This window comes from Flavobacterium azooxidireducens, assembly GCF_023195775.1.
Classification (GTDB): Bacteria; Bacteroidota; Bacteroidia; order Flavobacteriales; family Flavobacteriaceae; genus Flavobacterium; species Flavobacterium azooxidireducens.
In genome coordinates this window covers 3,169,730-3,227,400 of sequence record NZ_CP096205.1, presented here as the reverse complement: position 1 = coordinate 3,227,400, position 57,671 = coordinate 3,169,730, and the positions used below count along the sequence as shown (strand labels likewise).

The following is a 57,671-nucleotide window of genomic DNA, read 5'->3' as shown; positions in this document are numbered from 1 at the left end:
GATTTTACCGATGTTACTACCGATTTTGAGGTTCAAACATTTAACGATATTACCAATCAATTTGAAATAGACCCCTATTCCAATGTTTTTGAATACAAAGAATATGTAAATGCCTTTTATTCTCAATTTGGTTCAAAAATTAGTAAATTTTCTTATCTTTTTGGTTTGCGTTGGGAAGATTCAAACATTGATGTTAATCTAATTTCTGATAATTCATTTACAAACAAACGCTACAACAACTTTTTCCCAAGTGCATTTTTTGCTTATGAACTTTCAGAGAAAAGTAACGTAACATTAAGTTATAGTAGAAGAATCCAACGTCCACGGGGTCGGTTTTTAAATCCAGCCGCCAATTTATCAAGTAATATTAATATTTTTCAAGGTAACCCGGATTTAGACCCTGCTATGACTCATGCGGTAGATTTAGGCTATTTGAAAAGATGGAGTAAATTAACCTTTAACACTTCTGCCTATGTTAACAAAACAGACGATGTATTTCAATTCATACGAAGAGAGTCTGGTAGTTTTGTAGATGGCGTTGCCGAAGTACTCACAAGTCCCATCAATCTTGCCACAGAATACCGCATGGGTTTTGAATTTACATTAAACTACACACCTTATAAATGGTGGAGATTAAATGGAAATTTCAATTTCTTTAGAAATGAAACTATAGGTGAGTTTAATTACACAAACACTCGTGACGAATTGGTTACTCTAAATTTAGATAACGTTGCTACAAGTTGGTTTGCAAGAATAAATTCAAAAGTTTCTCTTCCATACGGAATAGATTGGCAAACAAATGCCACCTACAATGCTCCACAAAAAACTGCTCAAGGAAGAAACTTAGGTGTTATAAGTGCAAATTTAGCCTTGAGTAAAGACGTGTTGAAAGATAAAGGAACAATAGCTCTTAACGTAAGTGATATTTTTAATTCCAGAAAAAGAATTTTTGAAACTAATCTAACAAGTGTCATCTCATCCGGAGAAATGCAATGGAGAGAAAGACAAATTAACCTCACCTTTACCTACCGTTTCAATAAACCGAAAAACGAAAAAGAAAGAATGCCTCGAAGAGAAAATGGCGATGACGGTGATTTCATGGGAAAACCATAAATACAAAAAGGGACGCAATAGCGTCCCTTTTTTGATTAATACATTTTATCAAATATATTATTCTGCGTCTTTTTTTGCTCTTTTCTCTTTAATCAACTCCATAATTGCTCCGCCTATCCAATAATGAACAAAACCAACCAAAAATATCATTAACCAAAAACCAATCGTTAGAACGGTTAAGAAAAGTAAAAAGCCTAAGTACTGTTGAAATTCAAACATGTTTTCCGGAATTTATCGAATTCAATTACAAATGTAATTTAACTATATCATTTTATCAAGATAAATTCAAAAATATTTTAAAATAGGAATGTTAATAAGTAAATTTGTGGCTCGGTTGTCAGTTGTCTGTTATTTGTTATCGGTTCTTAGATCGTTGCGGATAAAAAATTTGTAACGAAGAACTAAGATGATGAAGAGAATCCGTTTAGACCCATAACAGCGAAGCTGTCAAAATCCTTGTAAAACAGCGTTTAGCGTAAGCTAATCAGGTAAATCTGCGTGCCATTAAAAAGTATTTAGTTACAGTCGCAGTTTTCACACAATCTTGTCATTCCGTAGGAATCTCAAGCTTAGTTGTAATTAAAAACAAAGAATAATAAAACAAATTAAATTATAAATAAACACAACCATGAACTACCGTATCGAAAAAGACACCATGGGCGAAGTAAAAGTACCCGCCGACAAATACTGGGGAGCACAAACAGAACGTTCCCGTAACAACTTCAAAATTGGTCCATCGGCTTCTATGCCAAAAGAAATTATCGAAGGTTTTGCTTACCTAAAAAAAGCCGCCGCATTCGCAAACCACGATTTAGGCGTTTTATCCAAAGAAAAAAGAGATGCAATCGCTCAAGTTTGCGACGAAATTTTAGCCGGAGAATTAGCCGATCAATTTCCATTAGTCATTTGGCAAACCGGTTCAGGAACGCAAAGTAACATGAACGTGAACGAAGTCATCGCAAATCGTTCTCAAGTATTAGCCGGATTCAACATTGGCGAAGGCGAACAATTAGTAAAAGCCAACGACGACGTTAACAAATCACAATCTTCTAACGACACATTTCCTACCGGAATGCACATTGCGTGCTACAAAGCCGTGATTGAAAAAACCATTCCGGGTGTAACGCAACTCCGCAACACATTAAAAGCAAAAGCCGACCAATATATGAATGTTGTTAAAATTGGCCGAACGCATTTAATGGATGCCACTCCCCTAACCTTAGGTCAAGAATTTTCAGGCTATGTATCGCAATTAGACCACGGTCTAAAAGCCTTAAAAAACACCTTAGAACATCTTGCTGAAGTAGCGTTAGGCGGAACAGCCGTTGGAACCGGACTCAACACACCTCCCGGTTACGACGTAAAAGTGGCTGAATACATCGCCCAATTTACAGGTTTACCATTCATAACCGCAGAAAATAAATTTGAAGCTCTTGCCGCTCACGATGCTATCGTAGAATCACACGGAGCCTTGAAAATGTTAGCCGTTTCGTTAAACAAAATCGCCAACGATATCCGAATGATGGCATCAGGACCACGTTCGGGAATTGGCGAAATTTTAATTCCCGAAAACGAACCGGGTTCATCTATCATGCCGGGAAAAGTAAACCCAACGCAGTGCGAAGCTTTAACCATGGTTTGTGCTCAAGTGTTTGGAAACGACGTAACCATCACCGTTGGTGGCACACAAGGTCATTACGAATTAAACGTTTTCAAACCCGTTATGGCATCCAATTTCTTGCAATCAGCCATTTTAATTGGCGATGCGTGTGTTTCGTTTGACGAACATTGTGCACAAGGTATCGAACCAAATTATGACAGAATCAAAGAATTGGTAGATAATTCATTGATGTTGGTTACTGCTCTTAACACCAAAATTGGTTATTACAAAGCGGCAGAAATCGCCCAAACCGCTCATAAAAACGGAACAACTTTAAAAGACGAAGCCGTTCGTTTAGGCTATGTTTCTCCCGAAGATTTCGATGCTTGGGTAAAACCCGAAGATATGGTAGGAAGTTTAAAATAAGCATTCATTTTATACAAATAATCAAAGCACTTTCGAAAGGAGGTGCTTTTTGTTAGAAGCTATTCCCGCTTTCCGCTGCAAGCTTTTGCTCAAAAACCATTTTTTCTAAGGTCTGGCAGTAGCTCCCAAGGTCGCTCTGCAAAACCAAGAAAAAATAGGTTTTCTTCACAAAAGGCTTTTCGCTGCAATCGGGGCTAGGAGATCCTGCAATTAAGAACTTCTATAACATATAAGAAATAAAAAAATGTAATTCGGAATTTAATTAAAAAACTCTCCATATCTATCGCTTCAAACTAAAATGCGATTTAAAGGTTTTAGGTATTCCGTTTTCAGGATAATTTATTATAAACCAATAATCACTCGAAAAAACCGGTTGTCCGTTATGTGTTCCATCCCATCCTGTTCCTAATGGGCTAATTTGTTTAAGTAACTTTCCGTAACGGTCAAAAATATAGATAATAGAGGTACCATCTACACCAGAAATATTCCAAGTGTCGTTATAGCCATCTCCATTGGGAGTGAAAAATTTTGGGTAATTAATGATGGTTGCCGTTCCTGTCAGGTTAGTACACAAACTATCATCTACTACCGTAATCGTATGAAAACCAGGAGCTACATTCATAAACACATTCGAGGTTTGAAAACCAAAATCATCCAATTGATAGTAAAAAGGACCTTGCCCACCCACAACGGTTACAGTAATGGTTGGATTCTCACTAAACGCTTCCGATTGTTCAATCACTAAACTATCTCCCAAAACCGATTGCGAAACCATCGCTGTTACTAGCGGAGAAACACATCCGGAAACAAGGTTTGTTGCCACAACCGCATATTCTCCAATTTGAAAAGCTTCATACGTACTGTCATTTGCATTTGGAATTAAAACATCTTCAAAATACCATTCAAAACTATAGTCTGAATCATTCAAACCTGTATCCAAAACATAAGGTTGAGCCGAAGTATTTCCGGAAAGCAAACAAATAGCTCCATCCGATAAAGTCGGATTTGGAATGGCATAAACGTCAACTTCAATTGTAATTGGGCTTCCGGCACAACCATTAAAAGATGGCGTTACTATGTAAGTTGCTGTCCCATCAGTTGTTGCTGTGAGTAATTGATTAATTTGATCGCCACTTCCTGCTGTTGCTCCGGTTGTTCCGTTTTGAGTAACCGTCCAAGCGTAAGTAGTTCCTGCCAAATTAGATGAGAGTGAAATTGCAGTTGTTTCACCAGAGCAATACGTTAAATCACCCGTAAAAGTTGCGGTAGGTGTTGGATTAATGGTAACTGTAGCTGTTCCCGAAATAGACTGAAAACAAAACGGACTTTGCACTAATTCTGCTCTAACCAATTGAAATGTGGTGGCGGAAGTAATTGACGATGTTGTAACAGTCGCTGTTCCACTTGAACCAATATTTACAGTTTGATTAGCACCACCATTTTCAGTATAAGTCACTTGCGAATTGGTTGTTCCTGTAAATGTTAGCACCACTGTATCTCCTTCGCATACTGCTGTTGGGTTAACCGAAATAGTAGCAGTAGGCAACTGAACAATCGTAAACGTTATAGATTGGTTCAACGATTGCGAACATCCATTTGTACCTAATGTTCTTACTTCAGTAATTGTAACTACTGTGTTGGTTGTGATATTGGAAATCGCAACAGTTCTTTCTCCGATGGTATTTAAAACAATGGATTGATTGGGGCCACTGTTCACGTTGTAATAAACTGTTGCGTTTGGGGTTCCAATAAATTGTATTGTTCCGGTTGCACCCACACAAAGCGATGTGTCACCAGAAATAGTGGCAGTTGGTGGTTGATTAACAGTAATTGTAACTGATCCTGAAAGAGTTTGATTACAACTGGCAGAAATTGGCGAAGCAACACTTATCAAAGTATATGTTGTATTTGAGTTTAAAACCGGTGTTGTAATGCTTGCAGATCCACTTCCATCTAAGGTAATCAATTGGTCTGTTCCACCATCAATTTTATAGGTTACATCAGCATTGGGAGTTCCATTAAAAGAAACGACCGTAGTATTTCCGGAACATATTGGTGTTGTGGCTGAAATTGTTGCTGTGGCCGATGGAACAATTGTTAGTGTTACTGGAATTCGTGCAGAGCTCAAACAATTTGTAGTATAATCATAGGTTTCTGCATAATAAGTTCCTGCTGCAGTGGGTGTAAAAGTTGTGGAATTAGATTGTAATAAGTTTCCACCGGTTGGTGCATCATACCAATTTACTCCGGAAGTTGAATTGGTAGAAACTGAAAGGGGCAGAAAAGGGTCGCTTCCACAGATTTCCACATTTCCATTACTGATTGGAGCGGCAGGAGAATTTAAAAACGAAACTGTAAAAACATTGGAAACCGTAGAGCAAAAACTATTATTCAAATTGGCAATATCTTGTGCAGCCTTGGCTCTAAAAAAAGTTGGTGTAGAAATAGAAGCTGTATAGGATGGTAAATTTGCACCCGGAATATCTGTCCAAGTTGTGCCGTTGCTACTGGATTGCCATTGATAAAAATGAGGCGAAACTCCGGTGGTTGATGCTTGAAAAGTTAATGAAACAGGAGTATCATTGGAGCACAACTGAAAAGATCCTCCCGTAAGTGGCGGACTCGTTACGGTTGTTAATTCACCACAAGCTCTAAATTCAATGTCGTCAATCGCTAAATCATTTCCGCAACCTCCTAATCCATTGTTTTTCATTTTTAAAACCACCGAGGTTTCACTTCCTGTGGTAAAAACAAGAGCATATTGCAACCAAATGGGAGATGCTGTTCCCATGATATTACCAGTGTTACCTGAGCCTAATAAAACTGTTTCTGTATCATTCCATATTTCAAACCGAACATTAATAGGAATTTCACTTGCTCCACAAAAACCCGAACCGGGATTATAAACATTCATCACCCAAGCCGAAAACTCAAATGTAGTGTTCACACATAATCCGGTAACAACACGTCTGTAAAAATCTCCTGTCGTGTTAGCACTTGCATTTACTACAAGTGCTTTTCCATTAACTCCGTTTGTGGCATCTGGAGTATGATCCAACGAATAATGCCAAGTAGAGTAAAGGTTAGTTCTGTAAAAAAGTGTATAACTTCCGTCGTTAGGAGCACCTACCACAAAATTATAATTTGTTGTTCCGGCTGGTAAAGCAGGACCATAATTTGTTCCGTTTCCAAAATTTTCGGTAAAAATAGGTTCGCCTTTACTTCCCGTACAAAAACCTAATTGTGCATAAGTTATTGATGAGGAAATTAGAAGTAAAAAAGCAGTTATTATTTTTAATTGATTCATTTTTATTTGGGAAAAATTTTGGCTCAACAATTTCTAGTAAAGCTATTTTTATTCAAAACTTGACTTTAGCAATAGTTTTTCTATTTTTTAAAGTTCTTAATATTAAATTTAGTATGCCTTGTTAATGTAAATCCAACCTGTTTTTGTTTCAATATTTTCAAAATTGATGACATAATAATAGGTTCCATCAGGCAATTCATTTCCTTTGTTACATTGACCAAACCATTCATTTCTATAATTTGCTTTGTTGTAAACAGAAACTCCATATCGATTAAAAATCTGCAAATCTGTTACGTCATAAGAAGAAAGGTCAAAACTGTCATTTAGTCCGTCATTATTGGGTGATATTCCTTTTTGGATGCTACAAATCGTACTAATTACATTCAAACTTTGTTCACTACTACATCCATTTTGTGTCACCACTAAACGATAATCTCCTCCTGAAGAAATGGTAACCGAATCATTTGTTCCTATCTGAACATCCGAAGAGTTATACCAAACATAGGTCGTATTTTCAGCGATTGATTCAACCACACCACTAAGTGTGTAAATCGAACCTACACAACCTTGTGAAATAGAAAACTGGGGAGCAGCATTAACAGTAATGGTTGTTTGCGTTGGTAAGGCACACTGACCATCTGCAGGTGTAAAAGTATAAGTTGTGGTTACATTATTGTTTAATTCCGGAGACCAAGAACCTGTAATTCCTTCTTGTGAAACAGTTGGCAAAGGATTGAGTAGTTCTCCCGAGCAAATTGAGTTTATTGGTTGAAAAACCGGAGTCGTTAATGGTAATACTTGAATGGTTAATGGCACGCTGGCTATACATCCGCTAATATCAGTTGGTATAAATGTATAGGTTGTTGTAGCAGTATTATTCAAAGCAGGAGTCCAACTTCCTTCAATTCCGTTTAAAGAAGTCGTTGGTAATGCCGTTAAGGTATCACCAATACAAATTGGGTTAACAGCAGTAAATTCTGGAATAACTTGTGGATTAACTGTAATTGTAACACTTTTTTCATACAAACAAGTTACAGTTTCAGCAAGGGAAATATCATCCAAAGCAAAGTCATTTCCATTATTAGCAAATTCTAAATTAAAAATACATATGGCTGCTGTTGTAGATGAACCGGAGTTCCATGAAAACGAATGCAATGTCCATAAGCAAGTAGTTGAAGGAGCATCCAAAGCAGCACCTAGCGAAACACCATTGATCTCAACAACCATCGAAGCCGGATTTTCCGGTGCAACAGAAGCGATGTAATAAGAAAAAGTGTAATCTGTATTGGGTTCAACATTAATTAAATCTTCATTACACCATACTCGAATAGTTCCCGTTGGGTCTGTAGAACCATCAAAGACCATTAAATTTCCATCTCCTGTGGTATGATCGCCACACGAAGCAAACGGTGCAAACCAAGCATTTGGATTTTGAACAATATCATAAGACGACTGAACTCCAAACGGATTTGGGTCGGCCACTTGCGTATAATCGGTTGTAAATCCTACATTTCCCAATGTGAAATCACCATTAAAAACCAGATTTGTAGGAGATATTTCAACACCTGAAGTAACAGTATAAGTTGTAGTAACCAGCGGACTAACGTTCTGCGTAGCAGCATTTGGATCAGTAATAGAACTATCCGGTGGATTAGCTGTCCATGTATAGGAATTGATACCACCACTTACTGTTAATTGGGTAGTTTCACCTTCACAAATTGTAGCGGGTTCACTAATGATTAAATCGTTTGGAGCAGATAAAACAATATTACTAACACTGTATTCCTCACCACTGCTGTCAATTATCGAAATAGTATATGTCCCTTGTGGTAAATTAGAAAATATTCCAGTGGTATTTGAAAGTGTAACAGGTCCGGTTAAATTGAAATTTCCATAAGGTAAAGAACCGCCCACTACTGAAACTGTAATGGAAGCATCTGTTGAAGTTGGACAAGTTGGATTAATAAATGTAAATGATCCTTCTAAAGGTAAAGATCCTTCTTCGATAACAAAATCGTCTACTGCAAAATCATTTCCTAAAGCACCAGCGTTGAGTGTTCTTAGTCTAACTAATATAGCAGGAGCTGTTGCAACAAAAGAATAACTCACTTTTTGCCAACCTTCTTCAGGCAGAGGAGCAAGTTTGCTTAAATTAGGTGGGCTAATATTGTTTACACCTACAAAAAAAGCTCCAATATTTGCTCGGGTGGTATTGCTTGTCACTTCGTTAGAAACAGATTTAATCCAATAGCTAAATACATAGCTGGTTCCCACAGTAAATCCACCAATGGCTCCTCCTGTATCACTTGTTGTCCAGAAAAATCGATTTGCTGTAGTTGATCCGTCATAAACCAACATATTTCCGGTTCCGGTTGTATGGTCTCCTCCTGAAATAAAGTTAGAGTTCATTAATGATGGATTGGTCGTTCTCGCATATTGTCCCGGACTACTTGTTCCGTTCAAGGGATTAATTAAGGTATAATCATGCACAAAAAACCCAACTCCACTTCCACCGGATTCAAAATCACCATTATTTAATAAGTTTTGAGCAGACAGATTCGAACTTAATGTTGATGTAACAATATATAATGTCAAAATAAATTTCAAATAAGATTGTAATTGTGATTTCATAACTTTAGTTTTTGGTATTTATAAAAATAGCGGTAATATTTTCTTGAATTAAAAATTTTAAGCTATAAAAACTATACAATTCTTAATTTTATCTCAATATTGTGACAATACACTCAAAGCAATCATTCTACAACACTTAATTAATCTGAAATAGGTTGTTTTTACAGATTTGTTGTGGTAATGTATAGTATTTTATAAACCATTAACTAAACTTTTTTTTAGTAATTTTGGGGAATAACCAATAAATTGTAAACAAATGAGTCCAATTTTAAAGAATATCGTAGCAGTTGTGGTCGGAATTGTTGTAGGCAGCATTGTTAATATGGCAATTATAAGCATTAGTGGTTCAATTATACCACCTCCAGACGGAGCAGATGTTACAACAATGGAAGGTCTAAAAAATTCTATGCATTTATTTGAACCTAAGAATTTTGTTTTCCCTTTTCTTGCTCATGCTTTAGGCACACTTGTAGGTGCGTTCTTGGCAGCCAAAATTGCAGCAAATCATAAAATGAAATTTGCCTACGGAATTGGCTTTTTCTTTCTTTTAGGCGGAATTGCAAATGTTTTTCTATTGCCATCGCCAACTTGGTTCACGCTCTTAGATTTAATTGGAGCTTATCTTCCAATGGCATTTTTAGGAGGAAAATTAGCAACAAAACAATAAATGCTTCGTTAATTATCATTTTTTTTAAATCAATTTAACAGATAAAAAAAATTGGAGGTGTATCTTTGAAAAATGAATTCAGTACAAGCCATTTTATCCCAACAAAGTGATGTGAGAGTTATTGACACCTCTATCCCTTATACTGATTATGTTCCTTTGGATTTGTCTGTCAATTCTAAAGAATTAATAGAATACAAACCTAAAACAGCTGATGAATATGAAGTTTTTATAACGGATTATTTATCTAAAAAACAAGGTCGTGTAGCCTATGGAGGTTATTTAGAAAAACGGAATTTATACGAAAGAAGTTCAATTTTTAATTCTTCTCAAGCTGTAGAAAGAAACATTCACATTGGTTTAGATTTGTGGGTTAATGCTCACACACCTGTTTTAGCCGCTCTAGATGGAGTTATACATAGTTTCAACAATAACAACAACTTAGGTGATTATGGCCCAACCATCATTCTAAAACATATGTTAAATAAATATAAATTTTATTCCCTTTACGGACATCTTTCGTTAGAAAGTTTAGATTTGCTGGAGATTGGTCAAATAGTCAAAAAAGGTAAGCAAATAGCTACTTTAGGCGATGCTTCAGTTAACGGCGACTATGCTCCACACTTACATTTTCAAATCATTCAAGATATTCAAGATTACATTGGCGACTATCCGGGAGTGTGTAGTGAAAATGATCTTGAGTTTTATAAAATGAATTGCCCAAATCCAAATTTATTATTAAAAATCTAGTAATGAAAAAAGTCGTTTTATTTGGTTGCCTATTGGTCTTAATTGGATGTAAATCAACATCCACCAGCAAAGCAGACAAAAAACCTGAATTTGTAAAATTAAACCTTAGCGAAGTTAGCTCCGTTAAAAAGAATAGAGCGTACGAGTTAGGAAAAAGAGTTTTAAACACTTGTAATACTTCTAGTTTTAAGCCATTTACAACTGAAGAAGCTACTGATGAGGTTTTAAGAAAAATTAATAAAGAAAAAATTTCAACCACTTGTAAAAATATTCTACAAGTTTTTGGGCAGTTTAAAGATATAAAATTAGTGGAGGTTATCCGATATGATGACGATAAAATCACTCTTTTTCGGTATAAATGCGATTACGAAAAAAAATATAAAATTAAAGAACTAAGAGTTTCAATTAACGACGAAAACAAAATTACAGCCATAACCACAAAAGACTGGAATGATACATACAACCCATAATATCCTACTTAAATTCTATGATTCTTTTAGCAAACTCGACGCCAAATCAATGTCTGAATGTTATCATCCGGATGCCACTTTTTCTGATCCTGCTTTTGGAGAACTCAATCGTGAGGAAGTTTGTGCGATGTGGAAAATGCTAATCGAACGAAGCAAAGGAAACTTAACCATCGAATTTTCTGATTTAAAAAGTTCTAAAAAAAGTGGCAAAGCCAAATGGATTGCTACTTATTATTTTAGCAAAACTAATCGAAAAGTGATTAACGAAATCAATGCTAAATTCAAATTTCAAGATGGTTTAATCATCAAACACACCGATTCTTTCAGTTTATGGAAATGGAGCGGAATGGCATTGGGTTTAAAAGGCTATTTATTGGGCTGGACACCTTTTATGCAAAATAAAATTAGAGAACAAGCTAAAGATTCGTTGAATAAATACTTAGCAAAATAAGCTAAAATTTAAGTTTACTCACATCCCAATTCAGAGAAGGATTATAATTTAATTTTCCATCTGTAACTTCCAGCGGACAATCAAAATTGTTGGTATAAAGTCCTCCTGTACCCAAACCTTGCGGCATCGGATTTTGAAGCGTAAACGTCCATTGAGCAATCGCATTCAAACCGATATTGCTTTCTAGAGCAGATGTGATCCACCAATCGATTTCAAGTGATTCGGCAACATCAATCCACTCTTGTGTTCCTCGAAAACCACCGACCAAACTCGGCTTCAAAATGATGAATTGAGGCTTAATTTTTTCAAGTAATTGCCTTTTTTCTTCCAATAAAAATACACCAATCAGTTCTTCGTCCAAAGCAATAGGTAAAGGGGTGATTTCACACAGTTCTGCCATCCTGTCAGTATGGTTTTTTGCAATAGGTTGTTCAATGCTATGTAGTTTAAAATCAGATAATTGACGCAATTTACCTAAAGCTTCATTTGAAGCAAAAGCACCATTGGCATCGACTCTAATTTCAATCGTTTTTTCATCAAAATGTTGACGAATATAACGCAACAATCCTAGTTCTTTTTCAAAATCAATAGCTCCAATTTTCAATTTTATACAACGAAAACCTTGTGCTAATTTTTCTTCGATTTGAGCCTTCATAAACGACTCCTCACCCATCCAAACCAATCCATTAATTTCCATATTTTTTTGGCCGGAAGTAAATTCAGATGGAAATAATTCAAACGGATTTTTACTTTCTAACGATAAAAAAGCCATTTCAATTCCAAATTGAATCGATGGAAATTCGATTAAGTTTTCACAAAGTTCATTAACTCCCAAATGAATATTTTGACAAACCCATTTTAATTTTTCTTCATAATCGGGTCGATCATCAATGCTTAAGGTTCGCAAAATGCCACACTCGCCTATTCCTTTTTTACCCTCTTTTTCTAAAATGATAAACCAAGTTTCTTTTTGGGTTAAAACGCCTCTCGAAGTACCGGAAGGTCTTTTGAAGTCTAAAATATATTTCTGGTAAGAAGCTTTCAATTTAGTTAGGATAACGTTTGATTTTCACACAAGAAACGCCATTGATTTTAACTTCCTGTCCCACTTTGGTTAGCTTACCCGTTTTTTCATTTCGCATAAAAACAAAAGCATTTCCGCTGATGGAATTGGTTACAATCAAGAACTTCCCACTTTCATCCAAACCAAACACTCGAGGATGTTCGCCGCCGGTGAGTGTGTAATCAATGTTGGTCAGTTTACCACTTTCATCAATTGAAAAAGTAGCTATGTTATTTTCTTCTCCCCGATTACTTGCGTACAAAAATTTTCCATCGGGAGAAATATGCACATCGGAACTTTGAAAACCTTCCTTGATGTGTTCAGGATGCGTCGCAATTCGCTGTTTTTCAGTAAATTTTCCGTCTTGATAATCAAAAACTGTGATGGTTCCGGAAAGTTCTTCAATTAAATAGGCATTTTTTTTATTGGGATGAAATGTCAAATGTCTTGGACCACCACCTAATGTTGTTTTTGTAAAAGGAACTTCCGCAGGTTGCAAAGGCTCTTTATTTTCTGCATCAAATTGATAGGTACGAATTCCATCCGAACCTAAATCAGGAAAAAATAAATAATCAAAATCGGGCGAAAAAACCACTGCGTGAACGTGCGAACTTTCTTGACGATTCGGGTTTATGCTTCCTTCGGTATATTTGTAATTTTGTACAAATGGTTTAATCACACCATTATCTGAAAGTGGAAAAACAGCCACACTTCCATCACTATAATTAGCATTAACCAACCATTTTCCGCTTTTATCCGTTGCAAGAAAAACCGGATTGACTCCGCCACTTTTTTGTGTATTTACAAAATTCAAAGTTTTTGATTTCGAATCAAACGCATAACTGCTCAACGTTCCTTCGGGTAATCGAGTATCTGTGCAGGAATAAATGTATTTTCCGTCCGGAGAAAGCGTGATAAAGGATGGATTAAACACATCTTTCACAGAAGTAATTTTTGCTAAATTACCATTTAGAGTATCCAATTCATATACATAAATTCCTTCTGACGCTTTGTCTTTGTTATATGAACCAAAAAAAACATACGTATTTTGGGCAAATACATTTATACAACAAAAAAAAGCAATTAGAAAAAATGTTATTCTTGAATACATTGAATTGTTTTAAATTTATAATTCTAAAAATCCACCAATTTCTAACAACATCAAATCTTTTCCGCTGTTAAAGAATTTTTTAATCGCTTCTTCGTGATTGATTTCGATATAACCGAACGTATCATAATGAACGCCTAACACTTTATCACATTCCACAAATTCTGCAGCAGTGATTGCATCTTCAACATCCATGGTGAAATTGCTTCCGATGGGAAGAATCGCTAAATCCAACTTCGTACGAAGCGGGATTAACTTCATATCCATCGTCAACGCCGTATCGCCAGCAATGTAGATATTTTTATGTTCACCTTCAATCACAAATCCGCCCGGATTTCCACCATACGTTCCGTCAGGGAAAGAACTGGAATGAATGGCGTTGACATATTTTACCTTACCAAACTCAAAATCCCAACTTCCGCCGTGATTCATCGGATGGTTTTGAAAGCCTTTATTTCCGTAATAGGTAGCAATTTCATAATTGGACACAATTACTGCATTGGTGCGTTTAGCAATGGCCTCCACGTCCAAAATATGATCTTGGTGAGCATGTGTCAACAGTATAAAATCAGCTTTCAACGAATGAATATCAATATGAGAAGCCTTTGGATTTCCTGAAATAAACGGATCTACTAAAATATGTTTTCCATTCACTTCAATTCCAAGTGAAGAGTGACCGTAAAATGTAATTTTCATAGCAGTAAAAATTTAATTATTATACAATTATATCAGAAATAAAATAAATCAAACACAGCGACAACAGTAGTGAAACCATAAAAGTACTAATGGCCAAACGTTTCAATTCCGGATCTAAATCAGCCGGATTTTGTGTTCTGCTTACGCGAAGTAAGTGGCTAATTATCGGAAGAAAAACAATCAAATAAATGTACTGATCGATGGCGAAATGTTGTAAAATACCAAAAACCAACAATAAAACCATCGCTGTAATCACTAAGAAATAATGATACTGTCTAGCTTTTGCTCCACCAATTTTTACTACAATTGTATTCTTTCCGGCTTTTTTATCCGAAAACTCATCCCGCATATTGTTCAAATTGAGCACACCAACGCTTAAAAATCCGATGGCAATTGCCGGTAATAACAAATACCAATCAATCACTTTAGAAAACATAAAATACGAACCATACGTACTCACTAATCCGAAAAAGACAAACACAAAAATATCGCCGTATCCTTTGTAGCCATAAGCACTTTTTCCAACCGTATAGCGAATAGCCGAAGCAATGGCTATAATTCCTAACAGTAAAAAGAAAATGGAATAATATAAATATTCTAAACCGAAAGCCGTGTAAATCAATAAAACTGCCGATAAAAAGGTTAAGATGGCGGTAATAACAATTGCTCTTTTCATAGCAGTAGGCGAAATGACTCCACTTTGTAACGCTCGTTTTGGACCAATTCGGTCTTCGTTATCGGTACCTTTTACGCCATCGCCATAATCATTGGCAAAATTGGAGAGCACTTGCAAACCAATGGTTGTTAACATTAATAACCCAAAAATAGACCAACTAAAAACTTGTGTTGGTGTAAGTACATTTTCGGTTGGTTTAGATAAAGCGTAAAAACTTCCTACCAAAATTCCGGATACCGAGAGTGGTAAAGTTCTAACTCTAGCGGCTTCAATCCAATGCTTCATTTTTATTAATTTTTATAGTGCAAAGGTAATGGAAATTTAACGATTTACATCCAATTTCGATCGGCTCGTTCAACTTCATACAACCAATAGTTAATCCACGGTTTTAACGAAGAATAGTCTGCAAATTTGAACTTCAAATCACCTGCGGCCGTATGGAACGTGAGGTGAGCAATATCTGAACGCTTGTGCCAAAGGTATTGTTTAGTGGTAATCCCTTGAATTTTAAACGGTTCGATTAATTGATGTTCAACATCCCACGCATTGCTTTTTATCACAATAAAATCTTTGCTGAGCTGTAATCGGTAATTTCTAAATTGAAAAAATACGATGATGCCCACCATTAAAATATACGCCAAAAGCAACGGAAAATAATGCTGAAGTGGTTCGTACACAAACAATCCCAAACAAATAAAAATTATGCAAGGCACGATTATTCCTAACCCAATTGCTTTAATCAAATAGCGAAAGTTAGGTTTAAAAACTTGTTCAGTTGTAGGCAATTTGCTCAAAATCATTTTTAAAATCTCGTCCTTCTCAGCTTTGCTGCAACCCGGAACTTCAATGGCATTGCTTCTTTTTCCTTCTTCATCCACCACATCAGAGGACGAAGCTTGTTTTAATTTTAAATCGATTAAATTAAGCTTTCGCTGAAAAAAATTCTGGCTATATGTCGTAATTTGAACTTTTGACGGTTTTAATAAGGTATTCTTCTTCGCAAATAATCCGAAATTAATCGCCAATGCTTTTCGTTGAACCACCATTTGATAATCGAAAAATTTAACGACCGTTCGAACTAAATTAATCAAAAGCACCAAAATCAAAATCGCCATTAAAAAAAAGGAGATTGAAAAATAACCTAAACCTTGATCGACTAAACCGTTGACCTCGTCTTCATCGACTTCAAATGAGGTAACCACATCTTGAAAACCGCCATACAGCGAACCAATAAAACCGATGATGATGGCAATACTTCTTCCGTAGTTGGAAGTCAATCCCACCTTCAAAAGCGTTAATAAACCAATTTTTAAGAAAGGTTGATTCGGTTCGATACTTTCTTCTTCGGCGGAAATTCCTTCTGTATTTTTCTCAAAAGAGAGCAATTTATTTTTCAAATGCAACGCCACTTCGTTATCCACAGCACGAATACTAGCTTCCTTTTTGTCGCTACCTGCCGTATCAATATCCACACTATACACACCAACCAATTTTTGAATAACCGATTGATTAATATTCACTTGTTGAATTTTATCCAACTGAATGGTAATCTTGTTTTTAGAAATCACGCCTTTCTGAATCACAAATTCCTCTTTAGATTCATCTAAGAAAAAAGTAAAATTGATGTATTTTAGATAAGCGATGACGCCAATCACAAGCAACAAAACGACCAAACCAATGACGAAAAAAAGTAATTTATCCCAATCAAATCGGTAGATGATTAATAAAAGTGGTACCCAAAGACTTCGAATAATGCCTTGCAACGTATCGGCAAACATAATTGCAATTCCTTTGACAGACTGCTTTTGTGGCTGACTAAAATCGAATGATGGCATATTAGTTTGTAGTTTCGTTTTCTGAGTCTGATTCGGGTAATTTAGCTGATTGATGTTCAAATTGAATATCTTCTGAAGAAGTTTCTTCCAATTTTGAAGTCAATTCAACCGATTCTTTCTCCAACACAGTAATTTTATTCAATAAAAACGATTTGATGCTTTCGGCTTCTTCTTTCGGCAAACCCGGGATATGTAAGTCGCTGCTGCTTCCGCCTGCCGTGTAAACCTGCAATTCACTCAATTGATACATTCTCGAAAAAACACCTTCGTATAAAGCCACATGCTGTATTCTGTTAAACGGAATCACCGTCGTAGTCGTTGATAAAATTCCCTTCCGAAACAAAATATCTTTCTCCCGAAGAGCATATCCTTTTTTTCTGAAACTGATGTTAGACGTCCAAAACAAAAGGGCAATTAGTAGAACAAGAATAGAAATCCAAAGGATTACATTTTGCCGAACTGTTTCATTAAAAATTATAAATAATGTAAGTCCAACAGCCAATACCAATGAAAAAATAGCATTGCTGATATAAACCACGTTCAAATAATTTTTATTTAGTGGTTGAAACGGAACTGCTTCAAATTTTGGCAACGAATCAAATGAAACCGTTGAATTTGTAAATTCTTCCAAAGTAGATGTGTTTTTAAAGGATTATGGAATCCATTTTTTCTCAAAGTTAGGCTTTCTTTTTTCCAAAAAGGCATTTCTACCTTCTTTCGCTTCTTCGGTCATATAGGCTAAACGAGTGGCTTCGCCTGCAAAAACTTGCTGACCAACCATTCCGTCATCCGTCAAATTCATTGCAAATTTCAGCATTTTAATAGATGTTGGTGATTTCGCTAAAATCTCCTGAGCCCATTCATAAGCTGTATCTTCTAATTCGTCATGCGGAATCACGGCATTTACCATTCCCATTTCAAATGCTTCTTGTGCCGAATAATTTCTTCCTAAAAAGAAAATTTCTCGAGCTTTTTTCTGTCCGACCATCTTAGCCAAATAAGCAGAACCATAACCGCCATCAAAACTCGTTACATCAGCATCGGTTTGTTTAAAAATAGCGTGTTCCTTACTGGCCAAAGTCAAATCGCACACCACGTGCAAACTGTGACCACCACCAACTGCCCATCCGGGAACAACGGCAATTACGGCCTTTGGCATAAAACGAATCAATCGTTGCACTTCCAATATATTCAAACGGTGCATTCCATCCTCGCCCACATAACCTTGGTGACCACGAGCACGTTGATCGCCACCACTACAAAATGAATAAATGCCGTCTTTGGGCGATGGTCCTTCTGCGGAAAGTAATACTACACCAATCGAGGTATCTTCCTGAGCATCATAAAATGCTTGATACAATTCAGCGGTGGTTTTGGGTCGGAAGGCATTGCGGACTTCCGGTCGGTTAAAAGCGATTCGGGCTACGCCGTTGCACTTTTTATAGGTTATATCTTCAAATTCTTTTGCGGTTTGCCAATTTATTTCTGCCATACTAATGTGATTTAAGCGTAAAAATACTATTTTTAACTTTTGAAATAAAGAAATTTAAGAATGAAAAAAATCATTTCTTTTTAAATGACTTAATTCAAGTAAATTACATTACTAAAATACAACATGATGTTACAAAAAATCACTCTTTTCTCTTTTTTATTCGTTTCTGTTTTAAGTTTTTCACAAACGTATGAATTTCAAACCATCAAAGAAATTGAAGCTACTCCGGTCATTTCACAAGGTGTAACCGGAACCTGTTGGTCGTTTTCTACTACTTCTTTTTTGGAAGCAGAAATTATTCGGCTCACCGGAAAAAAGATTGATTTATCTGAAATGTATAATGTTAGAAATACCTATCCAAAAAAAGCAGAGAATTATGTGATGCGTCAAGGAAAAGCAAATTTTAGCGAAGGTGGGCTTTCACATGACGTTATTAATAGTGTTCGAGAATATGGTTTGGTTCCCAATTCTGTTTACACCGGCTTGAATGGCTTAGAAGAAAAACACAACCATGCCGAATTGCAAGCTCTTTTGGAAGGAATGTTGAAAGTTTTTGTGGATAATCCGAGTAAAAAGTTATCTCCAAAATGGAAAGAATCGGTGCAAGCCGTGTTGGATGTTTATTTAGGAAAGAATCCAACAGAATTTTCGTTTGAAGGAAAAAAATATACACCTTCTTCGTTTTTAACTTACACCAAAATCAATCCGGATTCTTATGTTTCATTGACATCGTTTACACACCAACCGTTTTACAAATCATTTATCATCAATATTCCTGATAATTTTTCGAACGGAAGCTTTTACAATTTACCTTTAGATGAATTTATTCAAAACATTGACAATGCGTTAGATAAAGGTTTCACATTAGCATTAGATTGCGATGTGAGCGAACCTTATTTCTCTGGAAAATATGGCGTTGCGGCTGTTCCGGCTGATGAAGTAAATAATAAAACTATTTTAACCGAAATCAAACCTGAAAAAGAAATTACTCCTCAATACCGTCAACAGGAATTTGAAAATCTAACTACACAAGACGATCATTTAATGCACATTGTTGGGAAAGTAAAAGACCAAAAAGGAAATCTGTATTATAAAGTAAAAAACTCGTGGGGAACGGAAAATTTGGGTAATGATGGTTATATTTATATGAGTGTAGCTTATTTAAAATTGAAAACAATTTCCGTTTTGGTGCACAAAGATGCTTTACTTATCAATACAAAAAGAGCGTTGAGTTTATAATTGATACTATTAATCTTTCCTCGAAAGACAAAGAAGCTTTTGTTAATTACCTGTTGAAAATTAATCCTAAAATTGATATAATTTAGATAATTTTAAGTTTAAAAAGTTTAGTTTTGTTTTTCCAACAAACTGAATACCCCACTTGCGAATGTCTAAATTATCAATTGCTGTTGCAATTTCCACCATACTGTTCACTTTTTCCTGTCAGAAAAAAGAGGAAGCTCCGCTTTTAGCTCAACATGTAGAAGAAGAAATTATATCGATAGATTCTTCTTTAATCACTATACCCTTTTCATTAAAATTGAATCCTGTTTCAGAAGATTATGCTTTTGAAAAAGAAAGACAGGTTTCTGAATTTTACAGCAAAAAAATAGGATTATCCGATTTTAGCGGAGCATTATTAGTTGCCAAAAACGGAAAAATCATTTTCGAAGACTATAAAGGCTATGCCAATTTTGCTACCAAAACACCGATTTCGGAAACATCTGCTTTGCATTTAGCTTCGGTGAGTAAAGTAATGACTGCCACACTTGTTTTAAAATTAGTACAAGAAAATAAAATCGATTTAAACGAGAAAGTCCAAACCTACCTACCCGACTTTCCCTATCAAAATACAACTGTTAAAACGCTGTTGAACCACAGAAGCGGATTGCCGCACTATTCCCGCTTCAGCGAAAGCATAAAAGGTTGGAACTCCAGAAAAGTCCTCTCCAATGCTGATGTGTTAGATTATTTAAAACGATACAAATTTGCGTTGTTAGCCAAAAACGATACTAAATTTAATTACTGCAACACCAATTATGCCATGCTGGCTCTCATCATTGAGAAAGTAACCGAAAAAAGTTATGCCGAAGCAATGCAAGAGCAAATATTCACCCCGCTGGGCATGAACGATACGTTTGTAATTGACTTTGAAAAGCAAAAAAAGGACGTAAGTCAATCCTACAAGTCCAGTTATGTCAATCACGGTTGGGATCAGTTTGATGCTATTTACGGTGACAAAAACGTCTATTCCACTCCACGTGATTTAGTGAAGTTCGATTTGGCTACTTATTCAACTGAATTTCTCCGAAAAGATTTATGGGAAGAAGCCCTAAAAGGCTACAGCTATGAAAAACGTGGCGTAAAAAACTACGGCTTAGGCATTCGTCTCCGCGAATGGGAAACCGGACAAACTTTGCATTACCACAACGGTTGGTGGCACGGAAATACCTCATCCTACACAACTTTAAAAAAGGACACGATTGTGATTATTGCTTTATCGAACAAGTACACTCAAAAAACGTATCAAGCGATGAAGCTTTCTGCTTTGTTTGGAGATTATCCTTTTGAGTTGAATGATAAGGAGTAGTTTTCTGTTGTCCGTTGTCTGTTGTCCGTTGTCTGTTGTCGGTTGTCTGTGTTTTCTGTTGTTGGTTGTAGGCCAAAGTTTTCGGTCCCAATTTTCACCCAGTCTTGTCATTCCGTAGGAATCTCACACCAAGTTTACCCCAATCTTGTCATTCCGTAGGAATCTTTTTTCTGTGCTTTCAGTACTTTCAGTGAGAAAAAGCTGTTCACATAATTCTTAATTCTCTCGCAAAGTCGCAAAGACGCAAAGCTCTACGTTTTCTTCCTTTGCGTCTCCGCGACTCTGCGTGAAAAAATCTTAACTACTTCGTGCCTTAGCGGTAAAAAAATAAAAACTTATATTGTAAAAAACAGTTTTCAGTCCTAGTTTTCACACAGTCTTGTCATTCCGTAGGAATCTCTTCCCGTGTTTTCTGTGAGAAAAAGTATTTAGTAAAAGTTCCATCAAAATTTATTGGCTCGCAAAGTCGCAAAGACGCAAAGCTCTACGTTTTCTTCCTTTGCGTCTCCGCGACTCTGCGTGAAAAAATCTTTACTACTTCGTGCCTGAGCGGTAAAAAAATAAAAACTTATATTGTAAAAAACAGTTTTCACACAGTCTTGTCATTCCGTAGGAATCTCTTCCCGTGTTTTCTGTGAGAAAAAGTATTTAGTAAAAGTTCCTTCCAAAAATTTAATCTCTCGCAAAGTCGCAAAGACGCAAAGCTCTACGTTTTCTTCCTTTGCGTCTCCGCGACTCTGCGTGAAAAAATCTTAACTACTTCGTGCCTTAGCGGTAAAAAAATAAAAACTTATATTGTAAAAAACAGTTTTCAGTCCTAGTTTTCACACAGTCTTGTCGTTCCGTAGGAATCTCGCTCCCAGTTTCCCCCCAATCTTGTCATTCCGTAGGAATCTCACACCAAGTTTACCCCAATCTTGTCATTCCGTAGGAATCTTTTTTCTGTGCTTTCAGTGCTTTCAGTGAGAAAAAGCTGTTCACATAATTCTTAATTCTCTCGCAAAGTCGCAAAGACGCAAAGCTCTACGTTTTCTTCCTTTACGTCTCCGCGACTCGGCGTGAAAAAGCCTTAGCAACTTTGTGCCTTAGTGGCAAAAACCTTAAAAACTATACTCCTCAAACCCAATCCCCAAATGCCGCAGTAAAAAAATCATACAAATAACATTCAGCAAAAGTCCAATCCAATAAAGAATATTGATTTCATCCGTGTTTTTGATGATTTCCACACAATTCAGCAAAGGCATAAAAAAAACCAACAAAGCTGTCGGAATCCAAATAAAATCAAAAGTCACCCCAAACAAAGTAATAGGAAAAAAGCTTTTCACTATTCCTAAAAACAAAAGGATGAAAGCGAAGATGCTTAGCGAAAGGTATAGTTTGGGTTTAGTAATCATTGGTAGATTGTTAGATTATTCGATTGTTGGATTATTCGATTGTTGGATTATTCGATTGTTAGATTGTTAGATTTTAGAACCTCGGAGACTTTGTGTCTTATACAAAACTTAAAAAACTTAGCTACTTCGTGCCTTAGTGGCAAAACTTAAATGAACTTAAACTTACTTCCACGCATCAAAAAACTTAAAAAACTTATATGGTTAAAAAATAGTTTTCAGTCCCAGTTTTCACACAATCTTGTCATTCCGAAGCATGAGGAATCTCACACTCATTTTTCAGACAATCTTGTCATTCCGTAGGAATCTCTTTTCTGTGCTTTCCGTGTTTTGTTTTAGAAAAAAAATTTCAGTTACAGTTTTCAGTCTAAGTCAATTACAATTTTTATTTTCTCGCAAAGACGCAAAGACGCAAACCTGAAACCTTCAACCCTACTTAACCAAATAAATCCCATCCTCCCTAATCTCAATCAACTTCTGACGATACAAAGCACCAATCGCTTTTTTAAACGTCTTTTTACTCATTTTCAACACCGTTTTAATATCCTCAGGATGGCTATCATCCGTCAGTCTAAGAAAACCGCGACTTGCTTTCAGTTCGTCCAGCACCACTTGAGCATTCTCCTCAATACTTTCAAAACCTACTTTATGTAAAGAAACATCTATTTTACCATCAGGGCGAACGATCTTCACAAACCCTTTCGTTTTGTCGCCCGGACGAATTTTATCATCATACACCTCATTCTTATACACCAATCCGCGAAACCTGCCATTAATAATCACATTAATACCAATATCGGTAATGTGTGAAATAATCAAATGCACTTCCTCACCGCTTTCCAAGCCCGAAGGCTCTTTGTCTAAAAACTGATTAATCTTGCTGGAACCCACCAAACGATTCGTTCGGTCATCCAGAAACAAATGCACCAAATAGCGTTTGCCTTGCTCCATTGGGCGGGCTTGCTCTTTAAACGGAACAAACAAATCCTTCTCCAAACCCCAATCTAAAAAAGCACCAAACTGGTTGGTGTAGTTCACCCGCAAAAAAGCATAATCACCCAACGTGATATACGGTTTTAGCGTAGTAGCAACAGGACGTTCCTCATGATCCAAATACACAAAAACAGTAAGCTCCTGCCCTATTTCATAGTCGTTCGGAACATATTTAACAGGAAGCAACACATCGTCTTTTCCGTCGGTTAAAAACAGACCCACTTGGGTACTTCGGTCAATTTTAAGGGTATGATGAACGCCAATCGTAAGCATAAGGATGATTTTGGGCAAAGGTAGGGAAAATGTGGCGATGTGGCAATTGGTTAATGTGGGGATGTGGTGATGACTTGTTATTGATTTTTTAAGTTGATTACGGATTTCCGTAAAATGAATATAAATTTATTTAGTTAATTTGTTAAAAAGTAATTTTGTAATAGTTTGAAAATATGTTAAAATTGGTTAGGTTTGATAAAGGTTGAGTTATAAATATTTAAAATAATAATCTGTTACACACCTAAAATTAAAACCCTTTTGAATAATTTTAATATAATTAAAAGAAATGACAGAAAAAAACATTCCAAAAAGCGACTCTTTAATTTTCATTGATACTAATATATATCTCGATTTTTACAGAATCAGAAAATCCAATGTATCAATGAAATATTTAGAAGAAATTGTAAAACATAAAAATTTGATAATTACTTCAAGTCAAGTTGAAATGGAATATAAGAAAAATAGACAGAGTGCAATTCTTGAATCTATTACTGAAATAAATAAAATAAGTGTTAATCTAAATGTTCCTACAATTTTTTCTAATGACGAAGCGGTTGAGAAAATGAAAAAATCAAAAAAAGAAATAGATGAACTTCAAAAAAAATTAAAAACTCTTATTGAAGAAGTTTTAAAAAACCCCAATATAAAAGACCCTGTATACAAGTCTTTGGAAAATATTTTCACAAACAAATCGCCTATAAATCTTGATAGAAAAAATGAGATACGATTCAAAATTAGAGAACTGGCAAATAAACGATTTAATCTGGGATATCCTCCAAGAAAAAAAGATGATAATTCAATTGGTGATGCCGTTAATTGGGAATGGATTATTAAATGTGCTGAAGAAAATAAAAAAAATATAATTTTAGTAACTAGGGATACTGATTTTGGAGTAATCTATGACAATGAATCATATATAAACGATTGGTTAAGGCAAGAATTTATTCAACGAATTGGCAAAAAACAAACGATTTTTCTGACTGACAAATTAAGTAAAGCATTTCAACTAGTTCAAATTCCAGTTACTGAAGAAATGATTGAAGAAGAGGAAAAAGTGATAAAGTTCTCAAATAATCTTTCAATTTACGATACAGTTAGAGCAATGGGTAAAGCGTCAGAAAATTTGAAAATGATAAATGAAAGCCGTGAGTTTTCAATGAGGATACAGAGAGCTATGGAATATATGAACAATATAAAAAATATAAAGTAGATAGATTTAAAGGAGTTTCATTAAGATTTATTATCAAAAATTAAGTATAATTATACAAATTACTTTTTACTATGATCAAAAAGAATGACTTTCAATTCATATCAGAAAAGCCACTTAAGGCAAATAATAGCATTTCTCTTTCATTTGGTCATAAAGAAATCGTATCGGTACTAAAAAAAATAGTCAAAAAATCACCTGAATCCTTTACTATTGGACTATATGGAGATTGGGGATCTGGGAAGAGTAGTATTGCTGTTTCATTAAAAGAAGAACTAAAAAATGAAATTCCATTAGTAATCTTTGATGTCTGGAAGCACGAAGGAGATTCATTAAGAAGAACTTTTTTAAGCCATCTTGTCAAGGATTTAAAAAAATATAATGATGAAAAAGTATTTTCTTTAAAGTATGAGCTAGACGAAAGAACTAGTAATACGAAAGTCGTTAATGATGAGATTCAAATTTTGAATTGGAAAAAGATAAAACCTCATTTTTTTGCACTCTTAATTATATCTTCAGGTTTGTTGCTTCCTTTTCTTTTATTTTCCCTTATTTTAGATATTTGGTTAAATCTAATAGATTTATCAAATGTGATAGGACAAATTGTAATTTCTATTTTTTCCCTTTTATCCTTCTCTGTTTTATTTAAATATATCAATCAATTTATTGAAGTAAAAAAAATTACTACTACACAAGATAAATTTAAAGACCCAAATGAATTTGAAAATGAATTTAAAAGAATTTTGAATGAAGGGCTCAAAAAAGAAAAATTAATTATAGTTTTTGACAATCTTGATCGAGTTAATGGAGATAAAGCCCTAGAAATAATGTCTACCATTAAAACATTTCTAGACCCTATTGATGAAAGCGTAAAAGATAAGGATGTAACTTTTATAATTCCATGTGATGAGAAAGCTATTAAAAGACATTTAAAAAAATCTCTTAATTATAAAGAAGATGATAAGGATTATGAAACTTATTCTAGTGAGTATTTAAGAAAGTTTTTTAACACAATTATATGGATTCCTGAATTTTATACGAATGAGTTAGAAAAACTTGCAAAACAATGTCTAAAAAACAGTAAAATCGCAGAATTAGATAATGAAGATATTGCGGCTTTGATTGTTCTTGTTTTTGATAAAAATCCAAGACAAATAATTCAATATGTCAATATACTAATATCTAATTTTTTATTGATAGAAAAGAGAAACATTTCTGGCTTTAATTTAAAAAATCAAATGGCACAATTTGCAAAGTATTTACTACTTGTTCAAAAATTCCCTGATGTAATGGAATATCTAAAAAGTAATTTAATTTATGATTTAGAAGAAATTAGTTCAAAGAATTTTAAAGAAATAAATTTTCTTAAAGATGTAAATGAATCTGACTTTAAAAAATTTCTTACCCTAACAAGTTACATAAAAATTAACTCACTAGATGTGTTCTTTAAATTGCGAAAAAGTGAATTTGAAGAAAAATTTCCTAATAGTGAAAGGTTAATTAAAATGATTGAAACTCAGGAAATAAATAACATAATCAATGTAAATGATTTAAACAAAAATCTTAACAAAGAGAGACAATTTGAACTAGGTGAAGATTTCGAATATCTTGATAAGTTATCTATAAGAGAAAATTTAGAAGATTTTAATTTCATTATACAACAAAAAATAAGAAACACAAAAAATTCGATTTTAGTATGCAAATTTATTGATGGTTTATTATTTCTGACAAAACATTACGAGATCACATTACATACAATAACCTATAGAGTAATTTATGATAAATTTAAAAATTCAACACAAAATATTTCCTTTATAAATTCTGAAAATATTGTCAGCCAAATATTTGAAAAAGTTTATGAAGACTATTTAAGAAACAACTTTATAAGAGAACTAAAAAGACAATGGATTGCAGATTTTATAAATTTTCATGATGATACAGAATTCGAAGATGGTTATTATTCCGGAGAGTATATAAATGATCTATTAGAGATGTTTATTAAAAACAATAACTATTTTGACTTCGAAGAACTAGATAAAATCAGAAATATCATAACAAATAAATTTTCAACTAACTTAGAAATATTTGATAGAATTTCAACTGATAAAAATCTCAGAAAAAAGTTAGCTTCTTCAAAATATATCAAAGAAATAATTAAAAATATAAATTTATTTCTTGAGGCAGACATTGAGGAAATGAATATAGAAAGTGAAAATGATTACATAACAATCATTAAAATTTTAGACTTAATCTCCTACTATGAAGATTCATTTTATAATGTTGAATTAAATACTCAAATCAGTATTTTTATAAACAATCAAATAAAATATGTTGTAGGTCTAAAATTTGATGAAAATCAAAAGGAAAAAATGTTAGAAAAATATTTTATATTATTTACAAAAATTCATAATACTACTAATCATGTTCCAACAATAGAATCAGATCAATTATACGAAACAATCAAAAGTCAATTTATAGAATCCAATTACAAAAATTCAATATGGTTTTTTAAATTCTATTTTACATATAATTACGTTTCCAATATAAGTGCAACGAAGAAAGATGATTTTAAATTAAGAATAAAGTCATTTTTTGATAGAAGAATAGATGCACAAATAATGTATGACAGCATAATAAAGAAAGTTGAAATTGAAACATTATTTAAAGAAGTAGAATATAAAAATGTTTTACTTACAAAATCAAATTTAAGTTTTGATTATTTTAAAGTTTTTTACAATTACTTCAGTGACGAAGAAAAACAATTTTTATTTAACTCATGGATTGTTAATGAAATAGATTTGTTCACGGAAATATTAGATAGCAAAAAAATTATTATTCCAGACTCTTTAAAAACTGCCGAATACATTTTAAATCATATTCAGTTAGGCAATGATTTAATTGAAAGAGAAAAATTATATGCTATTTTATTTAAAATAAAAGATTTAGATTTTTATGATTTTAAAAAATATTCAAATCAAATAATTGCGTTAGTTACTTCTGATAATCAAGAAGAACAAAATCTTGGTTTAAGGGAATTGAATAAAAATAGAGTAAAAATAGACGAAAAGGACCTAGCTGTAAGTTGTATAAATAGGCTAATCAAAAATTTAAAATTTATTAATAATAAAAGTCGAAATGTTATAAATATCCTTAGAACAAACTTTGATGGCAAGAAGAAATTTTTTAATGAACAATTAAAAAAGAATCCCAGTATTATTGAATTATCTAGTGATTATATAATTAATCAATCTGATTACGAATTTTTCATTTCATTAAAAGAAAATCTCTACAAAAATAACGACATTGACCTTTCAAAATCTCTTTTAAGTAAATATTCACAACTTGAATTAAGTAATGTTACTATATTTGGTAAGATAAAACCTTTTATAATAAATATCATTGAAGATAATAATTCAACTAACTATCTTGATGAGATTAAAGAATTCATAAAAATTTACGATGAAAAAGTACATATCGAAAATAAAGATTCTTATTTTGAAAATTTAAAAAATCAATTTAATTTATAACATAGCTACTCCGCCGCTAGTGCTAGCGTCACGTTCCTACTCCAAGCTCTCGCTACGTCTTCTTTGATAGCACAAAGTTCTGCTAGCGTCTCCCGACCTCGCAGCAAATAATCAATTCCAATTAAAAAACAATTATAAAATGAAAGTCGGCCTCGCTATTTTACTCACTATCCTACTAGCTGTTTCACTCATTACTTGTAAAAATTCAAAAGAAGAAGATTTTAAACCTACACTAGTTTACGAGTCGGCTATTTTGCAAGTGACCCAAATAACAGAAAATTCTTTTATACACACGTCATTCTTGCAAACCAATGATTTTGGTAATGTTCCTTGTAACGGCCTAATCGTATCAGATAATAAAGAAGTAATTATTTTTGACACACCCGTAAACGACAAAAGTGCAGACGAATTGATTAAATGGATAAAAGAAACACTTCAATATAAAATAAAAGGTATTATTCCAACACATTTTCACGATGATTGTTTAGGAGGACTCAAATCATTTCATACTAACAAAATACCTTCCTATGCCTATCTAACAACTATTGAACTTGCAAAAGAAAATAATTTTATTGTTCCTCAAAACAGTTTTAAAGATTCACTACTACTGAAAGTAGGCAATAAAACAATTATAGCAAAGTCTTTTGGAGAAGGACATACGAAAGATAATGTTGTTGGCTATTTTCCAAGCGAAGAGTTATTGTTTGGTGGCTGTTTAATTAAAGAATTAGGTGCTCAAAAAGGCTATTTAGGAGATGCCAATATAAAAGCTTGGTCAAGTACCGTTGAGAACATAAAAAAAAGATTTCCAAACCTAACGCTTGTTGTTCCCGGTCATGGAAAATATGGAAATGCTGAATTACTGGATTATACAATTGATTTATTCAAGACGAAACATTTTGGTGAGGATAAATTTGAATCTAAGTAAACTATTCAAAATGCTTTCTAAGGCAGCTCCACCTTATGTCTTCTTTAATAGCACGAAAAACTTTAATTATACTTAGAATGAAAAAATTACAATTCTTTTTAATCGCTCTAACAATAATTTCATGCAAAGATTCTTTACATGAAATTTCGGAATCAATGAGTACAAATAAACTAATAAAATTAACGTTCGATAATAATGAACAATTATACTTTAAAACAAACAGTCATGGTATAAGTGGAAATCATCAAAGTATAGTCCTTTCAAATCAGACAAAAACTGTTTACGAGAAAGAAAGTGATTACATTTTTTATAGTTCTGAGATATATTATCGAACAAATAAAGATTCAATTATTATTTATGCACCAGAATCGGGTGTCGTAATACCTAAAAATAAAAGTTTTAAAACAATTGTTTCAGTTATTGGGTTAAAAAATTATGATGAGATAGCTGATTATGAAAAAAATTATAAAGCGTATAAATTACAAAGATTGAGTGTTTATAGTGAATAATTAATCTAATGAATGATTTGTACTAATCCTTTCTAAAAACCTATGAAAAACAAAATCTTCTTCACCCTACTCTTACTAATTCTTTTACAATCTTGTAATGGAACCCAATATGATACTGATTACATAATTGAAAAATATAACGAAGAAGATTTTTCATGTCTTAAGGGAGCATTCGTGAATATTAGAGGAGGAAAACACGATGATCTTTTATGTCTTTTGATTAGTAGTACAGCTAACATTAAATGCAACCCTTACATCGTTAAGATAAATTATGATAGTGGTGAAATTGTGACAATTAATGACACTTTGCCTAAAAGAGATTGTAATGGTTATTTCACTAATAATCAAATCAAAAACTTTACTAAGTGCTTTTTAAAATACAAGTTTCAAGTTTTAGCGGTTGATTTAGATGGAAATGTTTACATCAATCCAGGTCAACAAGGTCATCCAACCTTATTAAGAAAAGTACCTAACTCTACTCCAGAAGATATAAAGGATTTTAAACTTTATAAAGATAAGTGGTATATTAGAAATGAATAAAAAAAACAGCTTTAACAAGCGTATTAATTAGTATATTTCAACTTTATATGACAATCGAAGAACTAAAATTAAACATAAAATGGTGGGAATCGAAACGATGGATTTTCAATATACTGGTCGTTTTTTCTGTGGCTATCTCTTTTTATTTGGGGTACTCAGAAGTTGATTTTTACTGGTCGTCGTATGAAACTATTGGTGTAATTAAATGGTTGTTTGGGGCTAATCTCTTTTATTGCTTAGGAATTTTGACAGAACTCTTTGATTGGTATTATTTTAAAAACAAAATTGGCATTGTAAAGTTTCGATTTACCTTATTTTTGATGGGTACATTTTTTAGTTGTCTATGGACTTTCCTTTGCATTCGCATGTATTTTTTGGGGAATATATTTTAATTTTGATTTATGAGTCGATACGTGAACAAAACCGTTTTATTTCATTTTATTATACTATTTCTGTTTTCTTGTCAAAACAAAAAAGAGGAAACTACTTTCGTATTTGAGAAAAGTACTTTACCTAAACTCCATTCCAACTTGCCGGAACAGCCTACCGCTTGTGACTGCTTGAAAGAAATGGATCAACTTTTAGATGCCTTACTTATTATTCAAGATGATTTTAAACGTTTAAAAGCACTGTATGAAAAAGAAACAGAACAAGATATCAAAAATCAAATAGGTGATTACCTACTTGATTTGGACAAAAGTACAAAACCGTATAAAACCCAATTGTTTCTTGTCGAAGAAAAATGTGCTTTTAGCGACGAAGCTTTTGAAAGCTGTGGCTTCTTTGAAAAAACTAAGGAAAAATTTGCGGAACTTGATGAGTAAATAGTAGTTGGTTCCTTTCTCCCCTAAGTCTTCTTTAATAGCGACACTGAACTAGTGTCTCCAAACCTCGTAGCAATTAATCATTCAACCACATAACAATCAAACTACTATTATTTAATGCTTCTTCAAAATTAGAAACCAAGTAATGAAAACGATTCCATTACTATTTTATAAATCATAAAAATATCACTTATTGGTAAACTTCTCCCTATAATAGAACTATATACTTTTACTTTTTGTGCTTTTTTTAATGAATTTTATTGTTTTTTTTTTATTAATTCTTATTGATTTTTTTTATTAATTCTTATTGATATTATTATTTTTTCTATTTTAGTAAAATAAATAGTATTAATTTTTTTAGCTTTTATACATCATTGTTAATCGTTGAAAGGCTTCAAATAATTTAATTTTCAAAAGATTTATTATAAAACTATCCTTATATGAAAGCAATAACTTTACTTTTCGCCTTAATTATTACCACAATTTGTTATGCTCAAGAATTTGATTATGCTCAAAATGAGTTAATTGTTGAATTCAAAAACAGTAATAAAAATAAAATGGAGTTGTTTAAAAAAGACCAAACACTCATGAAAATAAATGATTCATTAAACCTTGATACGTTTGAAGTTATTGGAAATAAAAATGTTAGAAATACTTTTCTTTTAAAATTTAAGAATAACATAAATGTTATTTTGGCAGTTGAAGTTTACAAAAAAACAGGACTGTTTGAATTTGTAGAACCAAATTATATAGGTACAGGTCATGGATTTATGCAAACAACACCAAATGATCAATTTTATTTAAGTAGACAATGGTCGCACGCTAATAATGGCAGTTTTACTCTTTCTCCATCTACTGTGGATGCAGATATTGATACTGATTTGGCATGGGATATTACACAAGGAGACCCTAACTTGATTGTAGCCATTCTTGATTCCGGCATAAAGTTAGATCATCCTGAATTTTCAGGAAGATTTGTTCAGGGATATGATTTTGCATATAATGACAGTGATCCTACAGATGACCATGGACATGGAACAAATGTGGCAGGCATAGCTCTTGCTAAAGGAAATAATTCAATTGGCTATGCCGGTGTTAATTGGAACTCTAAAATTATGGCTTGTAAAATTCTTAACATTGATGATTTTGGATATTACAGTTGGTGGGCAAGTGCTATCTATTTTGCTGTTGATAATGGTGCAAAAGTAATCAACATGTCTGTTGGCGGAAATTCTGCCTCATCAATTTTAGAAAATGCAATTAATTATGCTTATAATAACAATGTGAGTGTTGTTGTTTCTTCAGGAAACCAAAATTCAACAATTCAATATCCCGCAAGATATGAAAATGCAATTGCTGTAGGCTCAACAAATTCAAACGACACAAGAACAAACCCTTTTTTTTGGGACCCTACAAGTGGTAGCAATTTTGGTTCGGAACTTGATTTTGTTGCACCCGGAAATTACATCTATGGTCTAAGCCATTACTCTAATACAAATTATAATTCCTACTGGGGTGGCACTTCTCAAGCAGCACCTCATTTAACAGGGGTTATATCGTTAATGCTCTCGGTTAAGCCAGATCTTACGGTAACTGAAATTAGGCAAATACTCATAGAAACATCCGAGGACATGGTAGGAAATAGTTTTGATACCCCAGGTTGGGATCAATATTATGGTCATGGTAGAATAAATGCTTTTAATGCGTTATCGCATCAGCTTCTATCAAATACAGAATATTATGTTGAAAATGAAACTATTAAACTTTACCCAAATCCTGTTGGATATGAGAATTATTTTTATATTTCCGGACTTAAAGATGACGATTATACTGTTTCGCTAATTTCTATGACAGGTAAAGTTATAAAAGAATATAAAACAACCTCAGAAATTGAAATAGTAAAAGTCAATACAGAATCTTTATCCTCCGGTGCATACTTTGTAAAAATTGTTAACCTAAACAATAAGCTGACGTTTTCAAAGAAATTTATCAAAATTTAGAGTCCGCCAAACTAAATTGTATCAATAAATCGCAATCAGATTAGATAATAGATTTATATTGAATACACTAATTAGAAAACTGCTCAGTGATTTTGGATACCCATCCAAAAACATTGAGCAGCATATATAAATTTCAATTAAAAATCTTAATCCAAACTCAATGTAATCTGTCCATCATCATCCAATTCGGTTTGAATATCATCCGAAACATTATCTTCATTGGATACTTCCATTTCTTCCGGAATTTCTTCAATTGGTTCTTCATACGGAAGTGATTCCAACAAATTAATCTGTTTAATTCTATCCGTAGTTAACTGATTTCCGAGAGCTTTTATCCCTTTTACAGCAATAAATTGTTCGATATCAACCGTTTGATTTTCTTTTTGAATACCTTTTACTTTTGCATAAATAACCTCAGCAACCGGTCGCCAATCTGTGGAAACAATTTCTAATTGCGATTTCTCGTGTTCGGTGATGAAAATTTCTTCTTTGTTTTCGTTATCTATTAAGAAACGTTTCACAAAATAGCGATCTTTTTCCCCATCATAATAAATGGCCGAAATTGGTTTTTTAGGATGCCATTTTTCCAACACAACCATATCTTCATCAAAATGGGTTGTTAATTCAGGAATAATAGTTTTCAATTTTCCGGATTGATTCACCACTAAAATTCGGTCATTCGGACGAAATTCGCCCAACAACTCGCCTCTTCCATCTACATTCAAACGTTGAACGGTATCATCAAACCAAATTTTTCTTGGTCGTAAGGTGGATATTCCTTTTTCTTTTAATTCGATTTTCTTAATCGGATATTTGGTTACCGTATTGCCTCGAGAAGCACGTCCTTTGATGGCAATATCAGCAAAATCTAAATCCCATTTCAACTTTTTAATACTTCCCACCTGACGAAGTAAAATCGTCACTACTTCTGCTTCTCCATTCGGATTAGCCGAAAAATAAGAAACCATCGAACCGGCTTTTTCCTGTGTTAAATCGTAAAATTTATCTCTCGTGACACCGGAAACATTGAAGCGTTTGATAAATGTGGAACCATTTTTCCCATCGCGATAAATCATATTATAAATCGTTCGCTTATCGTTTTTATCAAAAATGGCAATGTGAATAATATCTTTTCCGATGAATTTTTTGTCATCCACTTTTGTGACCATCATTTTTCCGTCACGCAGAAAAACAATCACATCATCAATATCGGAACAATCGGCGACATATTCGTCCTTTTTGAGTCCAGTTCCAAGGAAACCTTCTTCTTTATTGACATATAATTTGGTGTTTCGCAATACCACTTTTGTGGCTTCAATCGTGTCAAAACTTCGCAATTCGGTTTGACGTTCTTTGCCTTTTCCGTATTTGTCTTTTAATTTTAGGAAGAAATCAATCGCAAAATCAATAATATGATCCAAATGATGTTTCACTTGTTCCATTTCTGCTTCCAACTTCGCAATGGCATCATCTGCTTTATCCGAATCGAAACGTGTAATACGAATCATTGGAATTTGCGTTAATTTCTGCAAATCATCATCATTAATTTCCCGAACAAATGATTTTAAAAACGGCTTAAATCTATCATACATGTAGGTATATAATGATTCTCTGTCTGAATACAATTTAAAATCAATATACATTTCTTCCCGAATGAAGATTTTTTCCAACGTAGAAAAATGCCATTTGTTTTCGAGTTCATCCAATTGAATTTCCAACTCACGTTTCAGCAAATCAACCGTTCGATGAGTTGAAATTTTCAACATATCCGAAACGCCGATAAACAACGGTTTATGGTTTTCAATCACACAACCTAACGGAGCAACTGAAGTTTCGCAAGCGGTGAACGCATACAACGCATCGATGGTTTTATCAGGAGAAACACCCGGCGGAAGATGAATTAGAATTTCAACCTCGGCTGCGGTATTATCTTCAATTTTTTTGACTTTAATTTTTCCTTTTTCGTTGGCTTTCAGAATACTGTCAATCAACGTTCCTGTATTGGTAGAAAACGGAATTTGCGTAATCACCAACGTTTGCTTGTCCAATTGCGAAATTTTTGCTCGCACACGCACACGACCACCACGTAATCCATCATTATAGTTGGAAACATCTGCAATTCCGGCTGTTGGAAAATCGGGAAATAAGGTAAAAGGTTTGTTTTTTAGTATTTTTATCGAACAATCAATCAATTCAATGAAATTATGTGGTAGCACTTTCGTGGATAAACCAACTGCAATTCCTTCTGCACCTTGAGCTAACAACAGTGGAAATTTGACGGGAAGATTGACAGGTTCTGCACGACGACCATCATAGGACATTCCCCATTCGGTAATTTTTGGAGAATACAAAATATCGTGACCCAACTTTGAAATTCGAGCTTCGATGTAACGAGAAGCTGCGGCACTATCTCCGGTTAGGATATTTCCCCAGTTACCTTGCATATCAATGAGCAAATCTTTCTGACCGATTTGCACCATCGCATCACCAATACTCGCATCTCCGTGTGGGTGATACTGCATCGTATGACCAACGATATTCGCCACTTTGTTATAGCGACCGTCATCGAGTTCTTTCATTGAGTGCATAATTCGGCGTTGAACCGGTTTAAAACCATCTTCAATAGCCGGAACCGCACGCTCCAAAATTACATAGGAAGCATAATCGAGAAACCAATCCTTATACATTCCCGTCACTTTGGTGATGGTATCTTCGGGGTTTTCGTCGTTTTCGTAAAAATGTTTGTTACTAAAAACTTTCACGTCGTCAAACCCTTGTTCTTGGCTCGACTCGTTCAGTTCTTCGTTTTCATCGTCTGGGATGATGTTTTCTTCGTCTTCGTTTATCATTTCTTATTCTTTTTGTAGATAGTAGCACAAAGTTTATCGAAGTTTTATAAAACTTCTTTGTTTAGCTTTGTAAAACCAAATAACTCAGTATTTTTTGCCCAACCAATATTAGATTTATTACTCTTTTCCTATACACTACCAAACTGATTAACAGAAGTTTTTCTTTTACGTTAGATATTTTGGTAATTTATTAATTTTTTCTTCAATTCGTTTAAGTCCTTCTGGATAAAATTTTTTAACATAGTATAATTCATCAAATAGTTCTTTAAACTCTATAAGATTTTCAAAATCTGTTCGTTGAATGAAAATATCTAAATTTTGTTCTTCACTACGAAAAATTAACAAATGATAATTGTCTCTTTCTATTTCTGAATAATTTAAATAGTAAATTAAAAAAGTGGATAGAAATTCAGAAGCAATTTTTTCATTTTTAATTAACCATTCTTTTATTTTACTTTTATCTGAAATAATGCTTTTATAAAGAGTTAATTCATTTTTTGCATATTCTTCAAACCTATGAAATTCTGTCGCTTCACTAAGATTTTCATACAATGATGTAAATTTATTTTCTTGCGAATTCATACCGCAAGCACAACCAATATCATCAAAACAAGAGTTTAGTTTGATATTGTTTTCTTTACAACATTTATAATTCTCTTGATTTTTCAATAACCACCATTCTATTTGTGAGATTTGATAAATATTGTTTTTACCAATTGAAGTTAGTTCTTTAATTTCTCTTTGAAACATTTAGATTACTTTTTTTAAGTTGGCTTGAGTTTCAAAAAGCAACGAACTAAAAATTGGCTTATTTATTCGTTTATTCATATATGTATTAAAATCAAAATCAAAATATTTTTTTAAATAATACAACTCACCTTTGAAACTTATTAAATAACTAGTCTCTAAATCTTTTTTTAATCTTTCATTACTGATTTTTGAGATTCCTAATTTCTCAAAATTTTCATTGCAAAAATTAATAATATCTTCTTTCGAAAGTTCTAAATACTCCGTTAAGCTTTCCATTAATATTGGATTTGGATAAATTATCAATTCATCTTGATTATTTAATTCAACCAATTCTATTCCGAAATTATTTTCATTGTCAGCTTCACAAAGAATTCTTTGATGAGCAATATTAAAACCTATAAACATTATGTTTTGAAAAAATTGAACACTTTTTTGTGAGAAATAAGGATTTTCATTTTCATCAATATTCAAATTTTCTCGGATGTTCTTTTTATAATTAATCAAATTAAAAACTGAATCTTTTAATAATTCAACTTCTTTTGAATAATTTTCATACACGTTAGTCCAAGTAAATGAAATGTGGGTTGAATTTTCAGGCTTGTCATTTTCAGACAATAAGATTGAACATTTTTCCTTTAAAATTTTAGAATTTAATTCTAAAAATTTTTCATAAATTTTTTTCCTTTCAATTGTGATGTTCTTTTTTTCAAACTCCTCGATTACAATAAGTCTGTAAGTGTAATAAAAATACATTTCAGGCTTGATAATCGGAAGAACTTCAAAAATATTTTTTTTTACATTTTCTGATAAACTTAAATTAAGCCAATTTTTCTTAAATTGATATCCAAAATCTGTTTTCTGTTTGTTTATTAAATCGTTTATCATAATTGAATTCGTTTCTTTTTGGTAAAATTACTGCAACCACTTAATATCTTTATTGATGTTCTAAAAGTTAACACAAAGTATAATCTGCATTCCTATAACTTTTATAATATATCTTCGTCTTCGTTCATTTATGCTGAATTTATTTTCAGTATATTATTTACTTTCAATCAATCGTTTAAAATCTTCTTTGCTTGGTAAAATGGTTTTGTATTTACTGGCAAAAATTTGTTCGTTTCCTTCCGGTAAAGTATATTCTACCAATAAGTTACTTTTGTTTTGACACAATACAATTCCGATAGTTTTATTTTCGCCTTCCAACCGCATTTCTCTGTCATAATAATTCACATACATTTGCATCTGACCTAAATCTTGATGCTTGAGTTCGCCAATTTTTAAATCGATCAGCACAAAACTTCGCAACACTCTGTTATAAAAAACCAAATCTATTCTGAAATGCTTATCATCAAACGAAATTCTTTGTTGACGAGACACGAATGCAAATCCTTGTCCTAATTCCAACAAAAAATGTTCTAATTTATTAATGATTTCTTGTTCTAATTCTGATTCAGAATACTGATGCAATTCGGGTAAACCAAGAAATTCTAGAATGTATGGATCTTTGATGATGTCTTTTGGCTTTTCAATAATTTGACCTTCTTGAGACAATTTCAAAACACCTTCTTTATCTCTACTCAAAGCTAATCTTGTGTATAATGCTGAATCGTATTGTCGTTTGAGTTCACGAACGCTCCAATTGTTTTTAATCGATTCTATTTCATAAAACTTTCTCTCATTGTTATCATCAATATTTAATAGAAAAATATAATGAGACCACGTGAGAATGAAATTTAATGTTAGGACAGGTTTTTCACTTATCAAAGAAATACTAGACACTGTCTCGGATTTTTGATTTTCTACTTTAGAAATACTAGACACTGTCTCGTAATTTGAATAAACAAAATACAACTTTCTCATATTCTGCAAATTATCTACAGAAAAACCTCGTCCAAACTCCTTCGTCAATTCCTTTGAAAGTTCTTTTAAAACTTGTTTGCCATACGCTGCTCTTTCTTTTCCATTTTGTTCTTCTTCCACAATCATTCTGCCTATTTCAAAATAGGTATAAACCATTGTTGAGTTGATGGTACGAATAACCTGTTGCTGAGCATTTTTTACTAATGCAACAACTTGTTGAAACAGCACTTTATTTTGAATTTCTCCTGACAATAGCAACAATTTTTAAACCACCTTAAACTTTTAAACCTTTAAACTCCTAAACTTTTAATTCTTCTCAATCGTATCCAACTCCACTTTCAAATTATTGATGATAAACTCCTGTCGGTCCGGGGTATTTTTACCCATATAAAACTCCAACAAGGTTTCGATGGAAGTGGCTTTATCCAACATAACCGGATCTAATCGAATGCTTTCACCAATAAAATTCTTGAATTCATCGGGCGAAATTTCTCCTAATCCTTTGAATCGGGTGATTTCCGGTTTTGGTTTTAATTTTTCAATAGCATCTACTCGTTCTTGTTCCGAATAACAATAAATCGTTTCTTTTTTATTTCGAACACGGAACAACGGCGTTTGCAAAATATACAAATGTCCGTCTTTGATTAATTCAGGGAAAAATTGCAGGAAAAACGTAATCAACAACAAACGAATATGCATACCATCCACATCGGCATCGGTGGCAATTACGATGTTGTTATAACGCAAATCTTCCATCGATTCTTCGATATTTAAAGCGGCTTGCAACAAGTTAAATTCTTCGTTTTCATAAACGATTTTTTTTGTCATTCCATAGGAATTCAACGGCTTTCCTCGCAAACTAAACACGGCTTGTGTATTCACATCACGAGATTTGGTAATCGAACCCGAAGCCGAATCTCCCTCCGTGATAAAAAGCGTACTTTCTAAACTTCTAGGATTTTTAGCATCGGTTAAATGTACACGACAATCACGTAATTTTTTATTGTGTAAACTCGCTTTCTTCGCTCTGTCTTTGGCTAATTTTCGAATACCGGAAAGTTCTTTGCGTTCTCGTTCAGCTTGAAGGATTTTTCGCAACAGTAAATCGGCAACTTCCGGGTTTTTATGTAAAAAGTTATCGAGTTTTTTCGAAATGAAATCGTTAATGAAAGTACGAACCGTTGGCCCTTTTGGTCCAATATCTGTAGAACCTAATTTGGTTTTAGTCTGACTCTCAAAAACCGGTTCTTCAACTTTAACTGCAATAGCCGAAACAATTGATTTTCTGATATCTGACGGATCAAAATCTTTTTTGTAAAACTCACGAATGGTTTTCACAATCGATTCACGAAATGCGTTCAAATGCGTTCCTCCTTGCGTGGTATTTTGTCCGTTTACGAATGAATGATATTCTTCGGAGTATTGCGATTTACTGTGTGTAATGGCAATTTCAATATCCTCTCCCGAAAGATGAATGATTGGATAAATCATATCTTCTTCTGTAATATTTTCTTCCAATAAATCTTTTAAACCGTTTTCAGAATAATATTTTTCACCGTTGTAATAAATTGTTAATCCCGTATTGAGGTAACAATAATTTTTGAGCATTTTGATGATGTACTCGTTACGGTATTTGTAGTTTTTGAAAATCGTTTCATCGGCAATAAACGCTACTTTGGTTCCGCGACGTTTGGTTGTTTCTTGAATATCTTCTTCCAACGTTAAATTTCCGGCAGAGAATTCAGCGGCTTTTTGTTGGTTATCACGAACCGATTCTACACGGAAATAATTGGACAAGGCATTTACGGCTTTTGTTCCAACTCCATTCAAACCAACTGATTTTTTAAAGGCTTTGGAATCGTATTTACCTCCGGTATTCATTTTGGAAACTACGTCGACAACTTTTCCTAACGGAATTCCACGACCGTAATCACGAACGGTTACGAGTTTATCTTTGATGGTTACTTCGATGGTTTTTCCGGCACCCATGACATATTCATCGATACAGTTATCTAACGTTTCTTTCAGTAGAATATAGATACCATCATCGGGTGACGAACCATCGCCCAGTTTTCCGATATACATACCGGGTCGCATGCGGATGTGTTCTTTCCAATCGAGGGAACGAATATTGTCTTCGGTGTATTGATTTTGCTCTGACATAGCGGAAATATGGATTTTGTGCTAATATAGCGGATAAAGCAAAATTTTAAAAGGAATATGATTTAAAGTTATTAAGAAACATATTGACAGGGTCACTGTTGTCGGTTGTCTGTTATCTGATAACTGTTTTTTATTGATAGTGATAGAAAATTCCTTTGTCAGCCGGAGTCCAAAAAGCGGCTTTCATATTGGCTTTTTTTAGGGCTTGGTTTGCCCACGTATTACAAGTATAAAACAAGTTGTAGGTTCGATGAGCTTCATAAAAACTGTCATTTTTGCCATAGGTTGTAGCGTCAATAAAAATGGGATTTCCGTTGGTATCATATTGAAAACTAGCTTCGATGAAAGTAATTAATTTTTGATATTGTTCTCTCGAAATTTCAATTTTTACACAATTTTCAGTTTCTTGAATTTGTTTGTAAAAAGTGGTATGCATCGCTGAAGTCCCGAGATTGAAAGCGGCGTTAAATGCAGTACTAAATTTTAAATCTGACCATTCCGGTGTGTCGAGATAAAAACCTTTGTCTCCCCAACCGAAAGCTAGAAATTGATGGGTTGAATCTTTGGATTTTATGTTTTCAAACTTTATTTTCTTCGACCAATCTTTTAAATCGGTTTTGATTGGTAAAACCAAATCAGTGTGCACACCGTTTGATTTGATGTAAATGGTATATTCTTTCGTGTTTTCCGATTGATTTTTATTCACCGGAATAATGGATAAAACAAAGGACGAAATTCCATAAACTAACAAAAGACCAATGATTGCTAGACAAAATTTCAGAATGAATTTAAGTATTTTCATCAACTACTTTTTATTTGGTAAAACTTTAAATGTGGCAAAAGTTACATTTTCCAAATATATAGTAATATACCTTCCAAATTGTTTTTTGTAAATAATTTCAAATTCAACTACGTTATCCTCTAAAATTTTATGATTGAATGGAATTCGCTGATTTGGTTTTCCTTCAAAAAGTATACTTTCAATTTGGGTTAGATTTTTTAATCTAAAGGAAAGTTTTTGTCCATCCACAGCTTGAAGAACGCCTTTATTGTCCAACAATTCAATTCCTTTTTCGGGAAATGGGAAATAATGTAACGGAAGATTTTCAAACCAATCGCGGTTTAATGTTTTGTCGAGCCACTTTCCATCTTCGGGAAAATGTTTCATGAAGAAAATTTGTTCCGGAGTATCAAAATAGAAATCGCTGTATCTTTTACTGAATTTGGATGTACCGGACTCAGCAAAACCTGAACCCCAAGTTGCATCTAGCAAAATCCAACGATTTTCTGCAAATACTGCATTCCACGTGTGATTCAACGGTTTGGATGAAACTCCGATTTGAACGGGAGAAACTCTACCAAAACCTGAAATAGATTGCACTTTTAACCCAACTCTTTCGGCAATTTCGTGGTATAATTCAGTGAAATGTTGGCAGACTCCTTTTCGGCTTCGAAAGGCTTGATTGATTCGTTTTTGCTTTAATTCTTCTACTTTTTTATCGAATTGCTCTTTTGATTCGTATTTAATGACATCGGTGGTTGGATTTTGTGCCAGTTTCATATCATAGGTTACCGAATTGGCAATCCAAACATAAATGGCTCTGGCTTTATCGTAGTCGGTTTTGAAATCGGATTGAATTTTTTCGACTAATTTATCGATGGATGAAAAGGACTTTGGATAGTCGAGTACTTTTTGATCGACTGGATGAATTTCTTGTGCAGTAATTGAGCTAAAAATAAATAGAAATAGGATGGTTATGTTTTTGATAATCATAGGATAGTTGAGTTGAATTTGATATTTAAATTAGCAATTAACGTACCGTAAAAAGTTAGGTTCTTGTTAAAGTTGCGAGTCAATGTCTTTAATTTTATTTTTAATTTTCTCGCAAAGACGCAAAGACGCCAAGTAAAACCTTTGCGACTCTGCGACTTTGCGAGAGTTTTTCACTGAGAAAAAACATTAACTTACGGAGATTGTTGCGGGTTGATGTTTTTATGAAAAACTTTGATAGCACAGAATCTGCCCCCGAATGAAACGGAAAGCATTTTGCAGGCTTGTTGGACATTTTCTTGCCGAAAAAGAGCGACCTTGTGAAGCTCCTTTTTTGGCTTAGAAAATGCCAACAAGACAAAAAATCTTGGAGTGTAAAGCGGGAAATGGCAGCTTAGTAGTTGGGAGTATGGAGTTAGGAGTATGGAGTTTTCGGTATCCGTCTCAGTTTTCAGGAAATAAAAAAACTGCCGAGTTATCAGCAGTTTTGTCTATTTTCTTTTCTCTATTTTCTTTTCTCTTACACATTAAAACGGAAATGCATCACATCGCCATCTTTCACAATGTATTCTTTTCCTTCTACACGAAGTTTTCCAGCTTCTTTTACTTTGGCTTCTGAGCCGAAAGTGGAGTAATCTTCAAAGGCAATTACTTCGGCACGGATGAATCCTTTTTCGAAATCGGTGTGGATTACGCCGGCTGCTTTTGGAGCGGTATCACCAATGTTGATGGTCCACGCACGTACTTCTTTCACTCCGGCAGTGAAATAGGTTTGTAGTTTTAATAATTTGTAGGCTGCACGAATTAAAACGGCAGAACCCGGCTCGGTTAATCCCATATCTTCCAGGAAAACCTGACGTTCTTCGTAGCTTTCTAGTTCGGTAATATCGGCCTCTGCTCCTACTGAAAGAATGATTACTTCGGCTTGTTCGTCTTTTACTAATTCGCGAACTTGGTCAACATATTTATTTCCGTTTACGGCTGAAGCTTCGTCAACATTACAAACATATAAAACCGGTTTTGAAGTGATTAATTGAAATTCTTCCATTAATTCTACTTCGTCTTGGTTTTGCGGAATGATTGTTCGAGCCGATTTTGCTTGTAATAAGGCTTCTCGAATTCGGTCTAACAACGCTTTTTCTACTTGAGCTTCTTTGTTTCCGGTTTTGGCGGCACGATTGGTTTTTTCTAAACGTTTTTCAACCGTTTCTAAATCCTTTAGTTGCAGCTCAATATCGATTGTTTCTTTGTCACGGATTGGGTTTACGTTTCCGTCAACGTGAACAATATTATCGTTATCAAAACAACGCAATACGTGAATAATGGCGTTACATTCTCTGATGTTTCCTAAAAATTGGTTTCCTAAACCTTCGCCTTTACTGGCTCCTTTTACTAATCCGGCTATGTCAACAATATCAACGGTTGCCATTTGAACACGTTCCGGTTTTACCAATTCTTCTAAACGAGCAATTCTCGGATCGGGAACGTTTACCACTCCAATATTAGGTTCGATGGTGCAAAACGGAAAGTTGGCACTTTGTGCTTTTGCATTTGATAAACAATTAAAAAGGGTTGATTTTCCAACATTGGGTAATCCTACAATTCCTGCTTTCATCTTTTAGGTAATGGGTTATTGGTTGTCTGTTTTAGGTTGTCTGTTATCTGTTTTTCTGTTATCAGACGACTGAAAACTGACAACTGACAACAGAATACTGTCTAAAAACGGGTGCAAATATAGTTTATAATATTGAAAGATTAAAACTTATCGATCGGACGAGTGTGAATTGTGTAAACCTTAACGAAAATTGTGTAATGGCTTGTCATAATTGAGATTGTACCTTTACAGTATTAATCAATTAAATAGTTTAACCATGAAATTAGTAGCAATAATAGCATTTGTTTTCACATTTTCATTGAGCCAAGCTCAGAATAAAAATGTAGTTGACGAAACTAAGAAAACAATAATCACCGTTAACGACGGCGAGAAAGAAACAAAAACGGTTAAGAATGAAAATACCAGAGAGGTTCAAATGATTGAATTAGATGGTAAGAAAGATGCAACGGTTAATAGAGATGTAAAACCTTCTCCAACAATTGTTGAACAATCAACTGAAATTATAAATCCTGATGGAAGTGTGAGAATTGTAGATGTTGATCGTACAAATTATTACACGTTAAACGGACAAAAATATAAAGTAGAACTTGATGCTCAAGGTTATTCATTACTTTCTGAAAACAATAAGAATATAGGAAAAATCAGAAAAACTACTACTAACAGTTTCATTTTTGCAGGAAAAAATAAAACGGCAATTGCCTATTTTGATACCAATGGAAACTTAGTATTAGAATCGTATGATCCAAAAACAGATACGGTTACTTTTGAGACTTACACAGTTTTGAAAAAATAATTTAACCCTAAGTTTCTTTTAGAATCCTGAGTTTCGGCTCAGGATTTTTTTATTTATTGAAATTAAGGTTCAAAATTCAATGGTAACATATCACCAAAACGTTTCTTTGAAATTTCACCCGAAAAATCAATTTGATCAATATGTGTATGATTGCCGAATGCATCAACATAAAATTCGGCTGTTTTAAAAATAATTTTGGATTGTTCTTTGTTGTTATACAACATATTGAAACTTCTGTAGAATTTTTGAGTTGTTAACGAATTTGTTGTGATTTGCCTTCCATTTACTTTAACCAGTTTCATGTTTTTATCATCCGAGATTTCAAAATGTAAATTGGCATCGGTTGGAAAACTTCCGTCAAATAAAAGAAATTCTTTCTTTCCCCATTTTTTTTCGATTAAATTTTTAAAAAAATGCTTGGAAGAACCTAAATAAGAGGTATTTCTGTTCTTTTCATACGATTTGTTGACTTCTTCAATTTCTTTAAAAAAAGATGTCACTGCAAAATAACTACCTCGCAGATAGTCATTTGACAATGTTCTTTTATTGTATGCAACATAAAAATCAACTAAATCAACTTCAATGATATAGCCTAAATAATTATTTCTAACTTTTATTTTTTCATCGGCAAACGCAGTTAATTTGAATTCTTTAGAAGTGTATGAAAACTGAATGGCATCTTCGTTTAGAATTACGCAATTTTTACCGCCTTTGGTTTTTCCTAAAAATTGTTCTCTAAAAACTTTCAACATTTCTTTTCGAGAAAATGGAATAGGTTCCAAAACTACTTCCTTCAAAGCAAATGAACTTGGCTCAAGTTTCAGCTCGATTGGTGATTGAATGGTGTTTAAATAAACCGACTCATATCCAATATAACTAATTACTAACGTTGCGTTTGGTAAGGATTGTACATTCAATTCAAAAAAACCATTATTATCAGTGGTGGTTCCTATCGTAGTTCCGTCAAAATAAACAGAAACACCGTAAAGAGGAGAATTATTTTCATCAACAATTTTTCCATTAATTGTTTGAGCCATTATTTGACTCAAACACAAAAACATCATTAAGGTCATCAATTTTACTTTCATAGCTTAAATTCGTTCGTTTTTGAATAATGGATGTGGTTTTCGTTTTGTTCTTTTAGATCCAAAGAAAATGGAGTAAATAACAGGCAACGTAAAAATAATTGAAAAAACAAAAATAATTTCGTTAGAAGTAAACCAAAAATGAGTTACCGTAGCTAAATGAAGTGGTGAATTTGATTCGTTTAAAAGAATTTTTACTTTCTCATTAACTTCAAATCCATTTGTTACAGACCAAGCCGGATTGGTAATAATAACTTTTTGATTGTTTAGATTATATTCTATCGTTGGTACAATCACTCTTTTATAACCAGCTACGTAATTTGAGCCATTTCTACCTTTATTATAATATTTTTGATTTACATAATCAATTGCAATTATATTTCCATCCACCTTTTTGTGTGAAAGATAAATGATTGATTTGTATGAAAAAAACAAAATCAATACTCCAGACATCGTAAGTAAAAATATTCTGAGCATAGTAAAAAAAACCTCAAGAATTCTTGAGGTTAAAATGTGTTTTATTCGTTATGTAAAAATGCTTGCCTGTTCAAAAGTGTTTCTTCACTTTCCACATGATTATCATCCGGAACACAACAATCTACCGGACAAACGGCAGCACATTGAGGCTCTTCGTGAAAACCTTTACATTCGGTACATTTTCCAGGAACGATGTAGTAAATATCGTCAGAAATTGGGGTTTGAGCGGCTTCGGCATCAATTTCGGTTCCATCGGGCAAAATTACTTTTCCGCTCAATTTGGTTCCGTCTTTATAACGCCAATCGTCTGCTCCTTCATAAATTGCTGTATTTGGACATTCGGGTTCACAAGCTCCGCAATTAATACATTCGTCTGTTATAATGATAGCCATTTTTTCTTTGATTAAAATTTAAAGATAAGAAATACTATTAACTTTCAACAATTGAGTTTTGTCAACTTTCAATTTCTTATTTTTGTGCAAAATTACAATCAAAAGACGTTATAAACAAGTATCAAATGTTACAAAAAAATAAAATTTCGAGTTTTGTTGAATTAGGAAAGTTTTTGGCTCAGTTTTCATTGGATAATTCCCAGCGAAATCATGAGGTTCAACACAATGACCGCTTTTTTGATTCATTTGAAACATTGTTGGCTTTGTCACAATCACATAACGGTTGGTTTACACAAGAACAGGTTTATTTTGCTGCGAATTCTTGGGCAGAAGCTTTGACGGATGAAAATTTATCAAAATGGCTTTCTAACTATGATTTTTCAAAAGTTCAACCCAAAACAATCGGATTAATTTTAGCCGGAAATATTCCGCTAGTGGGTTTTCATGATTTTTTGTCAGTGTTGATTTCAGGACACAATGTTTTGGTAAAGACTTCATCCAACGATCAACATCTAATTAAATTTTTAGCCAATTATTTGATTGCTGTTGATGAAAGTTTGGAAGAAAGAATCAAATTTACAGATGGAAAATTAGAAAATTTTGATGCTGTAATTGCCACCGGAAGTAACAATACTGCTCGTTATTTTGAGTATTATTTCAAGAACAAACCCTCTATTATTCGTAAAAATAGAAATTCCGTTGCGATTTTGAATGGAAACGAATCACATGAAGATTTAGTTAGTTTAGGTGAAGATATTTTCCGTTATTTTGGTTTAGGATGCAGAAATGTTTCCAAACTATTTGTTCCAAAAGGATATAATTTTGATACTTTTTTCAAAGCCATTTTTGAATACCAAGATGTGATTCATTATGAAAAATATTCCAATAACTATGACTACAACAAAGCCGTTTTTTTAATGAGTAACTTCAAATTATTAGATAACGGATTTTTAACTTTAAAAGAAGATCAAAGCTACTCCTCGCCTATTTCTTCTGTTTTTTATGAAAATTATGAGTCCTTATCAGATTTGAAAAAACGCTTAGAAAATGATAAAGATCAAATTCAGTGTATCGTTTCCAATGGTCTAACGGAGAACAGCATCAAATTCGGACAAACACAAAAGCCACAACTTTGGGATTATGCAGATAATGTTGATACGTTGGAATTTTTGATTTCGGTTTAAAGTTTTCTTTTCAACTACAACGTTTTTGTTAATAACCTATAATAAAAACCGCTTTCAAAAATCGGTCTTTTCACTATGAATTTCAGAAATTTGCAATTCAATTTTTTGAAACCAAACTTCTATAATGAAAAAACATAACTATAGTGCAGGACCTTGCATTCTACCACAAGAGGTATTTGAAAAATCGGCTCAAGCCATTTTAAATTTTAATAATTCAGGTTTATCGATATTAGAAATTTCGCACCGTAGCAAAGATTTTGTTGCCGTTATGGATGAAGCAAGAGCTTTAGCTTTAGAACTTTTAGGATTAGAAGGAAAAGGGTATCAAGCGTTGTTTTTACACGGCGGAGCGAGTTTAGAATTTTTAATGATTCCGTACAACTTGATGAAAGTGAATGGAAAAGCAGCTTATTTAGACACCGGAACTTGGGCAAATTCTGCCATCAAAGAAGCTAAACATTTTGGTGAAACAGTAGTTGTTGCTTCGTCAAAAGCTGAAAATTACAATCATATTCCAAAAGGTTATACCGTTCCATCGGATGCTGATTATTTTCACTGTACATCTAATAACACCATTTTTGGAACACAAATAAAAGAATTTCCAAATCTCGAAATTCCAATGGTTTGTGATATGAGTTCTGATATTTTCTCACGTAAATTAGATTTTTCAAAATTTGATTTAATTTATGCCGGAGCTCAAAAAAACATGGGTCCAGCCGGAACAACTTTGGTGGTTGTAAAAGAAGAAATCTTAGGAAAATCAGGTCGTATAATTCCAAATATGTTAGATTACGTTCAACATATTGAAAAAGAAAGTATGTATAATACACCGGCCGTTTTCCCGGTTTATGCATCACTTTTAACCTTACAATGGTTGAAAAATTTAGGTGGAATTACCGCCATTGAAAAAGCAAATGAAGCGAAAGCAAATTTATTATATACCGAAATCGACCGAAATCCATTGTTCAAAGGAACTGCCGTTGCCGAATTTAGAAGCAATATGAATGCAACATTTTTATTGAATGATGAAGCCCACGCTCCTGCTTTTGATAAACTTTGGAAAGATGCCGGAATTTCAGGATTACCTGGCCATCGTTCGGTGGGCGGATACAGAGCTTCGATGTACAATGCTATGCCATTGGAAAGCGTTCAGGTTTTAGTGTCTGTAATGCAAGAATTAGAGAAAGTAGTTTAATTATGCATTTCGATTTCAAAGAAGAGTATATTTTAGAAAATGATGTAGTACGTTTACAACCATTACAAGCAACTGATTATGAAAAATTAATTGGGTTTTCTATTAATGAACCGGAACTTTGGAGTTTCAATGCAAATGGACCTGATTGTCCTGAAAATTTAAAAAAATACATTGATAAAGCATTATCACAAAAAGAAAGACAACTAGAATATCCTTTTGTTGTTTTTGATAAAGTAAGGAATAAAATAGCAGGAAGTACTCGCTTTTATAACATAAACTTAGAAGCAAAACATTTAGAAATTGGTTTTACTTGGTACGGAAAAGAATTTCAAGGAACTGCATTAAACAAAAATTGTAAATTTTTACTTTTAGAATTCGCTTTCGAAAAGATGCAAATGGAAAGAGTTGGATTTAGAGCCAATAATTTAAATATACGAAGCATCAATGCAATGAAAAGCATAGGTTGTATCCAAGAAGGAATTTTGAGAAATTTTAGTACTGATTCAAAAGGAGAACGAATCGATGCAATAGTATTAAGTATTATAAAAAATGAATGGTTTGATAACGTCAAACAAAACTTAAAAAATAGGATATAAAATAATTAATTGAGTTTTCACCCTTTTAAACTCATAAACATTTAAACTCATAAACAAATTATGAAAGTACTAGCCAATGACGGAATTTCTCCAAGCGGAATTAAAGCCCTAGAAAAAGGAGGATTTGAAGTAATAACAACAAAAGTTGCCCAAGAACAAGTGGTTAACTTTATCAATGCAAATCAAGTAAGCGTAATTTTGGTGCGAAGTGCAACAAAAGTTCGCCAAGATATCATCGATAATTGTCCAAGTCTAAAAATCATCGGTCGTGGTGGTGTGGGTATGGATAATATTGATGTTACGTATGCTCGCGAAAAAGGAATTCATGTTATTAATACTCCTGCATCATCCTCTGAATCGGTAGCCGAATTAGTTTTTGCTCATTTGTTTTCGGGTGTTCGTTTTCTGCATGATGCCAATAGAAATATGCCATTGGAAGGCGATACCAATTTTGAAGGTTTGAAAAAAGCCTACGCAAACGGAATTGAATTACGTGGAAAAACCCTTGGAATCATCGGTTTCGGTAGAATTGGTCAAGCAGTTGCAAAAATGGCTCTCGGTTTAGGAATGAAAGTTATTGCTTCTGATAAATATGTTGGCGAAGCAGTAATTCGAGTTGATTTTTATAATGGTCAGTTTATCAATGTTGATATTGTAACGGAACCAATGGAAGATTTATTAAAACATTCTGACTTTGTTACACTACACGTACCAGCTCAAGATGGCTACGTAATTGGTCGCGAAGAATTAAACATCATGAAAGATCATGTTGGAATTGTTAATGCCGCTCGTGGTGGTGTTATTGATGAAGTTGCTTTAATCGAAGCATTAGATGAAGGAAAAGTATTATTTGCCGGTTTGGATGTTTTTGAAAATGAACCAACTCCGGAAATAAAAATATTAATGCATCCTAATATTTCGCTAACTCCTCATATTGGTGCTGCGACTTTAGAAGCTCAAGACAGAATTGGAACAGAATTGGCGGAACAAATTATTAGCCTGTTGAAAACAGAAAAATAATACTGATTTATAAAAAGTTGTGAATTTATTCTCTAACTTCGTATAAATAATTTTAAAAGCCAAAAGTATGTTAGATCAATTAACACAATTAGTTCAACAATTCGGAGACCAAGCAGTAGTGAAAAACAATGCTGTTCCTAACGAATTGAATGATAAAGTAATGAAAGAAACCGGAAGTTCGCTGCTTTCAGGATTGCAAAAAATGGCATCCGAAGGAAAACTCGAACAATTAGCCGGACTTTTTCAAGGTAATAATGCCAGTTCATCCTCAAATCCTGTGGTTAAACAACTTATTGAACAAGTTTCAGGAAATTTAGGACAAAAAGTTGGTTTAGACAGTACTGCTGCCAATGGTGTAGCTGCGAGTATGATTCCACAAATATTAGGTTCATTAATAGGAAAAGCAAAAAATCCGAATGAAAAAGGATTTGATGTTGCAGATTTAGTTAAAGCAATTTCAGGCGGTTCGGGCAATTCCAACCTAATGGATATGATTACTAAATATGGTGGTCAATTTGGTCTCGATCAAAATGGAGACGGCAAAGTTGATATGCAAGATGCGATGGCTGCGGCTAATAAAAAAGGTGGCTTTGGTGGACTATTAGGAAAATTGTTTGGTAAATAATTTAGCCCAAAAAATAAAAATTTAAAACCACTTCTTTCGGAGTGGTTTTTTGTTAAATAAAACTAATTGAGTATATAAATCATTGATTTTTTGTACTTTTATAATATGAAAAACGGAGTTATTATATTCTTCTTATGTTATTTAATTTACGCTTGTTCGAGTGGTAAACAAGTTTCTTCTACTTCTCAAAATGAAATAGCATCTACAACTTCTGATACAGTGAGAATAGCCAATGACGAGTTGGAATATGAAATAATCATTATTGAGCCCGGCTTTAATTCTTGGTTGTTAAGTCGTGCCATGCCAAGAAATTTTCATTCTCAAACCTACATGGAATCAAGAAATCGTATTTGGGTGATTGAATATAACAATAGAGTAATGCAACCACAGCGTTTTAATCCAAATCTATATGAAATGCAAATTGATTACCGAAATGGTATTGATTATGGTTACGAAGTAAACTATATGCTTTTTAATTATTTGGTCTATTTTCAACAAACATACAAACAACAACTTGGCGGATTTTCGGCCAGAATCTAATTTTATATGTTGCAAAAATTTCTGTATATCATTATTTCCTTTCTACTCGGAATGTTTTTTGTCATCTTAGGAGCATTTTTCAAAATAACACATTTTTCAAATGGAAATTTATTCTTGCTTTTAGGAATGCTATTTAAATCTTTAGCTTTAATTTTGTTGATTATAAAAATCGTTAAACAGCCTAAAAAAGAAAAAATTTAAAATTCTGTTTTCTTTGAAAATTTCCCGAAATCTATGAAAAAATTAAAAGCCCGTTGGGGTGTTACGTCTAACTTTCAACTCGTAGTCATTTTTATTGTTTTTGCTATTACCGGTTCGGTTTCGGCCTATTTATCAAAACCTTTTACAAATTATATTGGTCTTACCGGTGAAAATTTAGGTTGGTTTTATTTGCCCATTCGATTAATTGCAATTTTTCCAATTTATCAGGTTTTATTGGTTTTATTTGGATTTATTTTCGGGCAATTTGAATTCTTTTGGGCATTCGAAAAGAAAATGCTTCGCAGTATGAAATTAGGGTTTATCGCCAATTGGTTTGAGAAGAAAGTAGCAGAATAGTTTATACAAAAAAACCGCTCAAAATTTTAAGCGGCTTTTATAAGTTCTTTCAAAAATTATTCTTTTTTTATTATGTATTTGTAAATCCAAGTAATTGTAAAAGTTGGAATAAAATCAAGTCCAGGCATTAATTCTTCAATAAATACCAAAACCCCACTTACCGCTCCAACAGTTCCTTTATACATTCTAAGCATAATTAAACCTGCAATTGGAGCCCAAATTACATCTGATAAAGCTCCAAAAAAAGGAACTAAATAGGACATCATTCCAATCCCATCAAAAATAAGACTTAAAGCTAAATCTCTCGATTTTGTATCTTTAACTGATTGAACAGCAACTTCTTTTGTCATAGTTTAAAATTAAATAATCTATAATAATAACGACAAAAGTAATGCCAAATTATTTTTCCTTCTTCATTAAATTAAAAAAGTCATTTCTATTTTCTTTCTCTTTGAAAATTCCGCCATATTGAATGGTTGAAGTATAGCTCGAACTGTCTTTAATTCCGCGACTTGACACACATAAATGTTCGGCTTCCACCACAACTATCACATCTTCTGTGTTTAAGACAGATTTCAATTCATTAAAAATTTGCATTATCATTCGTTCCTGAACCTGTGGTCGTCGGGCAAAATAATCAACAATTCGATTTAATTTGGATAAACCAATCACTTTTCCATTAGAAACATAACCAATATGAGCTTTACCAATGATTGGTAAAAAATGATGTTCACAAGTAGAATTGAAACTAATATTCGCCTCAACTAGCATTTTGTCATAATGATAACTATTTTCAAACACAGAAATCTTCGGTTTATTGACTGGATTTAATCCGCTAAAAATTTCTTGAATAAACATTTTTGCCACTCGATGTGGTGTTCCACGCAAACTATCATCGGTCATATCTAAACCCATTTCTTCCATAATTAAATGAAAATGTTTTTCGATGGTGGCCATTTTTTCTGAATCAGATTTGTCAAAAGCATCAGGTCTCAAAGGAGTTTCTGCCGAAGTCATCTGATGTTCATCGCCCAAAAGTTCAAATAATTCTTTTTCAATGTGGTTATTCATAGCATTTTTTATTTTGAGTCAATAGTATTTTTTAATGATTTGTGATTAAAACTTTGGGCAATTAATCTTTCAATTTATCCTTAAAGTTCTTTTTCAACTTATCAATTTTGGGTGTGATGACATAACTACAATACGATTGCGTTTTGTTTAAATTGTAATAATTCTGATGATAATCTTCCGCTTCATAAAAAATAGAAGCTGCCGAAACTCTTGTCACAATTGGGTTTTTAAATGTTTTTTCACTCGTCATTAAACTAATGTAGTCTTGAGTCAATTGCTTTTGATCATCGTTGTAATAAAAAACTTCGCTACGGTATTGCGTTCCTACATCATTTCCCTGACGGTTTAAAGTCGTTGGATCGTGAGTGGCAAAAAAGATTTCCAACAATTCACCAAATGAAACAATTTTTGGATCAAACGTAATTTGAATGGCTTCGGCATGACCGGTCATTCCTGTTCCAATATCTTTATAAGTTGGATTTTTTGTTGTCCCTCCTATGTAGCCTGAAACTACTTTTTTTACACCTTCAATTTCCAAAAAAACTGCCTCTGTACACCAAAAACATCCACCGGCAAAAGTGGCTAATTCTAATCCTTTTTCTACATTCATCTTTACTGGTTGTTTATTTTCTAAAAAAGCACTTTTTCTTTCTTGTGATTGACAAGATAAAGTTGAAAAGGCTAATAGTATTAAAATTAATTTTTTCATAGCTAATTTTTGTTTAACAAATATACCACAATATTAAACAAAACTACATCTTTAACGTAATTTTATTATTTATGATACGATAAATAGAACTGATACGGTTTCAAAATCTTTAAAATCTTTGTTACTTTGTAAAAATAGTTTCAGATGATACAAGCAAAAGGAATTCATAAATATTTTGATCAACTACATGTTTTAAAAGGTGTTGATTTAGCAATTAATAAAGGAGAAGTTGTATCGATTGTAGGTGCATCCGGTGCCGGAAAAACAACGCTTCTTCAAATTTTAGGAACTTTAGAAAAACCTTCAAAAGAAAGCGGAACTTCCTTAGTGATTAATGGTGAATCAGTTTTGGATATGAATGACAAGCAGTTATCAAAATTCAGAAACCAAAAACTGGGATTTATTTTTCAGTTTCATCAATTATTGCCTGAATTTACTGCGTTAGAAAATGTTTGTATTCCGGCTTTTATTGCTGGAAAATCAAAACCCGAGGCTGAAGAAGAAGCGAAAAGATTACTCAATTATTTAGGATTATCGCATCGGATGGATCACAAACCGGGCGAACTTTCGGGAGGTGAACAACAACGCGTGGCGGTTGCGAGAGCTTTAATTAACAAACCGGCTGTGATTTTTGCCGATGAACCTTCGGGAAACTTAGATACCACTTCTGCCGAAAATTTACACGAATTATTTTTTAAATTGCGAGATGAATTCGGACAAACGTTTGTAATTGTTACGCACAATGAAACCTTAGCGAACATGGCCGACAGAAAATTAATTATGAAAGATGGTTTATTTGACCAAAATTCGGGTTGGATTGATTTTTCATCCTTACCAAATGCAACTGTTTAATGAATCAAGCGGAATTAAAAGAATTTTTAGACGAAAAAGTTCAACTTTACAACCATCCAAATTTTATTGAAAGCGATCCAATTCAGATTCCGCATCTTTATACTTTAAAAGAAGATATTGAAATTGCCGGATTTTTGGCTGCCACCATTTCGTGGGGAAATCGCAAAATGATAATCAATAACAGTAAAAAATTAATGTCCAAATTGGGAAATTCTCCTCATGATTTCGTGATAAATCATAACGAAAGTGATTTGGAAAAATTAAACGATTTTGTTCACCGCACGTTCAATGGAACAGATTGTATTTCCTTTATCAAAGCACTGAAAAACATTTATCAAAATCACAATGGCTTGGAAAGTGTTTTTAGTAAAAACATCAAAAACAACACATTACAACAAAATATTTCCATTTTCAAATCCGTATTTTTTGAAATTGAACATAACTATCGAACCCAAAAACATGTTTCTGATCCAATGAATAATTCGGCCGCAAAACGAATCAATATGTTTTTGAGATGGATGGTAAGAAACGACAATGCAGGAGTTGATTTAGGTATTTGGAACTCCATTTCACCATCGCAACTTTCGTGTCCGCTCGATGTTCATTCCGGAAATGTAGCTCGAAAATTAGGTTTGCTTACGCGAAAGCAAAACGACGCAAAAGCACTTTTTGAGTTAGATTCCAACTTACAAAATTTAGACAAAAGTGATCCTGTAAAATATGATTTTGCTCTCTTTGGATTAGGTGTTTTTGAAGGATTTTAATCTGTTTTAGGCATTGATTTAAAATTCCGTACCTTTGCAAAAATTATCTTTTTTATGTCTACTTTTCTGGATTTTGATTTACCTAAATCATTGCAAAAAGCAATTGATGAACTAGGTTTTACGAACCCTACTCCTATTCAAATTAAATCGATGCCGGTTATTTTATCCGGTCGCGATATGATGGGAATTGCTCAAACCGGAACCGGAAAGACTTTTGCTTACTTATTACCGATTTTAAAACATTGGAAATTTCAAAATACCCACACACCACGTGTTTTGATTTTAGTTCCAACTCGTGAATTAGTGGTTCAAGTTGCTGAAGAAGTCGTAAAATTGACCCAATATATGTCCGTTCGAACCTTAGGTGTTTATGGCGGTGTGAACATCAACACACAAAAAACAGCGGTTTACCAAGGTGTGGATATTTTAGTGGGAACACCAGGACGTGTAATGGATTTGGCTTTGGATAATGTAATTCGTTTTGATGAAATTCAGAAATTAGTGATTGATGAATTTGATGAAATGCTAAACTTAGGTTTCCGTTTTCAGGTTACTTCCATCCTAACGATGTTAAAATCAAAAAGACAAAATATTCTTTTTTCGGCTACGATGACGGATGAAGTGGATGATATGTTGGATGAATATTTTGATTTTCCGGTTGAAGTTTCGTTGGCTCCATCGGGAACTCCTTTAGAACAAATTACGCAAATTGGTTATAAAGTACCGAATTTTCTAACCAAATTAAATTTACTAAAAGAACTTCTACAATCCGATGAAAGTATGTCGCGATTGCTGATTTTCATCAACAATAAAAAAACTGCTGATTTAGTTTCTGTCGCTTTGGAAGAAGAATTTCCGGATCAATTTGGTTTAATTCACTCAAACAAATCGCAAAATTATCGTTTGAATACGATGGCTTCGTTTCAAGCAGGAGAAATACGAGGAATTGTAACAACAGATGTGATGGCTCGTGGTTTGGACATTTCCGATATTACGCATGTTGTCAATATGGAATTCCCTGAAGTTCCGGAACAATATGTACACAGAATTGGTCGAACCGGTCGTGCCGATAAAACCGGTGTCGCTGTGAGTTTTGTGAGTCCGAGAGAAGAAGAAATTCAAATTGAAGCCGAAATTTTAATGGAAAAGGAAATTGAATTTTTACCACTTCCTAACATCGAAATTGAAGAAAAAGTACTTGAATTCGAAAAAGAAAAAAGAAAAATGAAAGTGCTTTTGAAACGTCCAAAGAAAGAAGGTGGCGAAGCATTTCACGATAAAAAAGATAAAAATAAAAAAGTAAATCTTGGTGGTCCCGGAAAACGAACTCCGAGAAAAACCGAATCCAGAAACAGAGGTGTAGAACGAAAAAGAGATGAAAAAAGGAAGAAAAAATAAGTCTTTTTCCCATCCAAACCTTTCGCTTTTGATTAACACTTTCAATTTGTGCTATTAAAATATAAAAGCTATCTTTGACAAACTTTCAATTAATGCAGTTTAAACATCCTGAAATTCTGTATTTCCTCTTTTTATTGGTGTTGCCAATTTTAGTCCATTTATTTCAACTCAGACGATTTAAAAAGGAATATTTCACCAATGTAAAATTCCTGAAAGAACTTTCCATTCAAACCCGAAAAAGCTCTCAACTTAAAAAATGGTTGTTGTTATTAACACGATTGTTACTTTTAACAGCGTTGATTTTTACTTTTGCCCAACCTTTTTTTAAAGCCAAAGACAG

The 57,671-nt window shown here is 33.4% G+C and carries 53 protein-coding genes (2 of these 53 running past the window's edge); 28 read left to right on the top strand and 25 right to left on the bottom strand.

Annotated features, from left to right (window positions below; translation table 11 throughout):
• Positions 1–1,113 carry the final stretch of an outer membrane beta-barrel family protein gene (locus M0M57_RS13950; protein WP_248433665.1) on the top strand. 1,335 nt of this gene lie to the left of the window's left edge, so 1,113 of the gene's 2,448 nt are visible here — the last part of the coding sequence; the start codon falls outside the window, past its left edge; it ends in the stop codon at positions 1,111–1,113.
• A gap of 57 nt (positions 1,114–1,170) precedes the next feature.
• On the opposite strand, the gene M0M57_RS13945 is transcribed toward M0M57_RS13950, so the two are convergent.
• The gene (locus M0M57_RS13945; RefSeq protein WP_248433664.1) at positions 1,171–1,332 is read right to left on the bottom strand and encodes a hypothetical protein; all 162 of its coding nucleotides are present in this window, start codon (positions 1,330–1,332) and stop codon (positions 1,171–1,173) included.
• A 409-nt stretch (positions 1,333–1,741) separates the two neighbouring features.
• Between M0M57_RS13945 and fumC the strand changes: the two genes are divergently transcribed.
• Positions 1,742–3,139 (top strand): class II fumarate hydratase, encoded by a 1,398-nt coding sequence (gene fumC / locus M0M57_RS13940; RefSeq protein WP_248433663.1) that lies wholly within the window; start codon positions 1,742–1,744, stop codon positions 3,137–3,139.
• Positions 3,140–3,419: 280 nt separating this feature from the next.
• Here fumC and M0M57_RS13935 read toward each other — a convergent pair whose 3' ends face one another.
• Both M0M57_RS13935 and M0M57_RS13930 read right to left on the bottom strand, forming a co-directional pair.
• A complete protein-coding gene (locus M0M57_RS13935) occupies positions 3,420–6,446 on the bottom strand; it encodes a T9SS type B sorting domain-containing protein (RefSeq protein WP_248433662.1) in 3,027 nt (1,008 codons plus the stop codon).
• A gap of 108 nt (positions 6,447–6,554) precedes the next feature.
• Complete coding sequence (locus tag M0M57_RS13930; RefSeq protein ID WP_248433661.1) at positions 6,555–9,077, bottom strand: gliding motility-associated C-terminal domain-containing protein; 2,523 nt, start codon at positions 9,075–9,077, stop codon at positions 6,555–6,557.
• A gap of 256 nt (positions 9,078–9,333) precedes the next feature.
• Between M0M57_RS13930 and M0M57_RS13925 the strand changes: the two genes are divergently transcribed.
• The 4 genes from M0M57_RS13925 (at position 9,334) to M0M57_RS13910 (ending at position 11,412) form a co-directional block, all read left to right on the top strand.
• The gene (locus tag M0M57_RS13925) at positions 9,334–9,744 is read left to right on the top strand and encodes a hypothetical protein (protein ID WP_248433660.1); all 411 of its coding nucleotides are present in this window, start codon (positions 9,334–9,336) and stop codon (positions 9,742–9,744) included.
• Positions 9,745–9,816: 72 nt separating this feature from the next.
• A complete protein-coding gene (locus M0M57_RS13920) occupies positions 9,817–10,491 on the top strand; it encodes a peptidoglycan DD-metalloendopeptidase family protein (RefSeq protein WP_248433659.1) in 675 nt (224 codons plus the stop codon).
• Between the two features lie 2 nt (positions 10,492–10,493).
• On the top strand, positions 10,494–10,961 hold the full coding sequence (locus tag M0M57_RS13915) for a hypothetical protein (RefSeq protein ID WP_248433658.1): 468 nt from the start codon (positions 10,494–10,496) through the stop codon (positions 10,959–10,961).
• A complete protein-coding gene (locus M0M57_RS13910; RefSeq protein ID WP_248433657.1) occupies positions 10,942–11,412 on the top strand; it encodes a nuclear transport factor 2 family protein in 471 nt (156 codons plus the stop codon). Before M0M57_RS13915 ends, M0M57_RS13910 begins: the two co-directional genes overlap by 20 nt.
• Before the next feature lies 1 nt (position 11,413).
• On the opposite strand, the gene M0M57_RS13905 is transcribed toward M0M57_RS13910, so the two are convergent.
• From M0M57_RS13905 to M0M57_RS13875, 7 genes are read right to left on the bottom strand one after another with little or no spacing between them, the layout of a single operon-like run.
• The gene (locus tag M0M57_RS13905) at positions 11,414–12,457 is read right to left on the bottom strand and encodes an o-succinylbenzoate synthase (protein WP_248433656.1); all 1,044 of its coding nucleotides are present in this window, start codon (positions 12,455–12,457) and stop codon (positions 11,414–11,416) included.
• A gap of 1 nt (position 12,458) precedes the next feature.
• Positions 12,459–13,586, bottom strand: coding sequence for a lactonase family protein (locus M0M57_RS13900; RefSeq protein WP_248433655.1), 1,128 nt, complete (start codon positions 13,584–13,586; stop codon positions 12,459–12,461).
• 15 nt (positions 13,587–13,601) lie between these two features.
• On the bottom strand, positions 13,602–14,279 hold the full coding sequence (locus M0M57_RS13895) for a metal-dependent hydrolase (protein ID WP_248433654.1): 678 nt from the start codon (positions 14,277–14,279) through the stop codon (positions 13,602–13,604).
• 19 nt (positions 14,280–14,298) lie between these two features.
• Positions 14,299–15,240 (bottom strand): 1,4-dihydroxy-2-naphthoate octaprenyltransferase, encoded by a 942-nt coding sequence (menA, locus tag M0M57_RS13890; protein WP_248433653.1) that lies wholly within the window; start codon positions 15,238–15,240, stop codon positions 14,299–14,301.
• Between the two features lie 44 nt (positions 15,241–15,284).
• A complete protein-coding gene (locus tag M0M57_RS13885) occupies positions 15,285–16,790 on the bottom strand; it encodes a PH domain-containing protein (protein ID WP_248433652.1) in 1,506 nt (501 codons plus the stop codon).
• A 1-nt stretch (position 16,791) separates the two neighbouring features.
• A complete protein-coding gene (locus tag M0M57_RS13880) occupies positions 16,792–17,421 on the bottom strand; it encodes a PH domain-containing protein (protein WP_248433651.1) in 630 nt (209 codons plus the stop codon).
• A 21-nt stretch (positions 17,422–17,442) separates the two neighbouring features.
• Positions 17,443–18,282, bottom strand: a complete 840-nt coding sequence (locus tag M0M57_RS13875; RefSeq protein WP_248433650.1) for a 1,4-dihydroxy-2-naphthoyl-CoA synthase — start codon at positions 18,280–18,282, stop codon at positions 17,443–17,445.
• 126 nt (positions 18,283–18,408) lie between these two features.
• Here M0M57_RS13875 and M0M57_RS13870 point away from each other — a divergent pair, with 126 nt between their 5' ends.
• Positions 18,409–19,521, top strand: coding sequence for a C1 family peptidase (locus M0M57_RS13870; RefSeq protein WP_248433649.1), 1,113 nt, complete (start codon positions 18,409–18,411; stop codon positions 19,519–19,521).
• A gap of 148 nt (positions 19,522–19,669) precedes the next feature.
• Positions 19,670–20,872 (top strand): serine hydrolase domain-containing protein, encoded by a 1,203-nt coding sequence (locus M0M57_RS13865; RefSeq protein WP_248433648.1) that lies wholly within the window; start codon positions 19,670–19,672, stop codon positions 20,870–20,872.
• A gap of 1,823 nt (positions 20,873–22,695) precedes the next feature.
• Here the strand turns inward: M0M57_RS13865 and M0M57_RS13860 are convergent.
• A complete protein-coding gene (locus M0M57_RS13860) occupies positions 22,696–23,529 on the bottom strand; it encodes a CvfB family protein (RefSeq protein ID WP_248433647.1) in 834 nt (277 codons plus the stop codon).
• A gap of 286 nt (positions 23,530–23,815) precedes the next feature.
• Between M0M57_RS13860 and M0M57_RS13855 the strand changes: the two genes are divergently transcribed.
• The 7 genes from M0M57_RS13855 to M0M57_RS13825 all read left to right on the top strand — a co-directional run bounded on the left by M0M57_RS13855 (position 23,816) and on the right by M0M57_RS13825 (position 33,064).
• Positions 23,816–24,739: a PIN domain-containing protein gene (locus tag M0M57_RS13855; RefSeq protein ID WP_248433646.1), complete on the top strand. Its 924-nt coding sequence runs from the start codon at positions 23,816–23,818 to the stop codon at positions 24,737–24,739.
• A 71-nt stretch (positions 24,740–24,810) separates the two neighbouring features.
• The gene (locus tag M0M57_RS13850) at positions 24,811–28,263 is read left to right on the top strand and encodes a P-loop NTPase fold protein (RefSeq protein WP_248433645.1); all 3,453 of its coding nucleotides are present in this window, start codon (positions 24,811–24,813) and stop codon (positions 28,261–28,263) included.
• 139 nt (positions 28,264–28,402) lie between these two features.
• Positions 28,403–29,191, top strand: coding sequence for a subclass B1 metallo-beta-lactamase (gene bla, locus M0M57_RS13845; protein ID WP_248433644.1), 789 nt, complete (start codon positions 28,403–28,405; stop codon positions 29,189–29,191).
• A gap of 77 nt (positions 29,192–29,268) precedes the next feature.
• A complete protein-coding gene (locus tag M0M57_RS13840) occupies positions 29,269–29,700 on the top strand; it encodes a hypothetical protein (protein ID WP_248433643.1) in 432 nt (143 codons plus the stop codon).
• A 42-nt stretch (positions 29,701–29,742) separates the two neighbouring features.
• On the top strand, positions 29,743–30,240 hold the full coding sequence (locus tag M0M57_RS13835) for a hypothetical protein (RefSeq protein WP_248433642.1): 498 nt from the start codon (positions 29,743–29,745) through the stop codon (positions 30,238–30,240).
• Between the two features lie 413 nt (positions 30,241–30,653).
• Positions 30,654–31,064 carry a hypothetical protein gene (locus tag M0M57_RS13830; protein WP_248433641.1) on the top strand — a complete coding sequence of 137 codons (411 nt, stop codon included), beginning with the start codon at positions 30,654–30,656 and terminating at the stop codon, positions 31,062–31,064.
• Positions 31,065–31,504: 440 nt separating this feature from the next.
• A complete protein-coding gene (locus M0M57_RS13825) occupies positions 31,505–33,064 on the top strand; it encodes a S8 family peptidase (protein WP_248433640.1) in 1,560 nt (519 codons plus the stop codon).
• A gap of 146 nt (positions 33,065–33,210) precedes the next feature.
• On the opposite strand, the gene M0M57_RS13820 is transcribed toward M0M57_RS13825, so the two are convergent.
• The 8 genes from M0M57_RS13820 to ychF all read right to left on the bottom strand — a co-directional run bounded on the left by M0M57_RS13820 (position 33,211) and on the right by ychF (position 44,072).
• A complete protein-coding gene (locus tag M0M57_RS13820) occupies positions 33,211–35,913 on the bottom strand; it encodes a DNA gyrase/topoisomerase IV subunit A (RefSeq protein WP_248433639.1) in 2,703 nt (900 codons plus the stop codon).
• A gap of 165 nt (positions 35,914–36,078) precedes the next feature.
• Positions 36,079–36,663: a hypothetical protein gene (locus tag M0M57_RS13815; RefSeq protein ID WP_248433638.1), complete on the bottom strand. Its 585-nt coding sequence runs from the start codon at positions 36,661–36,663 to the stop codon at positions 36,079–36,081.
• Positions 36,664–37,548 (bottom strand): hypothetical protein, encoded by an 885-nt coding sequence (locus tag M0M57_RS13810; RefSeq protein WP_248433637.1) that lies wholly within the window; start codon positions 37,546–37,548, stop codon positions 36,664–36,666.
• 153 nt (positions 37,549–37,701) lie between these two features.
• The gene (locus M0M57_RS13805; protein ID WP_248433636.1) at positions 37,702–38,775 is read right to left on the bottom strand and encodes a PDDEXK nuclease domain-containing protein; all 1,074 of its coding nucleotides are present in this window, start codon (positions 38,773–38,775) and stop codon (positions 37,702–37,704) included.
• Between the two features lie 54 nt (positions 38,776–38,829).
• Positions 38,830–40,686 carry a DNA topoisomerase IV subunit B gene (locus M0M57_RS13800; protein ID WP_248433635.1) on the bottom strand — a complete coding sequence of 619 codons (1,857 nt, stop codon included), beginning with the start codon at positions 40,684–40,686 and terminating at the stop codon, positions 38,830–38,832.
• 130 nt (positions 40,687–40,816) lie between these two features.
• Entirely contained in the window at positions 40,817–41,488 is a 672-nt protein-coding gene (locus M0M57_RS13795) for a TIGR02117 family protein (RefSeq protein WP_326930583.1), read from the bottom strand.
• Positions 41,489–41,491: 3 nt separating this feature from the next.
• Positions 41,492–42,460: a transglutaminase domain-containing protein gene (locus M0M57_RS13790; RefSeq protein WP_248433633.1), complete on the bottom strand. Its 969-nt coding sequence runs from the start codon at positions 42,458–42,460 to the stop codon at positions 41,492–41,494.
• 517 nt (positions 42,461–42,977) lie between these two features.
• Positions 42,978–44,072 carry a redox-regulated ATPase YchF gene (gene ychF, locus M0M57_RS13785; protein WP_248433632.1) on the bottom strand — a complete coding sequence of 365 codons (1,095 nt, stop codon included), beginning with the start codon at positions 44,070–44,072 and terminating at the stop codon, positions 42,978–42,980.
• A 256-nt stretch (positions 44,073–44,328) separates the two neighbouring features.
• Between ychF and M0M57_RS13780 the strand changes: the two genes are divergently transcribed.
• Positions 44,329–44,865 (top strand): hypothetical protein, encoded by a 537-nt coding sequence (locus M0M57_RS13780; RefSeq protein WP_248433631.1) that lies wholly within the window; start codon positions 44,329–44,331, stop codon positions 44,863–44,865.
• A 62-nt stretch (positions 44,866–44,927) separates the two neighbouring features.
• Here the strand turns inward: M0M57_RS13780 and M0M57_RS13775 are convergent, their stop codons facing one another.
• Genes M0M57_RS13775 through M0M57_RS13765 form a run of 3 tightly spaced genes read right to left on the bottom strand, consistent with a single transcriptional unit; the run spans position 44,928 to position 46,819 of the window.
• Complete coding sequence (locus M0M57_RS13775; RefSeq protein WP_248433630.1) at positions 44,928–45,953, bottom strand: carboxypeptidase-like regulatory domain-containing protein; 1,026 nt, start codon at positions 45,951–45,953, stop codon at positions 44,928–44,930.
• Between the two features lie 3 nt (positions 45,954–45,956).
• Positions 45,957–46,427, bottom strand: a complete 471-nt coding sequence (locus M0M57_RS13770) for a hypothetical protein (protein ID WP_248433629.1) — start codon at positions 46,425–46,427, stop codon at positions 45,957–45,959.
• Positions 46,428–46,468: 41 nt separating this feature from the next.
• Complete coding sequence (locus M0M57_RS13765; protein ID WP_248433628.1) at positions 46,469–46,819, bottom strand: 4Fe-4S dicluster domain-containing protein; 351 nt, start codon at positions 46,817–46,819, stop codon at positions 46,469–46,471.
• Between the two features lie 125 nt (positions 46,820–46,944).
• Here M0M57_RS13765 and M0M57_RS13760 point away from each other — a divergent pair, with 125 nt between their 5' ends.
• From M0M57_RS13760 to M0M57_RS13730, 8 genes are all read left to right on the top strand, one after another.
• Positions 46,945–48,003 (top strand): acyl-CoA reductase, encoded by a 1,059-nt coding sequence (locus tag M0M57_RS13760; RefSeq protein ID WP_248433627.1) that lies wholly within the window; start codon positions 46,945–46,947, stop codon positions 48,001–48,003.
• A gap of 124 nt (positions 48,004–48,127) precedes the next feature.
• Positions 48,128–49,198 carry a 3-phosphoserine/phosphohydroxythreonine transaminase gene (serC, locus tag M0M57_RS13755; protein WP_248433626.1) on the top strand — a complete coding sequence of 357 codons (1,071 nt, stop codon included), beginning with the start codon at positions 48,128–48,130 and terminating at the stop codon, positions 49,196–49,198.
• A gap of 2 nt (positions 49,199–49,200) precedes the next feature.
• Positions 49,201–49,794 (top strand): GNAT family N-acetyltransferase, encoded by a 594-nt coding sequence (locus M0M57_RS13750; RefSeq protein ID WP_248433625.1) that lies wholly within the window; start codon positions 49,201–49,203, stop codon positions 49,792–49,794.
• A 60-nt stretch (positions 49,795–49,854) separates the two neighbouring features.
• Positions 49,855–50,814: a D-2-hydroxyacid dehydrogenase gene (locus M0M57_RS13745; RefSeq protein ID WP_248433624.1), complete on the top strand. Its 960-nt coding sequence runs from the start codon at positions 49,855–49,857 to the stop codon at positions 50,812–50,814.
• A gap of 67 nt (positions 50,815–50,881) precedes the next feature.
• Entirely contained in the window at positions 50,882–51,439 is a 558-nt protein-coding gene (locus tag M0M57_RS13740) for a hypothetical protein (RefSeq protein ID WP_248433623.1), read from the top strand.
• Positions 51,440–51,544: 105 nt separating this feature from the next.
• Positions 51,545–51,979: a DUF6146 family protein gene (locus tag M0M57_RS13735; RefSeq protein WP_248433622.1), complete on the top strand. Its 435-nt coding sequence runs from the start codon at positions 51,545–51,547 to the stop codon at positions 51,977–51,979.
• A 6-nt stretch (positions 51,980–51,985) separates the two neighbouring features.
• Positions 51,986–52,180: a GldL-related protein gene (locus M0M57_RS16775; protein WP_407647436.1), complete on the top strand. Its 195-nt coding sequence runs from the start codon at positions 51,986–51,988 to the stop codon at positions 52,178–52,180.
• A gap of 33 nt (positions 52,181–52,213) precedes the next feature.
• Positions 52,214–52,537 (top strand): DUF6787 family protein, encoded by a 324-nt coding sequence (locus M0M57_RS13730; protein ID WP_248433621.1) that lies wholly within the window; start codon positions 52,214–52,216, stop codon positions 52,535–52,537.
• Positions 52,538–52,593: 56 nt separating this feature from the next.
• Here M0M57_RS13730 and M0M57_RS13725 read toward each other — a convergent pair whose 3' ends face one another.
• From M0M57_RS13725 to msrA, 3 genes are all read right to left on the bottom strand, one after another.
• The gene (locus M0M57_RS13725) at positions 52,594–52,887 is read right to left on the bottom strand and encodes a hypothetical protein (RefSeq protein ID WP_248433620.1); all 294 of its coding nucleotides are present in this window, start codon (positions 52,885–52,887) and stop codon (positions 52,594–52,596) included.
• A gap of 49 nt (positions 52,888–52,936) precedes the next feature.
• Positions 52,937–53,608 carry a GTP cyclohydrolase I FolE gene (gene folE / locus M0M57_RS13720; RefSeq protein WP_248433619.1) on the bottom strand — a complete coding sequence of 224 codons (672 nt, stop codon included), beginning with the start codon at positions 53,606–53,608 and terminating at the stop codon, positions 52,937–52,939.
• A gap of 61 nt (positions 53,609–53,669) precedes the next feature.
• Positions 53,670–54,317 (bottom strand): peptide-methionine (S)-S-oxide reductase MsrA, encoded by a 648-nt coding sequence (gene msrA / locus M0M57_RS13715; RefSeq protein WP_248433617.1) that lies wholly within the window; start codon positions 54,315–54,317, stop codon positions 53,670–53,672.
• A 144-nt stretch (positions 54,318–54,461) separates the two neighbouring features.
• On the opposite strand from msrA, the gene M0M57_RS13710 reads away from it, so the two are divergent.
• The 4 genes from M0M57_RS13710 to M0M57_RS13695 form a co-directional block, all read left to right on the top strand.
• Positions 54,462–55,169: an ABC transporter ATP-binding protein gene (locus M0M57_RS13710; RefSeq protein ID WP_248433615.1), complete on the top strand. Its 708-nt coding sequence runs from the start codon at positions 54,462–54,464 to the stop codon at positions 55,167–55,169.
• Positions 55,169–55,933, top strand: coding sequence for a TIGR02757 family protein (locus M0M57_RS13705; RefSeq protein WP_248433613.1), 765 nt, complete (start codon positions 55,169–55,171; stop codon positions 55,931–55,933). The genes M0M57_RS13710 and M0M57_RS13705 overlap by 1 nt, the downstream gene beginning before the upstream one ends.
• 54 nt (positions 55,934–55,987) lie before the next feature.
• Positions 55,988–57,331 (top strand): DEAD/DEAH box helicase, encoded by a 1,344-nt coding sequence (locus M0M57_RS13700; protein WP_248433611.1) that lies wholly within the window; start codon positions 55,988–55,990, stop codon positions 57,329–57,331.
• A 92-nt stretch (positions 57,332–57,423) separates the two neighbouring features.
• On the top strand, positions 57,424–57,671 hold the 5' end (the start) of the coding sequence (locus tag M0M57_RS13695; protein ID WP_248433609.1) for a vWA domain-containing protein. The gene runs 1,693 nt beyond the window's last position; 248 of the gene's 1,941 nt are visible here — the first part of the coding sequence; its start codon is at positions 57,424–57,426; its stop codon lies beyond the right edge, outside the window.

Excerpts from the sequence above, each read along its gene's own strand:
- menA (WP_248433653.1), bottom strand. The coding sequence starts at position 15,240 with ATGAAGCATTGGATTGAAGCCGCTAGAGTTAGAACTTTACCACTCTCG.
- M0M57_RS13800 (WP_248433635.1), bottom strand. The coding sequence starts at position 40,686 with ATGTCAGAGCAAAATCAATACACCGAAGACAATATTCGTTCCCTCGAT.
- M0M57_RS13855 (WP_248433646.1), top strand. The coding sequence starts at position 23,816 with ATGACAGAAAAAAACATTCCAAAAAGCGACTCTTTAATTTTCATTGAT.
- M0M57_RS13885 (WP_248433652.1), bottom strand. The coding sequence starts at position 16,790 with ATGCCATCATTCGATTTTAGTCAGCCACAAAAGCAGTCTGTCAAAGGA.
- M0M57_RS13935 (WP_248433662.1), bottom strand. The coding sequence starts at position 6,446 with ATGAATCAATTAAAAATAATAACTGCTTTTTTACTTCTAATTTCCTCA.
- M0M57_RS13795 (WP_326930583.1), bottom strand. The coding sequence starts at position 41,488 with ATGAAAATACTTAAATTCATTCTGAAATTTTGTCTAGCAATCATTGGT.
- M0M57_RS13825 (WP_248433640.1), top strand. The coding sequence starts at position 31,505 with ATGAAAGCAATAACTTTACTTTTCGCCTTAATTATTACCACAATTTGT.
- serC (WP_248433626.1), top strand. The coding sequence starts at position 48,128 with ATGAAAAAACATAACTATAGTGCAGGACCTTGCATTCTACCACAAGAG.
- M0M57_RS13765 (WP_248433628.1), bottom strand. The coding sequence starts at position 46,819 with ATGGCTATCATTATAACAGACGAATGTATTAATTGCGGAGCTTGTGAA.
- M0M57_RS16775 (WP_407647436.1), top strand. The coding sequence starts at position 51,986 with ATGTTGCAAAAATTTCTGTATATCATTATTTCCTTTCTACTCGGAATG.
- M0M57_RS13875 (WP_248433650.1), bottom strand. The coding sequence starts at position 18,282 with ATGGCAGAAATAAATTGGCAAACCGCAAAAGAATTTGAAGATATAACC.
- M0M57_RS13810 (WP_248433637.1), bottom strand. The coding sequence starts at position 37,548 with ATGATAAACGATTTAATAAACAAACAGAAAACAGATTTTGGATATCAA.
- M0M57_RS13850 (WP_248433645.1), top strand. The coding sequence starts at position 24,811 with ATGATCAAAAAGAATGACTTTCAATTCATATCAGAAAAGCCACTTAAG.
- bla (WP_248433644.1), top strand. The coding sequence starts at position 28,403 with ATGAAAGTCGGCCTCGCTATTTTACTCACTATCCTACTAGCTGTTTCA.
- M0M57_RS13930 (WP_248433661.1), bottom strand. The coding sequence starts at position 9,077 with ATGAAATCACAATTACAATCTTATTTGAAATTTATTTTGACATTATAT.
- M0M57_RS13945 (WP_248433664.1), bottom strand. The coding sequence starts at position 1,332 with ATGTTTGAATTTCAACAGTACTTAGGCTTTTTACTTTTCTTAACCGTT.
- folE (WP_248433619.1), bottom strand. The coding sequence starts at position 53,608 with ATGAATAACCACATTGAAAAAGAATTATTTGAACTTTTGGGCGATGAA.
- M0M57_RS13775 (WP_248433630.1), bottom strand. The coding sequence starts at position 45,953 with ATGAAAGTAAAATTGATGACCTTAATGATGTTTTTGTGTTTGAGTCAA.
- M0M57_RS13745 (WP_248433624.1), top strand. The coding sequence starts at position 49,855 with ATGAAAGTACTAGCCAATGACGGAATTTCTCCAAGCGGAATTAAAGCC.
- M0M57_RS13870 (WP_248433649.1), top strand. The coding sequence starts at position 18,409 with ATGTTACAAAAAATCACTCTTTTCTCTTTTTTATTCGTTTCTGTTTTA.
- M0M57_RS13790 (WP_248433633.1), bottom strand. The coding sequence starts at position 42,460 with ATGATTATCAAAAACATAACCATCCTATTTCTATTTATTTTTAGCTCA.
- ychF (WP_248433632.1), bottom strand. The coding sequence starts at position 44,072 with ATGAAAGCAGGAATTGTAGGATTACCCAATGTTGGAAAATCAACCCTT.
- M0M57_RS13925 (WP_248433660.1), top strand. The coding sequence starts at position 9,334 with ATGAGTCCAATTTTAAAGAATATCGTAGCAGTTGTGGTCGGAATTGTT.
- M0M57_RS13920 (WP_248433659.1), top strand. The coding sequence starts at position 9,817 with ATGAATTCAGTACAAGCCATTTTATCCCAACAAAGTGATGTGAGAGTT.
- msrA (WP_248433617.1), bottom strand. The coding sequence starts at position 54,317 with ATGAAAAAATTAATTTTAATACTATTAGCCTTTTCAACTTTATCTTGT.
- M0M57_RS13780 (WP_248433631.1), top strand. The coding sequence starts at position 44,329 with ATGAAATTAGTAGCAATAATAGCATTTGTTTTCACATTTTCATTGAGC.
- M0M57_RS13740 (WP_248433623.1), top strand. The coding sequence starts at position 50,882 with ATGTTAGATCAATTAACACAATTAGTTCAACAATTCGGAGACCAAGCA.
- M0M57_RS13815 (WP_248433638.1), bottom strand. The coding sequence starts at position 36,663 with ATGTTTCAAAGAGAAATTAAAGAACTAACTTCAATTGGTAAAAACAAT.
- M0M57_RS13705 (WP_248433613.1), top strand. The coding sequence starts at position 55,169 with ATGAATCAAGCGGAATTAAAAGAATTTTTAGACGAAAAAGTTCAACTT.
- M0M57_RS13915 (WP_248433658.1), top strand. The coding sequence starts at position 10,494 with ATGAAAAAAGTCGTTTTATTTGGTTGCCTATTGGTCTTAATTGGATGT.
- M0M57_RS13750 (WP_248433625.1), top strand. The coding sequence starts at position 49,201 with ATGCATTTCGATTTCAAAGAAGAGTATATTTTAGAAAATGATGTAGTA.
- M0M57_RS13710 (WP_248433615.1), top strand. The coding sequence starts at position 54,462 with ATGATACAAGCAAAAGGAATTCATAAATATTTTGATCAACTACATGTT.
- M0M57_RS13770 (WP_248433629.1), bottom strand. The coding sequence starts at position 46,427 with ATGCTCAGAATATTTTTACTTACGATGTCTGGAGTATTGATTTTGTTT.
- M0M57_RS13900 (WP_248433655.1), bottom strand. The coding sequence starts at position 13,586 with ATGTATTCAAGAATAACATTTTTTCTAATTGCTTTTTTTTGTTGTATA.
- M0M57_RS13840 (WP_248433643.1), top strand. The coding sequence starts at position 29,269 with ATGAAAAAATTACAATTCTTTTTAATCGCTCTAACAATAATTTCATGC.
- M0M57_RS13865 (WP_248433648.1), top strand. The coding sequence starts at position 19,670 with ATGTCTAAATTATCAATTGCTGTTGCAATTTCCACCATACTGTTCACT.
- fumC (WP_248433663.1), top strand. The coding sequence starts at position 1,742 with ATGAACTACCGTATCGAAAAAGACACCATGGGCGAAGTAAAAGTACCC.
- M0M57_RS13895 (WP_248433654.1), bottom strand. The coding sequence starts at position 14,279 with ATGAAAATTACATTTTACGGTCACTCTTCACTTGGAATTGAAGTGAAT.
- M0M57_RS13725 (WP_248433620.1), bottom strand. The coding sequence starts at position 52,887 with ATGACAAAAGAAGTTGCTGTTCAATCAGTTAAAGATACAAAATCGAGA.
- M0M57_RS13835 (WP_248433642.1), top strand. The coding sequence starts at position 29,743 with ATGAAAAACAAAATCTTCTTCACCCTACTCTTACTAATTCTTTTACAA.
- M0M57_RS13760 (WP_248433627.1), top strand. The coding sequence starts at position 46,945 with ATGTTACAAAAAAATAAAATTTCGAGTTTTGTTGAATTAGGAAAGTTT.
- M0M57_RS13730 (WP_248433621.1), top strand. The coding sequence starts at position 52,214 with ATGAAAAAATTAAAAGCCCGTTGGGGTGTTACGTCTAACTTTCAACTC.
- M0M57_RS13700 (WP_248433611.1), top strand. The coding sequence starts at position 55,988 with ATGTCTACTTTTCTGGATTTTGATTTACCTAAATCATTGCAAAAAGCA.
- M0M57_RS13860 (WP_248433647.1), bottom strand. The coding sequence starts at position 23,529 with ATGCTTACGATTGGCGTTCATCATACCCTTAAAATTGACCGAAGTACC.
- M0M57_RS13735 (WP_248433622.1), top strand. The coding sequence starts at position 51,545 with ATGAAAAACGGAGTTATTATATTCTTCTTATGTTATTTAATTTACGCT.
- M0M57_RS13820 (WP_248433639.1), bottom strand. The coding sequence starts at position 35,913 with ATGATAAACGAAGACGAAGAAAACATCATCCCAGACGATGAAAACGAA.
- M0M57_RS13910 (WP_248433657.1), top strand. The coding sequence starts at position 10,942 with ATGATACATACAACCCATAATATCCTACTTAAATTCTATGATTCTTTT.